Raw genomic sequence first — 54,657 nt, 5'->3', positions numbered from 1 at the left:
ATGACTTTCAATGGGTACTTCTTCACCTGTTTGTTTTTTAATTTCTTCTTGGCGATTCCAGGCAACATGATGATAGCGGATAGCCTTAGCTACTTGTTTCAACGGTTTAAAGTTTTTAAATAATCTATATCCCATTTCAGCATGCCTATGAGGGGCTTTGGCCTCAAAGCTAAGTGCATCAAGTCTTTCTCTTAACGATAAGGCACCGCTATCATGGAGTAAACCAGCTATAACTAAATCCTTGGTTTTATCAACATCTAAACCATATTCTCTTCCAAGTTCCCCTGCGATATAAGCAACTTTTTTATGATGATCAACAACTTCAGGACTAACCAAGTCCATAGCGTCTGAAAAACTCATTGTTAGCTCAAATAAAGATGCTTGAAGATTTGGCGCTATTCCTACCATAGTTCTATTTCACCCGACCTCTTAATAGTTTTGTACAGCCACATTCCTAATTACCCACAATATTATTCCGCTAACCGCCAGAGGGGTTAGTAATTCCCACATACCTAAATTCAATTCGAGAATTTGGCGGAAATTAGTTATCAAGTGATAAGGGAGAAACCTTAAACCTAAAAACTGAACATCCGGCAGGATAACAGATAGACCATATAAACCTAAATGTAAAACAATACCTGCTGTCAAGGCAATCCAAAACTTATTAGCCAACACCATTGCTGTTAGAGCTGCAGATAGTATTAACATTATATAAATAAGTAGTTTTAAGTATATTAACAGTATTGCTAGAATTGAAACCCCTTCCCAAAGAAGTAAGGTTATTAACCAAAAAGTAAATAAAGGTGCCCCGACAGAAATGTCCGTCATGCTCCACCAGTACATCTGTTCGTTATTAAACTGGGACAAAAATAACACATGATAACCACGGAGCATAAATAAAATCAATAATATTAAAGGAGTAAAAACTGCAATTAATCTCAGAAACAGTTCAAAAAAAGCCAAAGAATCAGCTGTGGCATATGTAATCCCTAAGGCAGTAAGACCGAATACCAAATTAATTATTAAAACAGTTTGAATTTGATATTTTTGCCATGATCTCTTTAATTCTTCTATTACATCATCAAAATTCAATCCATATCCGCTCCATTTCAGAACCTGCCAGATCTAAATATTGAGAACAATAACCAAAAAAACATAAACATTGCAATTAAAAAACCAATTTCAACAGCAGGTACCTGCCAAATCACCATTGATTGTCCACCTAAAGAAGCACCGATAATCAAACCACTCATTATGATACTAAAGGCAAGTAGGACTATACTAAAAGACAGCTTATTACTCACCCTGTCCAACTTTTTTTGAAGTGAATCCAATTGAGGCATCTGTAGTTCAACTGTGCCTTTGCCCTTCTTTAGAATTCTCACAAAATCCCTTAATTCACCGGGTAATTCTAAAACCATCTCACCATAATCTTTGATATTATCGGTGAATTTTTGCCACACATTCTCAGGGCGTAATTTTTCTTTTAAGATTTTGGAACCAAAGGGTTCTGCAATCTCAACTACACTAACATCAGGATCTAAATTTTTCACAACCCCTTCTAAAGTTAGAAAAGTCTTTCCTAACAAACTCAATTCTGAAGGGATCTGGATTTTATGTCGAAAGGCAATATCAAAAAAATCTTCAATAGCTTCGCTAAAACTGATTTGTTTTAAAGGAAGGTGATAATATTTATCCCTGACTGTCATCACATCTCTTTTCAACCTGTTAATATTGACTTCGTCAGGTAAAAAACCAACTTTCATGATGTTTTTTACAATATCATCTACATCTTGCCTAACTACAGAGATCATTAATGAAGCAAAACTATCTTTTAGCTCTGGAGTCAATTGCCCTACTATACCAAAATCGGTAAAGGCCAGCCGACCATCATCTAGCAGTATGAAGTTTCCGGGATGGGGATCGCCATGGAAAAAGCCTTCAATTAAAATTTGGTTTAAAAAAGATTCTGTTAAGTTTTTTGCTACTGCAGATGTTTTAAAACCCTTGGCAACAACCTCCTCTAAATTATTTAAATTAGTACCCTTAACCCGCTCCATGGTTATTACACGCTTTGACGTTAGATCCCAGTAGATACCTGGTATATAAATACTATCATCTTCAGAAAAAATGGATTTAAATTTTTCGGCGTTTCTAGCTTCAAGGGTATAGTTAAGTTCTTTTCTAATAGAAATGCTAAATTCATCAACTATTTCTTTTAAATTGTATTGGGAAACAAAACTAAATCGTGTCTCTGCTAGACTAATCAGGTCAGCCAAAATTTCTAAATCCGTTTCAATGACAGAAGATATATTGGGCCGTTGAACTTTAATTACGACTTCATCACCATTTTTTAATCTAGCAGAATGAACCTGCCCTATAGAAGCGGCAGCCAAGGGCTCTTCATCAAATTCTGCAAAAAGTTCTTCTAAAGAAGTTTCCATTTCATCTTCAATATTTTCTTTTGCTTCTTCATATGGAAAAGGATCAACCCTATCCTGTAACTTATCAAGTTCGTTAATAATGTGCTCTGGCAACATGTCAGGACGAGTGCTTAACAGTTGACCAAATTTAATAAAAGTAGGCCCTAGTTCTTGAAAGGCGAGTCTCATTCTCAACCCAACAGGTTTAGGTTTTTGTTTTGAAGATTCTTTTCTAATTCTACTGGGCAAGGAAAGCATATGATGAAGGCCAAGCTCTTCAATCAAAAAGCCAAAACCATGCCTAGCTAAAATACTTACAATTTCTCGATACCGATTAAAATGTCTAATTCTTCTTTTAAACATAGAACCACCTAACTTTAACTCAGGTTATTTTCACCGTTATCTTGTTCTAATTTCTCGATTCTTTGCTCAAGCTCCTCTAATTTAATTCTTAATTCTTGAATATCTTCTCCCGTTGCTGTATCTAATTCTCTAAATACTTGCCGAGTTTGTTCCTGTATCATATCATTCAGTTTACTTCGCTCCTCTTCTCCCCGCTCCATCATATTATTGATAACCCTTTTTGACTCTTCTGGCGCAATTTCACCTTTTTTAACCAGTTCATCTACCATCTTTTCTATTTGCTCTTTACTCATTACAGCTAAACCAAGACCAAAATTTACACCTTTTTTTAAGAAATTCTTCATAACTATCGCCTCCTGGTAAAATTTTTTCACTAATAATATCATCTCACATGTATTTATATTATACTATTTATTTATGATAATAAAAAAGGATTTTTCAAATAATTGTCAAAATATACAAGTGATAAGAAATTGAGAACCTTAATCGCCAAGGAGTGATTTTTTGACTGGTAAAATGAAAGCCTTAATGAAACAGGACAGGAGCAGTGGAGCTGTTTTGGAACAGGTTGACATTCCCAAGCCGAAAAGTAACGAGGTGTTAATCAAGGTAGAGTCAGCTGCAATATGCGGAACAGACCTGCACATCTATAATTGGGATCAATGGGCAGACAGTCGAATTAACCCCCCTCTAATTTTTGGACATGAATTCAGTGGTGAAGTTGTCGAATTAGGAGCAGATGTCAAAGATATTGAAACCGGAACCAGGGTAACAGCAGAAGGACATTTCGTTTGTGGAAAATGTTTTTTCTGTAAAACAGGCCAAGCTCATATCTGTGAAAATGTTGAAATCATCGGGGTAGATACCACAGGATGTTTTGCCGAATATGTAGTTGTACCCCGAGACAATGTATGGATTCTCGATAAATCCATTCCACCAGAAATAGGTGCTATTCACGATCCAATAGGTAATGCCATCCACTCAGCTCTCATAGATGAAATAACTGCCAAGGATGTCCTTGTGACTGGATGTGGCCCCATCGGTTTAGCCTCTATTGCTATTGCCCGCAAAGCAGGAGCTTCCAAAATCTTTGCAACCGAAGTCAATTCCTATCGTATAGAATTAGCAAAAAAAATGGGAGCAGATGAAATCATAAATCCCATGGAACAAGACACAGTAGAATTAGTGAAAAGCAAAACAAACGGCGCTGGAGTAGACGTATTATTAGAAATGGCAGGTAAAGATACAGCTATAAATGAAGGACTGGCTGCTTTAAAAGGCGGAGGTTGGGTTTCATTCCTAGGATTGCCTCCAGGTAAAACTCAAATAGACCTGTCTAATGGATTAATATTTAAAGGCGCAAAAGCCTACGGTATTAACGGAAGAATAATGTACGAAACTTGGTTTAAGATGCATAATCTGCTAAAATCGAGATTAGCTGATGATTTAATGCCTATGGTAACTCACAAATTTTCCTTTGAACAATTTGAAGAAGCTTTTCAGCTTGCACAAGAGGGGAATACTGGTAAAATAATTTTGCACCCCTAATACGTAAAGATGTAAAAAATATTCTAAATTTAAGGAGTGATTAATTTGAGCTCACAAGAAAAACTAAACTTTATTCAAACAGAGCTAGAAGAATTAAAAGAAAAAGGACTTTACAAAGATATCAAAACTTTAGAGGGGCCACAAGGTGCCTGGGTACAAATTAAAGGTAAAAAGATGTTAAACTTCTGTTCGAATAACTATCTAGGCTTTGCTAACCATTCTCAAATAGTTGAGGCTGCCAAAAAAGCCATCGACGAGTACGGAGTAGGTCCTGGAGCTGTACGAACTATTGCAGGGACTATGGATATTCACCATCAGCTAGAACGGAAGTTGGCCGAATTTAAAGGAGTAGAAGCTGCTCTTTCAGTTCAATCAGGATTTAAAGCAAATTTATCAGCTATTCCTGCACTAGTAGGAAAAGGGGATACTATTATCAGCGATGAATTAAACCACGCAAGTATTATTGATGGCTCAAGATTGTCCAGAGCAGATATCAAAGTTTATTCACATAATGATGTAGATAGCTTAGAATCAGTGCTAAAAGAGAACCCGCCTGGAAAAAAATTGATTATCACTGATGGTGTATTCAGCATGGATGGAGACATTGCTCCATTACCAGAAATTGTAGAAGTAGCTAAAAAATACGATGCCATGACTATGGTGGACGATGCTCATGGTGAGGGAGTTTTAGGAAGAAGTGGCCGAGGCATAGTTGACCACTTTAACTTGCATGGAGAAGTAGATATCGAAATTGGTACCTTCTCAAAAGCCCTAGGTGTTATGGGTGGCTGTATAGCAGGTAGTGCACAGCTAATAGAATATATCAGACAAAAATCTCGTCCTTTTACATTTAGTTCTGCCCTTACAGTACCGGATACTGCTGCAACACTAGAAGCCATTAAAATACTATCAGATAGTGACGAATTAGTAACCAAATTATGGGACAATGCCGATTACTTTAAAAAAGGAATTAAAGAATTAGGATTTGACACTGGCGAATCTGAAACTCCAATAACTCCAGTGATGATCGGTGATGCTAAAGCAGCCAGCGAATTTAGTGAAAAATTATTTGAAGAAAACATTTTTGCACAAGCTATTGGGTTCCCATTAGTTCCACATGGCAAAGCAAGAATTCGGGCAATGATTTCAGCTGCCCACAGTAAAGAGGATCTAGATTTTGCTCTTGAAAAGTTCTCAAAAGTAGGAAAAGAACTTAACCTGATTTAACATAAGTTTTCGAATTAACATTTGCATACACAATTATTCGTACATTTTGATAGCAAGGATTTCTTCCAGGCTTTCGCCTGGAGCTCCAAAGTAATAGGTGTATTTGTTATTTAAAGATAAGGAGCCAATAAGTTTTTCTAGATCATCTGAAATCGTAACACTACCCGATACTATACCTTCTGGGGTTTCCTGTTCCGGGAACCCCAGAAAAAAAATTCCTTCAGCGCATTCGATTTCAGGAATTGATTCGGAGTAGTATATTTCATCACCGGTTATTTCAATTTCTCCCTCAAAGGTAGGTTCGCTCATAAGCGGTTCAGTAAGCGCTCCCCTCAACTTAACAGTAATTTGTTCTTCAATTTCGCCGTCAGTAGTGTACATTATTCCTGGATATTCTCGATCTATATTTTCTGTTGGACCTGCAACAAAAAAATAAAAACTCAATCCCAGCACTGCAAATATCAAGATAGCTACAAGACAACCTCTCAATTTGTAACTCCCCTTCCTTTATAAAATGGTAAAAGAGCTGTTATATTGTTATTTAAGGACACAAGTTTTTAGCTTATTAACTAGTTTGCTAAATTTAATTTTTCTATTTAGAACCGTTTCTGTAAAATTGCTTATTTTCCTGCAAAAAATTAAAGAAAGGTGGTATATTATGTGGTCAGGTTCAGTGATATTTTTGGGAACGAATGACTTAGAGAAAGTACATGATTTTTACCACAATGTACTGCAGCTCCCTTTATTTAAGGATCAAGGAGCTTGTAGAATTTATGAAATCCCTGGTGGAGGTATGATCGGATTTTGCACACACATGGAGGTCAAGAGTGAAGGGAAAGCCCCTATCATAACTTTATTGACAGAAGAAGTCGATAGAGCTTACGGATCTCTGATAGACAATGGTTATCAACCTTTTAATAAACCCAAAACTAATCCTGATTTTAAAATCTATCATTTCTTTTCAGAAGATCCTAATGGATACAGTCTGGAGATTCAAAAATTTCTAGATTAGTTAGATTATCCTGAAGATTAAAATTAAACTACATAACAATAAATACGTTGCTTATTGCGTTGCTTATAAAGTTTAATAATTTAATAATTGATTTTGATATGCTCCCCCATTCGGTAGACAGCTAAGAAAATAAAAGCTGTCACCAAATAAAGGGGAGCATTTTTATGTTTTTCTAGAATTGATTTAATTTCCGTAATTTATAAACTATTAATCACCTTTGCTATCCTATCAAGACCTTGGTGGAGCTGTTTTTGAGGACATCCGAAATTCAGTCTTAAAAAACCTTCTCCATTAGGGCCAAATTTTGTACCGGGAATTAAAGCAACTTTTCCTTGAGATACTAACAACTTTTGAATTTCTTTAGTTGTTTTACCTGTTTTCCTGATATCTAACCAGGCCAGATAAGTACCCTGGGACTTTGTCACTTCCAAGGCAGGTATATTATTTTTTAAGTAATCTTCTATAAATAAAAAGTTTTGATACAGGTATTCTCTCAGCTCATCTAACCAATCTTCACCATAATTGTAACAGGATTCAGCAGCAATTAAACCAAAAATATTTGGCTTTGAAAATCCATTTGCTTCTAAGGTGTTATTAAAGGATGATCGCAAGCATTGGTCCGGTATGATAACACTAGATGTTTGTAGCCCAGCCACATTAAAGGTTTTGGCCGGAGAAGTACACAAAATTACATTATTAAAGTTTAATTCAGACATTATTTTAAAGTAGGGAATATTATTATTTCCCGGGAAGGTCAGATCTCCATGAATTTCATCTGAAATTAGTATTAAATTATTCTTTTGGCAGATTTCGCCGATTTTTTTAAGCTCTTCACGACTCCAAACTCTTCCTACGGGATTATGGGGACTACATAGCATTAAAATTTTAGCCCGACTATCACTAGCTTTTTTATCTAAGTCCTCAAAGTCAATATAATATTTCCCCTTTTCTTCAATAAGTTCATTATTAATTACATGACAGCCATTGTTTCTAACCACATTAAAAAAAGGTGGATAGACAGGTGACTGTATTATTACTTTATCACCGGGATTAGTATAGGTTCTGACAGCCATATTAAGGGCTGGTACTACGCCAGGAGTAGTTTTTATCCAATCTTTCTCAATTTTACAATTGAATCTTTTATTAAACCAGTCTTTCACTGAATTGAAATAACCGTCAAAATCACCCGCATAACCATAAACCCCGTGTTGGGCTCTCTCTACAACAGCCTCAATAACAGAATCAGGAGATTGAAAATCCATATCTGCCACCCACATAGGTAATAGCTCATTGGATCCAAAAACTTCCCCTACATCATCCCATTTATAAGAATGGGTGCCTGTCCTATCGATGATCTGATCAAATCTAGCCCCTGTCACATATACCCCTCCCTATAAAAATTTGTATCATTAACACAGTATATCTATTCATCTATATTATAGGCCCAAAATTAATGACTGTCTAATAAAAAACCAAAGAGGCAAAGCCCCTTTGGTAAAAGTTAAATGTAAAAGTTAAGACAACATATTCTTAGTTTCATATTTAGTCTTATTGCATTTCATATATTACATCTACATCTGCTTCAAAGGTAACTTCTCCTGGTTGGGCATCTAAACCTGCTGTACCATAAACATCGTCACTCATTTCCAAGGCCTCTTCACTAACAGTATATTCCATATCCATATCCATTTGCATGCGTCCAAGAGAAGTATCACTTTCTAATACCTGTTTGATGTCGTCCAGAGACTTATCATAGAAACTGGCGATTCGATCTGCTTTTTGTTCTGCATTTTCAAGGGCATTATCCAGAGCCTTCATTTTATACTCTTCTTCATCTAAAACTCCAAATTCTAAGCTCCTGATATTATTAACGCCTTGATTTACACTGGCCTCTAATACAGAGCCCACATTATCCAGGTCGTGTACTGTAATATCAATATGATTAGCCACTTGATAGTCAGGTTCTTCCTCTTCGTCAGGCCTTACATACTGCTGACCTATACTGTAATGGCCAATTCGAATGTCTTCCTCTGCAATTCCTTGATCCCTTAAAGTCTCTACTACATCCTCCATAATGTCGCTGTTCTCTGCTTGAGCCTTTTGTGGATCGGGAGAAGATGTTTCAACCCCTAAAGTCACATATGCTACCTCAGGTTCTACTTTAACCTCACCTTCACCACTAACTCCGATCAGACTGTTATTACTTTTTGGATCAATTATTTCTGCATCTTCATCATGAACATCAGGTGCAATAGAAAAACCAGTCATCACCATAAAAGCCATAACTACTACAGTAGTTAACAGCACTTGTTTGGTTGTTCCGACCATTAAATTTGTCCCCCTTTTAACCTTTATTGTTATTATTTTCTATTATTGGGAGACGTATCAAGGTTAGCAGAAGTATCGCGATCTTAAGTTCAAAATACCTGAGGTTTTAATGGTTTTAAAGATTTGGTGGTTTAGGTCCAAAGTACTGATAATAATCTACTCGAATTCGTCCATTGTATAGCTTTCGTTTTTTACTGGCTTTTTTCCCAAACAATTTTTCAAAATTGTTATGAGGAGTCAGTATATAATAAGACCAAGTAGGGAACCTCTTGTTAAAAATTTGACCCATTTGGCGGTATAAATCATCAACTTCCGGCTCTTCACCTAGTCTCTCTCCATAGGGTGGATTGCATATTAGCTTGCCGTATTCCTCATTACTGCTAATTTTATCAATTGGCATGCAGGTAAATTCCGGTATATTTTTACCCAAAACCTTTTCTGCGTTGTCTTGAGACAGTTGTACCATCTCTTCATCAAAATCAGAACCATAAATCTTTAGTTCTTTGTCAAATTCGGCCTTGTCCTGACCTTCTTCTCTTACATTTTGCCAGATTTTATCTGAGATGATTGGCCAAGAAGAAGCTGAAAAATTTCTGTTCAATCCTGGTGGGATATTACGTCCGATCATAGCAGCTTCTATAGGAATAGTTCCCGAACCGCAAAGTGGATCTATCAAAGCAGTGTCTGGATACCACCGAGCTAGCATGATCAATGCCGCTGCCAAGGTTTCTTTTAATGGCGCGTGACTGACCAGGGCCCGATAGCCTCTTTTATGTAATCCTGGTCCACTAGTATCAATAGTTAGTGTGGCTATATCTTTAAGTAAAGCCACCTCAATTTTATAAAAGGGACCATCTTCCTCAAACCAACTTTGGCCGTAGGCCTGCCCCATTTTCTTGACTACTGCTTTTTTCACAATGGATTGACAGTTAGGAACACTATAAAGCTGGGATTTAACCGATTTTCCTTCCACGGGAAACTCTGCGTTCTGTGGTAACAACTCCTCCCATGGAAGCTGATAAGTCTGTTCAAATAATTCTTCAAAGGATTTGGCTGTAAACTCCCCAATTTTCAACTTTACCCGATCTGCCGTTCGAAGCCATAAGTTTGCTCTACATATAGCTTTTTCATCGCCTTTAAAAGTAACTTTTCCGTTCTCCACAGAAACAATTTCATAACCTAAATCCTTAATCTCCTGTTTAACTAAGGCTTCTAAACCAAAAGTAGAAGTGGCAATCAACTCAAATTGAGACATTAGCATCCTCCATCCTAGTTCTTGTTATTTTTAGATAAATATTTCAAATACAATTCAATGGGAAAATCAGTTGGGTTGGGTTCACCTTGTTCATTAAAATTATGATGATCTACTGTCTTTAGTTTTACCAACTCTGTAAATCCCCATTTATGATAAATTTCTTTGATTTCAGGGCGATTTTGTTTAACTCCTATTGTCACCTGGGTTCTGCCAACTTGAGACACTCGGGACAGAACTCCTTCCATCAAGTTTTTTCCCAAACCTAACCCGCGATAGTCGGGATGGACTCTAAAAGCGCATAGATAGGCTCTTGCTTCACCATCGGCTTCATCTGGGTCCGGCGAGTCCCACACGATATGAAACTCCCCTGCTAATTCCACAGGTAAATTCCCATTATTATCCTTTTCTAGAGATTCAATCACCCAAAATTCTTGAATACCCATATTCATTCGCTGTTTAAAAACTTTTAAAGTAGAAGGGTTATTATCCCATGCCCATGATAGCCGTGAAAAGTCGGAAATCTTACCCTGGCGTATTTTTTTCTTCATAATAATACCTCCCATAGAGATCATCTATTTATAGGATTTTCAATTATATTAATTAAGGCGACAGCAGAATTATATTACGATGATAATTTAATAGGCGGAAATTCTTGATAGGTAAAACTTCTCCACAACCACTCAAAGGGCCCAAATCTAAACCTAGACATCCAAATCCAACTCCAGATCATTTGTAATGTGTAAATTCCTACTGTTATAGCGACTCCTCCGGTAACACTCACCTGTTCAAACAAACCCGCTCCATAGCCATAGAAAATCGACACACTGATCAGGGACTGGGTAAGATAATTAGTTAAGGCCATTTTGCCAACATTGGAAAGAGGAGACAGTATTCTCATAGGGAAATTATATTGGCTTAGCAAGCTTAAGCTACAAATGTAAGTCACTGCCAAAGATATTGAAGCTACATAAAATATCATTTCAGCTAAAACGTCTCCTGCTATTGGGCCCAAGCCAATAGAATCAACCATTATTAAATAATATACAAGGGTTCCAATCACCCCAATAGGCAGTGTTCTATTAAGAGTCCAGCGAAATTTTTGTCTATATTCACCGATTTTCATAAAAATTTTCTTTCTACCAGCATATAAGCCCAGCAGAAATAAAAATAAAATATCTGGTAAACTCAAAAGTATATTTAACATAACATAAGGCACTTCATTAACTACTCTAAACCTTAAAATATCTAGAAAATCTCCCTCCTGATAGACCCCTGTTGCATCTTCTTTTAGCTGCAACCTTTTTTCACGAGGATCTATTTCAGCAGTTAAATCCTCTTCTGCAGTTAGGGTTTCAGCGAAAACAATTCCTCCCTGAATGATAACAGCAAGACAAAAAAAGAAAACCATCAGTTTTTTGATAGTTTTATCCGACATGGTACTGAATACAAGTAAAAACAAACCACCGACAGAATAGAGATGAAGTATATCACCTGACCAGATAAATACTAAATGAATTAATCCAAAAATTAATAATCCCAAGATTCTGCGCCGGTATAATTTACCTACCTTTAACCCTTTTTTCTGGGCCCTGCTGACAAAAAAATAAAAACCCAAACCAAATAAAAACGAAAAAATAGGATAAAACTTACCAGTTGCCAGAAGTTCAATCATCCAACCAAAGAATACATTGATATCCCCGGAATAATGGGGTATTTGCTCCCAATAAAATAAGGTGGATTTAAACAGAGTCATATTCACTAAAAGTACACCAAAGAGCGCAAACCCGCGAATGATATCTACTATTTCAACTCGCTTATTAGGATCAGTAGGAGCGCCGTGTCTCTGAACCATTTGTAACTCTCCTTTTACAATTCACTGACAGATTTCGTTTAAAAACTCCATACTTTAACTACTATCATATTATAACATAATCATATTTAATCAAAACTCATGATTTGTCCGTATCCGTATCCAAATCAAGATTTTTGATGAGCTTGTCAAATTTATTTTCTAGGCTTTCCATTCTGTCTTCAATACTTTCAATTTTATTAATTTTTCGGGCGAATTCGCCGTAAAAATTCTCTAAAAACTTGCGCATATCTCCTGAAATAGCGTTTTGAAGTTCGGAATGACTTTTTTCTAACTCTTTAGTGGCTTCTTTGAAGCGACCTATAAATTGTTCGCTTTCTTCTTCGACAAATAGAGACAATAATTGATCGGGCAATAAGACGTTAGTTCTCCCATCCCCTCTTATTTTATAAGTTCCTTTTGGTGTACAATAGGGTTTTTCTTTTCCTGAAGGAATTTCAATTCTATAAAATGGTGTTTTTTGGGAGTTTTCGATATACAGCTCTAAGTATACAGGCGGATGACAACTAGCAGCTTTGTTCAGTATAGTGAGTTTTTCTTCATCTCCTATTGGACAACCTACAATTTCTGTTCCTTGTCTTCCCGACTCTTCTTGTTCCTCTCTAATACCAGCTAAAATAGCGCCTCCATGCTTGGAATTTGCGAAAGCCACTATATCTTCGGAATCCACAGCGTTTAAGGTTTGCTTGAATTCCACATCGAATCCCTCTTCTCTGGACAATAAAATTTGAGCTCTAGTTGATAAGGATAAAAACTCCGTTTGTTTAAAGGAATTTTCCATTAGTAAACCCCTTTATAATTTTTATTTTGTTTACCTTAAATATCTTTCATGTGGCCCTATAAAAAACTGTTTATGACAACAAGTACCAGTTAGTATAAAGTTCTATAATTCAACTTTGTATCCTGCCAAAAATATAGCTTTTTCGTGTATATTCCCTGAATAAACAAATTTATTCACAATGACAGTGTACGACAACTTTTAGTCACAAAGGCACTGGCTGTAATTTTAACTATATCTCCAAGCAAGAAAGGAACTGCACCTTCTAAAACTGCAACTCCAATAGGAACCTGCGTTACCAAAGCCAGTTGTAATACTCCGGTAGTATAAATCATAAATACACCACCTGTGAGTAAGGCAAGTACTAGAACCAACCAGTAAGTAATTCCTGTGTATCTATCTCCCTTCTCTACTATGTAACCTATAATAAAAGCAGCAAAGGGATAAGCCCAAAGATAACCACCAGTGGCACCAAATAACACAGCCACTCCTCCCATACCACCAGCAAAAACCGGCATTCCTACAACTCCCAACAATAGATAGACCACCTGACTTATAAACCCACGTTTAGGTCCTAATAAAGCCCCTGACAACATCACACCCATTGTTTGGCCCGTCACCGGTACAGGGCTAATAGGTACATAAACATAAGAAAGTACACCAGTAACAGCAGCAAATAAGGAAATAACTACTAAATCTCTGATATTACTATTCATAAGAATGCACTCCTTCCCAAATAGAAATATAAAATAGATGCTAACGCTAAAAACTAATAAATAAAATCAATAAATCAAATATATTATAATTACAACTCTCCTGTCAACCTCGTAAAATGAGGTGGTTAACAACAGCTTTTTACAACTATAATTTAACAGTAATATGTGCGAATCACTTCACTTTACTTCGAACATGTGTTCTGCTATAATGTTTTCTACAGGAGTGATGCACAATGAGCGACCCCATAATATTTCACATTGACGTTAATTCTGCGTATTTATCATGGGAGGCTGCTTACAGGCTGCAAAAAGGTGCACAACTTGATTTGAGGCAAGTCCCCTCAGTAGTTGGTGGAGATTCACAAAAACGTCGTGGAATTGTACTGGCTAAATCCATACCAGCAAAAAGCAAGTTTAAAATTCAAACCGGAGAGCTGTTGAGCAGTGCTCGAAAAAAGTGCCCTGACCTGTTTGTAGTACCACCCAATTATGATCTATACCTTCGATGCAGTAATGCCATGGTCGAATTGCTGTACGAATACTCCCCTTTTATTCAACGCTATTCGGTTGATGAAGTCTTCCTGGATTTCACCAATATGGAAAAACAATTTGGGGATTATCTTACCGCCGCTAATACTATTAAGGCCAGAGTAAAAGAAGAACTCGGGTTCACAGTGAACATAGGAATTGGCCCCAATAAGCTCTTAGCTAAGCTGGCATCAGAATTTAAAAAACCCGACCGAGTTCACACATTATTCCCTGAAGAAATTCCTACTAAGTTGTGGCCACTACCTGTAGGAGAATTATTTATGGTGGGAAGGGCTACAGAAAAAAAGTTACTTGATCGAGGAATCACTACCATTGGGGAACTGGCTAAAACTCCTCGCAATAAATTGAAACTTTGGTTGAAAAGTCACGGGCTTTTGATCTGGGATTTTGCCAATGGAATTGAGGAGTCTTCCGTTAGGCCAGAAGGTTTTCCTATGAAGGGTTTAGGAAATTCTACTACTACTCCCGAAAATGTGGCTGATAAAGAGACAGCACGGCTTTGGTTATTATCTTTAACTGAAAAGGTCAGTAGCCGATTACGTGATGCTCATTGTTACGCACAAGTAGTCAATTTATCAATTAAAACCTCACAGTTTATTTCCTACGGTAAACAAAAAAAATTACTCAATCCCACAAATTCTACTAAAGTTATTTTCGAAACTGGTAAAAAACTTTTAAATGAATTATGGGATGAAGAAGAACCCTTAAGACACATAGGAATTTCACTATCTTCCCTTTCATCGAGTAAGTCTTACCAACTATCGATGTTTGACAAATTGTCTATTGATACGGATTCAGAAGAGTCTTTTTATAAAGCTATCGATAAAATCAGGGCTAAACACGGGGAAACTTCTTTAATCCGGTCCTGTTTTTTACATTCAACAGTTCCTCCCTTGGCAGGAGGAGTAGATGCAGAAGAAGAGTATCCCATGATGTCTAGCTTATTATAGAAGGGAGAATTACTGTGAAGGTAATAATGAAACCTATAGAAATGATTGCCTGGTTTAAAGAAGATGGAATTCCTAAACCTTTAAAATATCGTATCACCACTTCCGAAGGTACTAAAAAAGTGGTTAGTGTTGACCAAGTTATATCCACATCTGAAGAAAAATTAACAGGCAACAAAATGATTGTTTACACTTGCCAAAGTACTATCGGAGAAACCCAAAAAATTTATGAATTGAAATACGAAATATCTTCATGTAAGTGGTATCTTGCCAAGATTTGAAGAGTTCGTCACGCATTCTCGTGACTTTAGTCATGAGTTAGTGGCGACATATGTTAGTGAAAGAATTTAAATTAATATGCATTGTATTATATTTACACCCATGGTAAGATAGTAATAACAATCGAATTTTATTAAGCCAATAGGGGTGCCGGGGATCGCCTTCCCGGCTGAGAAGGGCAATTAGTCCTACCCTAGAACCTGACCTGGATAATACCAGCGTAGGGAATTGGCTTTTAGTCTAGGCGAGCTATATAGAGTTTTCTGTATTATTTATGTATTATTTACGACTAAAAGCGCAATTCCTAAGGAATTGCGCTTTTTTTAATATGGGCTGTGTTAAAGTTGAATGTTGATAGTTGAACTCTTCAATTTCACACTAAGAGTTCAACTATCAACAAAGGAGTATAAAAGAGCCTTAATATAGGAAAGGAGAGTTCATTATGGAAAACGTATCAAAAAATGTCAGAATCCTGGCAGAAACCGGTATCGCAGTGGCTTTGGCATTGCTTTTAAGCATGATTAAGCTTTACACCATGCCCCAGGGAGGATCTGTTAGCTTAGAGATGTTACCTATATTTATCATAGCCTTTCGTTGGGGGTTAAAACCCGGAATACTGGCAGGAGTCACTTTCGGGATATTACAGCTAGCAGTAGCAGGCTTTATAGTTCACTGGATACAATTTTTCCTGGATTATCCTGTAGCTTTTGCAGGATTAGGTTTAGCTGGAACCTTTTCATCATGGATTAGAAAAGCGAATTCCTCGGCCAATATAATCTTACCTATAGTCACAGGTGTTATTTTAGGTGGAATGGTCAGATTTGTCTCCCATTTTTTAGCTGGAGCTGTGTTTTTTGGCGACTATGCTCCCGAAGGGCAAAGCGTCTGGATGTACTCTTTGTTGTATAATTCCAGTTATTTAGTTCCGGAACTAATAATCACTATAATTGTTATAGTTTTATTGACCTTGACTAGAGTGAAAAAATACTTTACTGTCTAATCTTATAACTCAAAGTAACACCATCGCCGACAGGTAAAATAGTACTGTAAAGTCTATCATCAGACATTACTTTGCGATTATATTCATCAACAGGAGCCCCTAAATTTCTTGGGGCTCCTTTAACTTTGAATAAGGTATCATCTGCAACAAGCACCCCACCCTGATTCAACAAATTAATACTGTTTTCCAGTACTTTAGGGTATAATGATTTTTGAGCATCTTGAAAGATTATATCATAGGGACCAGTTAAGTCCCGAATTTTCTCGCTAATATCACCATAAACCAGTTCTACAGAATTTGAAAGACCCGCTTCCTCTATATTTGTTTTAGCTTCTTGATAGAGTTTAGGGTCTTTTTCAATTGAAATAACTTTCCCTCCAGTTTGTTTTACAGCTTCGCCTAACCAAATAGTTGAATAACCTAGACAGGTACCAAATTCTAGAACTTTTTGAGCATTTATCAACCTAATCAAAAGACCTAAAAATTTACCCGTCTCCAGCTCTATACTGGGTTGTACATCATCCCGTTGATATTCTTCTTCCTTAATAGTATCTGATTTACAATTATCCCTGACTATGTAGTTTTGAATATAATTAAAAATTTCTTGATCCACATTTATTACCCCCTCTAATTTTGCATTGGCATTGGCTTTAAAATTGGATATCTATAGATACTTATGGTTTCTTATTTAAAAACCTTTATTCTCTCATCTAGAGGTTTAAATTCCTTTTCTCCCGGAGGAGCTGTAGGTTTACCAAAGGGCATTTGGGACACCAGTTCCCAGTTTTCAGGAATATCCCATTCTTTTTTTACAGCATCATCTATTATAGGATTATAATGCTGTAAAGATGCGCCAAAACCTTCTAATTCCAACGCTGTCCACACTACGTATTGTAACATGCCGGAAGAATGATGAGACCAAATTGGAAAAGTATCTTTATACTTGGGGAATTTTTGCTGAAGTTCTTGAACTGGCTCCTGATCTTCAAAAAATAACACTGTTCCATATCCACTTTTAAAGGAGTTAAGTTTTTCTTCGGTCTTAGGAAATTTCTTTTCAGATACTTTTTCTCTAAGAATATCCTTAATAATTTCCCATAATTTATCGTGATGTTCTCCTAATAATAATACCACCCTTCCACTCTGAGAATTAAAAGCAGATGGAATGAATTTTACAGCATGTTCAATAATTTTTTTAATTTTGTCATCGGAAATGACAGCTTCTTTACTAATCCCGTAGATAGAACGCCTCTTTTCAACAGCAGTATAAAAATTTCCTTCCAACAGTAACACACCTCCAAGTTTATAAATCACCATCACTTATTCTCTGAGATTTTATTATGTTTTCTAGAAATAGTAATAATACACCTTCATGTTAACAATTACTATTATAATTAGCTTTTGTTTTTATTCAAAATTAAGAATTATTCTAATATGTATATATCCTTGAAAATCATACTTAGAAGAGTATAATAAAATAATAGGATCTAATTGCGGTTGTTTTTTAGCAGCCGCTAAAAGCTAAAACTACAAGGGAGAGTGATTTAAATTTATGTCTTAGTAATAGTGTTAAACGAAACGGAGTATTTAGATGAACTATTAAAGAAATTTATTGAAATCGGAATTCCGGGAGGTACTGTAATTGACTCTGAAGGAATGGGAAATGCATTAGTTTGTCAAAATAAAATTCCCATTGTGGGAGGGGTTAGACAACTTTTTGAACACTGTAAAGAAGGTAACAAAACCATCTTTTCAATAGTAGACTCAGAAGAAAAATTATCACAAGCCACCGAACTATTAGAAGGCAAACTAATCGATCTAAATGAGCCAGGTGTCGGAATAGCCTTCTATTATAAAATTGATAATGTTATTGGCTTGTCTTAAAAAAAATTTCTTTTATATTTCCATTATTTTCCAATCAATCTATTAGAGGTGACCTTAATTGACAATCTATGACCAAAGTTTAGGAATAGCTGTAATTCTATTACTAGGCTTTTGTGGAGGAAAATTAGTACAAAGATTTAAAGTACCTATGGTAGTGGGATACATTATTATTGGATTAATTTTAAGCCCATCATTATTAAACGTAATTCCAAGTGAATTAAACGAAAGCCTTAATATTATTAGAATATTAGGCTTGGGAATTATAGCCCTATTCATAGGTAGCGAATTAGAAATTAGTAAACTTAAACAATTGGGTAAAGCCATAGTAGGGATAACTGTTGTACAAATTTTTGGCGCTTTTTTTGTAGTCTTTTTTGCAATGTTTTACTTGTTAAACTTATCACTGGAAGTATCTCTGTTGCTTGGGGCTATGGCAACAGCAACTGCTCCGGCATCTCCTTTGGCAGTAGTTAGGGAAACAAAAGCAAAAGGACCCTTTACAAGTACTTTATTAGGTGTAGTAGCAGTAGACGATGCATTGTGTATTATCTTTTTTGGTATTATTTCCGCTATAGTTGGTGGATTAATTGCAGGTAACGGATTCACAGTTGCTAGTATATTAGAACCTATAATTGAATTAGGTGGATCTACACTTTTAGGAGCAGTGTTAGGTTGTTTTCTTTGTCTGTTACTTAAGGCAACAGGTAATAGACAACATAAAGTACTGTTACTCGTCGGAATTGCTCTTTTAAACAGTGGAATGGCCAATCTACTTAACCTATCACCCCTATTAGCTAATATGGTCAGTGGTTTTGTCGTAGCTAATTTATATTCTAAACCTAAAGAAATTACTTATTTAGAAGATATTGAATTACCCATTTATATAGGTTTTTTTGTGTTAGCCGGAGCTGAACTACACTTGGATATTTTATTGGAGAACTGGGTATTTGCCGCTGTTTACATTGTAGCTAGAAGTATTGGAAAAGTAGGAGGAGCTTTTTTAGGTGCCAGATGGTCACAAGCTCCAATTTTAGTACAAAAATATTTAGGTTTTGCAATGTTTTCTAAAGCTGGTGTCACTATTGGTTTATTGATGATAGTTCAAAGTCAATTTCCGGATATTGCTCCAATAATTACAGCAATTGAATTAGCTGCTATCACAGTATTTGAGTTGTTTGGACCCCTCGGCACTAAATACGCTTTAGTTTCTTCCGGTGAAGCTAATATTCAATATGATTTTTCACCGTCAACTAAGGAGGTGTAATTCACATGTCATCACCTAATTTAGATCATGAAAATGATAAATTAAGTGTCAAATATGATTCGGGTCCTCTTTTGAAAAAACAAAACTCAAAAAGTATAATTACTAAAGTATTAAACATGAACAATTTTCCGGTTAATTTTAATGTATCAATTAACATACTAGACAAAGAAGTTGTAGAACCACATTACGTTTCGCAAAAACAAGTTTATTCCAAATCAAGCTCATCTATTGATATTATTGATATAAGTAATCGAAACTTCTTGTGTTTTAATATAACTTTTGATTTTTTTTCCGAGGAATATCCTATTAAAGACCATGTGTATATTATGGCAATAGGACGTTCGGATAAACCAACCGAACCGGCAGAAAATAGTCACTTAATCAGTGACCTAACACTAAAAACTTCTGACTTCTGTAAAGAACTCACATCCAAATCAGACTATATGGATGAAGCTAATGAAGATTTTTCTCCAATGTTTGATTTGGGTAGGTTATTTTACGAGTAAGTTAAATGTCGTTTGGATATTCAAACAATAATTTAACTTGCAAAAAATAACAAAAACCCCTTCGAATTTAGAAGTTCCCTATTCCTTTTCAACAGGTGAGAAGATTTCTTAATGAGGAACATTTCTAAATAAAGCCGGAGGGGTTTTAATTACCGAATAATTTGCCAATAATAAAATAGTGAACTATAAATATGTGATGCTATCCTTATTAAAATATGAATTCCTATGACTAATATGTAAAGGAAGTGAATAACATCATATTAACATGGTTAGTTTTTATTGGAACAGCAGCAGCAATATTTTTTAGTGGCAAAAGACTTTCAACAGTTGCAGATAAAATTGGTAAAGTTACCGGACTTGGTGGCGCTTTTGTCGGTGTACTATTGCTACCAATAGTCACTACTTTGCCCGAGCTTTCTGTTACAATTTCTGCAATAATTATAGATGCTCCTAATCTTGCCCTGGGTAATTTATTTGGAAGTAATCTACTTAATCTATCTTTGATTTTTTTTATGGATATAGCTCAGGGAAAAGGGCCGATAGCTAAAAAGTTAAGCTTTGATCATATACTGGCTGTTTCCATGCTGACAATAATCTTAACTATAGCCCTTACAGGCATCGTCGAACAAGAACTTTTTACAATTGGTCACTTAGGTGGAAGCAGTTTATTGATATTTTTTGTTTATTTCGTTTCACATACAATTCATTATCGGTATCATAAAAGAAATCCTAATCTATCAACTGACCCTGTTGACTCATCAGAACCACCTGATGAAAGAAATGATTCGAAAAATAATACTAGAAGTTCTGAATCTTTAAAAAAACTGGTGTTTGAGTTTGCCGTATTGGGCATAATTATCATAGTTTCAGCTAGGTTTTTATCTGGAGCTGCTGATACAATCGCAGAAAATACTGGGTTAACAGAGGGGCTATTAGGTGTAGTATTCCTGGCACTCAGCACATCTCTTCCAGAGCTTGTTATTACACTGTCAGCAGTTAAAAAAGGCTTCTTTGATCAAGCCTTTGGTAGCATTCTAGGAGCCAATATACTAAATATGGGGTTAATATTTATTGTAGACACAATCTACTTAAAAGGGCCAATTTTACAATTTAGTGAACAGGAAATTTTTAATGCAGCTGTTATTGGGATATTAATGACTAATGTGATTGCAGCTGGTATTATATACCGCTCCAAAAGAAGCTATTTTTATCTGGGAATTGATGCAATTGTGATATTAATTCTATATATAATATTTTTAATCAGTTCAATAGCATAATTCCCATAACTAAAACATCATAATTCTTCGGTAATGTTTAAATCCATGTAAGGGGATTCAAACCTATTTCCAATAAGTACTCTTATTCTTCCCACTTGTAGTACTAAATCTCCTTCCCAAAACATTTTATCTTCTATTCTATACTCACGTTCAAATTGATAATTGGAATTAGAACCGGGGCTGCCACCACCGCCAGCACCTGTAGGTCTTACCTCTTCACCGTTTACCATGCTAATTAAATAGTCTCGCACTCTAAAGCCATACTCAAATTGATCTGAAAGTATCTCACCTTCAAAAGTTATTGTATCTAAACCTTCGTCAGTTTTTTGAGGTTCTTTTAACTTCCCCTTATATTTCCCTATGTCTGATATCTCAACTTCGACATTATCACCAGGATCCACAGAAATTTCTTGACTGTGATCTTTACTCATGTAGGTTCTATCTAAAATTAGAGTTAGGTCTTGTTCAAGTTCGTACGGAAAATTTTGATACCAATACTCGTACTTAAAATAGCTCTCATCAATTGTCTCTATTTTTTCAGATGAATCAGGATAAGCTCCACTAGGCATTGTAAGCGTCGAATTATTATTATCTACTTTGTTTTCCTTTTCTAATAAAAGTCGAGGAGGAGTAGTAAATTCAAGGTCTAATTGTCTTAACTCTGGATTTACTTGATAATCAACTAATATAGTGATTTTAGAGTGATCTATGATCATTTCTCTAGGCTTAATAGTTAAATGCTCATCTGAAGTCGTCATGTCTCCCTCTAAATCAATTACTTTTTCGTTAAATAGCAACTCTAAATTCCAATTCCCATACCATACTAAAAAAGAAAACAACAAGATTATTACGGCAACAAATAAGATAGTTTCTTTTACAAATTTTTTCTGTAATAACATTTAATCCCCCCCTTCACTCTGTTTCGAGATATTTTTAAATTCCCCTTTATAAAAATAATTTTTATACTAAAATTTGTAATAGTATTGTCAGGACACTTGAAATCACCTTATGCCATGATAAAATAAAAATAATAGTTTTGGAAATAGTTTTAGCCCAGCTACGTTCAGTTTCAAGCTATACAATTTCAATAGTGAAATAATAATCAGTATCTAATAAAAGGGGGAAAGGGAATGGATTTTTTAGGTGTTACAAGATCAAAAGTAGTTAAAATTTTAGGAATGTTAAGTGTGCTAATACTCTTAACAGCATGCGGTCCAGAAGAAGCTGCAGTTGATGAAGAATCAAAAGGTATTTTCTATGAAGTAGAAGGTGGAACTAATCAAGTGTACTTGTTTGGTTCTGTCCATGTGGGACATGAAGACATGTACCCTTTGAGCCCCAAAGTTGAAGATGCCTTTCAAGAGGCCGATGTGCTTGGACTTGAAATTGATATGGCTGGCATGACAGAAATGGAAATCGGCCAACAAATGGCAACACTGGGTATGTATCACGATGGAACCAAAATGACCGATGTTGTATCAGAGGAAACTTTTGAGGAAGTTGCCGATATGGCAGTGAGTATTGGAATTGACCGGGAAACTTTAAATAACTTTAAACCCTGGTATGGAGCTTTGATTGCATCAGAAATTGCCATTAACGAAGCAGGCCTTTCACCGGAATACGGTATCGAAAACTACTTTATTGAACAATTAGAAGATAAAGAAATGGAAACGATTAGTCTTGAGACTATTGAAGATCAAATAGGTATTTATAATAAATTATCCGATGAGTCTCAAGAGATTTATTTAGAAAATACATTAGAAGAGATTGAATATGTTGAAGAGGAACTAGAAGAATTAATTACCCTTTGGCAGGAAGGAAATACAGAGGAGTTAGCTGATATAAGGGAACAGCAAATTGAAGAATCCGAAACTGAATCAATTAAAGATTATCAATTAGCCATGTGGGATGGTCGGGACGAACAAATGACAAATGAAATAGAAGATATTCTCAATGATGATAGCGAAGACACTTATTTTATAGTCGTAGGTTCCATGCATTTGGCTGGTGAAAACAGTATACCTGATCAGTTAAGAGATAGAGGATATGATGTGGAAAGCTTGCATTAAAAGATATTGATTTTCCCAGTACTTAGCACTTCCCACCATAAAACAGTTAAGACAAAAAATTGTTCAGTACGAAAAAACCAGTGGTTATAGATATAGTTAACCACTGGTTTTTTATATGGTTTTAATCCTGGGAGTCTTTATTTACTGTTTTCTCCCATATGGACAAACATATAAACACATCCCACAAGCTTCTATCTGACCTTTTTCCTTCATTTTTTCAAAATATTTATTACACTTTTTAGCGTCATATCTTACTTCTCGAGGCTCTTCTTCATTAAAAGGTTTTCCTGTAAATGCTTTCACTGGACATACATCTACGCAAGCTGAGCAATCGCCACATTGCTCTTCCATAAGTTGTCCTGTTGGTTCAACTGGAGCATCTGTCAAAATTGATACCCACCTTACTCGAGGTCCACTATCAGGCGTAATTAATAAGCAATTCTTACCGATCCATCCCTGTCCTGATAGACTTGCTCCCATCTTATGGGAAAAAGAGGCACAAATTCGTTCGTCATCAATTCGTTTTGACGCTGGAATAGGAAGTACAGTATATCCCTGTTGTTGTATGAAACCACTAACTATTGATGCAATCGTGTCTAACCGTTGGTTAATAACATCATAAGCATGATGCCTATAGTTAAGTGCTACAGATCGTTCAGACCTTCTTGGCAATTGATCAACAATATGATTTATTAACGAAATACCTAAAGAAATAGAATAAGGAAAACTCGCAATCTCCGAACCACCTTGACTAAGAATAGCTTGTTTCGCCTTCGACAAATATGCAACGCCAAAATGAGTAACTCCGTGCTGTAGTGACAATTCTTTTATCCGCTCGTTTAAACCCACTTTAATCATCCTTTCTACTCATTTATCATCCTGAAGCTAATTTAGAAGATTTCATCTAACATCGTTATTATTACGCAAGTAGTAGACAGGCGGTTATATTAATTCCATTCGATTTAGCATCGCAAATACCTCCAAAATTGCTATTTTTTGTTCTTTGATGATCATAATATGAGAGTGGAATCCCTTCGTAACATTTTTTGAAAATAGCAACATTTTTACTGATAACGTGAAAAATGCATAGGCAATCATATTGACAATTTAGAAGTGCATACTATAAACTAAAAATAAAGTAAAATTTGGATTTGACGGCGATGGAGCTCGCCAGGATTAAATTCCAAACTGCTTTCTTAGAAGCTAATGGCTCCTACCCTATCAGGGTAGGAGTCTATTTTTTTAAGAAAGGGATGATTTACAATGATTGAAAGTATTTTGATTATACTAATTGCCGGCTTCATTATGGGAAAAGCTTTTGAAAAGTTAAACCTTCCAGGTTTGTTAGGAATGCTTCTTGCGGGTATTTTGTTAGGACCAAATTATTTAGATTTGATTTCAAGTGAAATTTTGGCTATCTCTGATGACATTAGGTTGCTTGCATTGATTTTAATCTTGCTTAGAGCGGGTCTTGGATTAAGGCGTGAAACTTTAAATAAGGTGGGAGTACTCTCTCTTAAGTTAGGTTCGCTGCCATGTTTAATGGAAGGGTTTACTGTACTTTTATTAGCTTATTACCTATTTGAGCTTGGGTTTGTCGAAGCTGGTATATTGGGTTTTATTATAGCAGCTGTTAGCCCAGCGGTAATAGTCCCCTCTATGTTGAAATTAAAAGATAGAGGCCTTGGTAAAGATAAAGGGATTCCTGTAATGATTTTAGCTGGGGCTTCAATTGATGATGTATTTGCCATAACTCTTATCTCTATTTTTCTTGGCCTTGTCAATGGAGGTGCCGGTGGCACCCTTTTAAGTTTACTAGCTATTCCGAGAGAGATAATAGGAGGTATCTTATTTGGCCTCTTCGTAGGTTTTATCCTGACAAAGATCTATCAAAAATTTGAAATGGCCGACAGTGATAGAATGGTAGTATTAGCAGTAGGAGCTCTTTTTGCCTATGTTGTAAGCTCCTATTTACAAGTTGCCGGCCTACTTGCCATCATGATAGCTGGTGCTTACCTTTTAGAAAAACATAAATTGTTTGCAGAGGAATTTTCAAAGAAGCTAAAAGGAGTATGGTCTTTTGGAGAGATATTCTTATTTGTATTAATCGGCTCTATTGTAGATGTATCTTTAGCAATTAGTGCGGGACCACTGGGAATTTTAATAATTACAGTCGGAGTATTTATAAGAATGTTGGGAGTCTATATATCAACTTTAGGCTCAAATTTAAATCCTAAAGAAAGACTTTTCTGCGGAATTTCATACAGCCCTAAGGCTACCGTTCAAGCTGCAATGGGTGGAGTTCCTTTGTCAATGGGGCTACCCGGAGGAGAATTAATCCTGGCACTAGCCGTTTTGTCGGTAATCTATACAGCACCTTTAGGTGCACTTGGAATTAACTTTTTTGCCGATAAACTTCTTGATAGTGAAAGTGATGAAACTGCTGAACTTTCCTCAATAGAATAATAATCTGATAATCAATTAAAATATCTACCCCAAGTAGTGAACTTTTGGATCTAACAGATCATTTTAGCCACTAAGGGGTAGATTAGATTTGGTGTGAGAGGTCGATAAAATAATTATCTACTTACCTATTCGATTATCTTCCTATGCACTGTACAATGATTGTTTGGAGAACAAAGTTATTGGTTATTTAAAAACTTTAAAGCTAAAGATATATAGAGAGCTGTACCTTTATGAAGGATGTCTTCGTCAATATCAAACTTGGGGTTATGATGTGGGTGTATAATACCTTTATCTTCATTATAATTTCCAAGAAAGATAAAAGCACCTGGAGATTCTTTTAAGTAATATGAAAAATCTTCACCACTCATAATAGGATCTCCTGTTTCAATTTTTTCTTCTCCTAATAGATCAGAAACCGTGTCTTGAGCTAGTATAGCCATTTCTCGATTGTTATTTAATGGTGGGAAAACATTCAGGCTTTCAAAAGAACATTCTAGATTATGAAACTGAGAGGTTACATTACATAGATCTGTCATTCTTTTGATAATATAATTTCTATCTGACTCACTAAAAGTTCTAATAGTACCCCTTAATTGAGCACTACTAGGAATCACACCCCAATCAGCCTTGGATTCTATTTGTTCTACTGTTACAAGACTTGCATTGACTGAATTCAATTCTCTATCGTGCATTCTGTATATAGAGTTAACCATTTCTGATGATGCTAGTATAGGATCTTTAGTTTCATGAGGACTAGAGCTATGCCCACCTCCACCATTTATATTTATCCAAAAATTATCCACTGAAGCCATGGTGGGGCCTTGGTGAATCATCACTTTTCCTGAGTCAACTGTTTTCCAAACATGGATCCCAAATACAGCGTCCACATCTTCCATAATACCTTCTTTACACATGATTTTAGCTCCACATCCACGTTCTTCATCGGGTTGGAAGATAAATTTAATAGTACCTGATAACTTATCTTTAAATTTACTTAATATTTTGGCAGCACCTAATAACATGGCAGTATGCGCATCATGTCCACATGCATGCATAACCCTGTCATTTTTAGAAGAAAACCCTTTACTATATGGTATATGGTCTTCATCTGTGGACTCATTAACTACTAATGCGTCCATATCAGCTCTCAATAAAACCGTGGGTCCTGGTCCAGCTTGCCCTTTAATAACTCCTAAGACACCAGTTGGCCCATGAGTATCTTTTATAGTTTCATTTAATAGGGAAAGCTCTTCTATAACACTTTCTTTAGTACCGATCTTGATAACTTCGTCCAAGTTTAGCTGTTTTAATTCCTCCATAACTTTATCAGAGGTTACATGCTCCTCTAGACCTAGTTCGGGATTTTCGTGAAATATTCTTCTAAAATTTACAATCTCTTGTTCCATCTCTTTAGCTTCGTGTAAAATGCTTTGAAGATTTAATGTCAATTGATCAACTCCTTACTTCTTAATATTGATTTTCCGATAAAAATTCAATAACCGAAAACATATATTGAATACATTTCAGATATATAGAACCTTTTTTGTTACCCATTGTTCTAACAATAAGTTAACAGCATAGACCATAGCAAGTAGTTTAATTGTTATAAACAATATACCCACGTGTTATATACCCTTCTATAATTTCCTCTTTTGAAATAGTTGTTCTTGGATCTATTTTCTTGTATTCCATAGGAGGAGTTTCAATCATAATATCTCTAAATTTTATAGGCAAACCTATACTATTATAAAAGCTCCTTCCACCTTGTAATTGAAAGTGTAAATGCGGCTCTGTTGAATTACCCGTATTGCCACATTTTGCAATAACTTCACCTCGCAATACCTTATCACCCTTATTTACACGTATACTGTCTTTTTTCAAATGGGCTAGTGTACTATATTCATTTTCAGTATGTTTTATAATAATATAATTCCCTGCAACATGCGGTGATCTTGATAAAAATTTTCCTGGTTTAAGTATTATACTATCTTCCGCTTTATTATAAACTTCAACCACTTCACCATCTGCTGGAGCTAAAATATCCTTATCATAACAATAATAATTTTTATTTTTATTTAATTCATTTTCAAATGTTTTCCCTTTTTCATCAATAATAACAAAATCATAAGCATATCTCTGAGTTGGAATACTCCATGAATGTGAATGTTCCTTGGTGTAACTACCATTTATGGCTATCCATTTACCTTTAAAAGGTAGAGAATACTCTATTTCATTTTCATAATTACTTATAGACGGTGTTTTATTACCGTGCTTTATTTTGTTTATTATAATTCCAACATATTGAAGTATTCCTGCTTTATGAACTGAAAAATCTAAAACAACTTCAACAATAGCAAATATAGCAAACAACGAAAGTAATGAAAAAACTATTGAATCAAAAAAAAATGTTAACACAACACTAAATATACCTATATACTTTGCATTTCTAGAAAACTCCTGCAAGAAAAATTTAATTCTATATTTTTTCAACTCATTATTAATACACATGCAAAATCCTCCTTGTACTAGTGCGATACTTAACATGACTAATAAGCCAATATCTCTTCGAGTTATATTTTTCCTCTGTATTTTACACTTTTTTGTTGGGGAACAAAAATAATCATTTAAGTATAGCTATTTTGACTCTACATTTCACTCCATTTTCTTTTAAATAAGAATAAATTTAATAAGTCTAAAACTCAAATATTTTAATTCACCCCTCTCTAAAGTAACTTTAACTTATGCATAGAATATCAATTTTCCACCTCTATAACTTCTGCTTGGCTTTCACCACCATAATTATTCCAGCAATAAAGAAACCTACAAAAACTAAAGAGATAAGTGCTCCTGATTCAAAAAAAGATTTGATAGAAGAAATAAACATCAGTACAGTAAAAAATATTGAAGAATAAAGCTCCCAACGATCTCTAGAAATTAATTTTTTACCCTTAATTTTTTCAAATATTATAAGACTTCCACCTGATAAAACACCTAATAATAAAATAATTAATCTAATGTCCAAAATATCACCTCACAATAGCAATCTATGAAGTTCTTGAATTTATAGTTTTCCATCTTTTTTTAAATCCTCAATAGCATGTTTAACTGCAACTTTTACAATAGCATAAAGAATATAAATCGGCACTATATAAAAGAGGTATAATTATATCCATTTTTATCCTCCCTCTATAAATTAATTATTTCTTCAATATACTCACTCATTCTCAAGATTTCACTACCATCCATTTTAAGGACTAGGCAGAAAATTTCATTTAATGAAATTTTTGTAAAACAGGAGTGCCTTTAAATAAGGGTTGTTCCTGGCAAAATATGGTGGCACATTTAATGGATCTCCACTTATTCCTTGGTGGTTTTACCTCCCATATCTCACTGGGTCCTTTATGGCCCTTATAAATTCCTTCGTTCTACCTAGCCAAGGGTGGAGGCCAGTTTTGCTCCTTAGCAGGGTCAATGCCCGAATGGATTATTATGACTGGCTTCTCCGTGCTCCTTTTGTAGATGTAGTATAAATTCTTAAGACTCCAATTTGGCTGCTTATGCAGCATCCTGCAATAAATTTAATGAACTGTTCTTTAACATCATCCTGCCATTATAAGGTGTCTTTTTGGTACCTAGGGCAAACAAAACTCTGATCAACCTACACGCTAATGCTACAAGCGATTGTTTCTTTTTTAAGGGATTTTCTGGCCTTGTGGTATAATAATCGTGTAATAACTTAAATTCAGGGTTTTTGGCTACTAATGGAATCACGCAGCGATATAAGAGTCCTCTCAAACGAGGTCGACCTCGTTTGGTTATCTTGGTTTCACCTTTGTGCTTACCTGAACTGTTCTCTTTTAGATTTAAGCCTGCCAGCTTCTTAATTTGATTTGGATGTTGATAATTAGAAAGATCACCCACTTCAGCCAAAAATCCTGCCACTGTTACCATCCCTACTCCAGGAATACTCATCATTTCTTCTGCTCCTGGAATTTCTTTTAAAATATTTTCTATCTGAACAAGTACTTGTTCTAACTCTTCTATTAAGGCGTCATACTGCGACAATAGGGTTTTCAATTCTTGTCTTGCCATTATCTCGCCTTCTGTTAGCCCAGTACTGTTTTGGGCTGCTTCTTTCAGCTTTTTTGCTCTTTTTTTACCTACTGCTCGATTTACTTCTTGTTTCCAGCAACTTACTATCTCTTCTTCACTATGACCTAATATTTCTTTTGGTAGGGGAAAACTTTTTAGGGTTAATAATGCTGCTTTTCCATCCCAGTTCTTGAACACTGTGCTGAATTCTGGGAAGTAGCGATCTAACCAATTGTCTACCCTACCTTTTACACGCCTTAAGTCATCTGTTAGCAGAAGATAATAAATCGTAGATAAAATTGAAATGACAAGAGAAAATGTACCACCAAAACCAAATTCTATAAGAAGATAAATTGATAATGAAAATAACACTATAGAAGACAACATAACTACAAGAAAGCTATCTTTTTTATCTTGATCAAATAATATCTGTTTCCGCTTTTCAAGAGTAAGTTTTTCCATGCTTTTTTGGCTATTTAAAACTAGCAGCCTAGTAACAATTATTCTTAATATAACCCCCACAAAGAAGGCAGATGTAATATTTAGCCCAAATATATACGGATCTCTTGTACTAAGTTGTAGAAGTAATAGTACTGATAAAACACCCATATATATTTTTTTGAATTCTTGGATAGCATATTTTTTGCTCTCATCTACTATAAAACTACTACCCAAGACCCCAAAAGGGAAAAATACATGCCCTGCATTTACTTTTTTAAAATACGTCCACAAACCTATCATATTAGCTCTCCTTTGGTAGGAAATTCACTTTGCCACAAGCATGCAAGTACTGACTTTATTTACCTAAAAACTGTGAACTGTTACTTCACTTTTTTCCTGTTACGTTTATATCCATATAAGGAGCTTCAAATCTATTTCCAAGAGGTATCCTTACTCTTCCTATACTAAACAATAATTCACCCTCCCAGAACTGTGAATCTTCCACTCTATAAGTCCTTTCAATTGTTTGATGGGATGAATCCCTTCCTGAACTTCTACTACCACCAATCTGCTTTGGTGTAATTTCCTGGTCTTCTATTACACTTTTCAAATAGTCCCTGACTTCAAAACCATAATCAAAATGTTCGGAAGTGGTTTCTCCTTTAAATGTTATTGTATCTAAGTCATCAAGGTTTTTTTCTGGTTCACCCAATTCTCCCTGGTATTTACCTATGCCAGGTATTTCTACTTCCACACTGTCTCCTGGTTCAACTGAAAATTCTTCTTGATGAGATTTACTCATATAGGCCTTGTCTATAGAAATAGTCAAGTTTTCTTCTAGTTCATAAGGAAAGTCTTGATACCAATATTCATATTTGAAATATTCTTCGTCATCCTCTGTTATTTTTTCAGATGAATCAGGATGAGTTCCCTTTGCCATTCGAAGAGTAGAGTTTTCCCTATCAACATCACTTTCTTTGGCTAATAGTAACCTCGGAGTAGTTGTGTCGGAAAACTGAAATCCTAGTTCCCTTAACTTATCATCAACTTGATAATCCACCAATAAAGTAACCTTCGAGTGATCAAGGATAAGCTCTCTAGGCTCTAAAGTTAAATAACCGTCAGAGGTTGTCATTTCCCCTTCTAAATCCACTGTTTTTTCATTAAACATAAGAGAAAGGTTCCAATTTCCATATGTTATATTAAAAATTAATAAAAGTACGATAACTGCAATAAGAATAGCAGCTTCGTTGAGATATGATTTTCGTAACATAGAGTCCTCCTTCTTTAAAATTGATATCTTATTTAGTAATTTACCTAAAATATCAAATACAACGCAGTAATCAGAATATGTTCATCAGTCCATTTCTTTAACTGACCACCCATCAGACTAGAGAAACCTAATAAAATTCTCAAAAGACTATAAAGTTTTTATTAATCATCATTTATTTTTTAGTTCATCTAATTTTTCTAATATTAATGAAGTACTCATAGACACTACAGCGGCAAGGACTATAATTGATCCCCAAATTAAATTTGTGTTTACATCTCCTCCTGGCATAATTTCTGAAAACAATAGTGGTCCCAAAAATGCACTAATAACCACTAAAACTAAAACAATTAATTTGGTGTTTTTCATATTATCCACCCCACCTTTATTAAAAAGCTAGTTAATTTATAATAGTACATCAAAATTTATTAAAGTATAATAGTTCTTAAATCACTACGTTACTAGACACATCCAATATCTTGTAAGCACTATTCTAACTCACTATCTACTCCTCTACTTCAATTTCTAACACATCAGTTTTTAAGCCTACTCTCTCTTTAATTTGAGAATCTACTTCTATTTCTAATGTTTTTCCTTTTTCTATTTCCTCGAATGTTAACCAAAAGGAGTGCCCTCGATCTATAGGACTACTCGATACTCCATGTTTATAGTCAACTCCTTCTGTTTTAACTACTAACAATTCTTGTTCTGAGGGATAATTTTCACTGTGCTCTAATTTGTTTTCTTCAGCTTTTTTTATAAAAGAATCACCAATGTCTGGAATAGCCCGCTGCTTTTCACTAATTTCTACAGAAAATTCGTCTAAAGCAGTTTTTACTCTTCCATCTGATGGTATTTCTTCTCGATTCTTAGTAGTTCCAGTTGGTCTAATTGTCAGCTCATGTTGATACCCTTGTTTAGCAACCTCTTTAACTTCTTCCTCGTTTAAATTTTCCAAAGCTTTTTCTAAAAAGATTGTATAATCGTCAGCTGCTTTTTCAGCAAAACTTAACTCTCTTGGCAGTTCAGAGTATTCATCTAATCTCGTTTCTAAGTCATCTATTTCATTTTCTAAATCAGTAATTTCACTTTCTAGCTCCTCCTTTTTTTCTTCGGATACTTTATTTTCAGTTTCTGTACAACCTATTGCTATAAGTGAAGCAGTCACAATAAAAATTAGTAAAGAAACAAAAAATTTGTTATTCAATTTTATCAATCCACCCTCCATAAATTAATTAAGATAAAATATCAAATGTGCCGCAGTAGTCAGATGATACGTATTATTTAACATTTTAGTGTAAAGAACTTAAAATATTTTTTATTTAATCATTCTTTCCCCAATGTAATAACTTCTTCTAGTTGTTCACTGTCTTCTTCCCATTCAATGATTACTTCCGTTTGGTCATTGCCTAAGCCATCGGGTAGGGTTTTACCTGAAAAGTCTAATTTTACAGGTTCTCCTTTCTCTAAGAAAGGTTCTCCCGCACCTCTACCGCCTCCTGCTTTACCTTGGCCATCACTATGAGGAAAATATAACATCATATCGATAACTTCATCGTGATTATCACCTTTATAATATATTTCATATGTCAACAACCCAAAAATGTCATTTTCATCTTCAGTCTCTAATTCATAATCATAATAAGAAGCATTTAATTCTACCTGCCAGTTTTCGCCTTCTCCTTTATAGCTTGTTTCGTTTATATCATTCAATTGATATAAAATAATTTCGCTTAATTGGGCAGTTTGTCCTAATACATTTTCTTGATCTAGTGGCCTATAAACAATAGCAGCATTTTGAGCATTATAGGCGGAATAATCTACTCCCTGCTCCTCCTCTAGAGGTCTAGTATAAGAAAATTCATGTGAAAAATGCTCATTTCTCTCTTCAATAGACTCAAAAATATAAATGAATAGCTCTCCTGGTAAGTCATCAAATTGATATGATGCATCAATCATATTGCTTTCCTCTTTTAACTCATCTACAGGAGATTTTGCTTCTATTTCCTCAAGTTCGTATTCTTCTTCTAGCACCTCTAATATTTTTGATTTTGTCAACAAATCATCCTCGATTTCCAATTCTTCTTGTTCGTTACAACTAGATATAACAATTGTAATTGCCAATATAACAAAAATTGTTAAAAGACGCTTTGTGTTAGACAAAAATAACCACCTCCGATCTATAGATTTAATTCAAAAAATAACAAGTATAGAAAAATAAATTTTATTCATTTATTATCAACTGTTTCACAGTAAATATCTTAGAAAGGTGATTGGTATTAAACCCTCTATCATGAATCTACCACCTTACACTAATTACTTTCGATTATATTTTAATTCACCTAACTCTAAAGTGATTCTGATTTATGCATAATTATTAATTGCGATGCTATCACCCAATAATATGCAACTATTAAAAGCATCACTTACAAATCTTCCCTTTCCTCTACCACAATTTTCATTACGAAAACTACTGCATCTTCTTTTATCATCTTGTCTAATTCATCTGAATCTTGATAGTCATAGCTTGCTCTCATAGAGTCTTTGCCTAGTCGGTAAACTGCCAATACCTTTTCTTCTCCAAAATTCAAACCTACTTCTTCATCATCAATGGCATAATCCCAGCTTTTAGCATTTATATCACTAAATAAATCATTATCTATATCGACAGGCTTGCTTTGAGCACCTTTTGAGTAAATAAATATTTGAGGATTATCGCTATCTAGTTCTAGAAATCCAGCTCCTAAATTCCCCTCTGCCTCTTCACTAGGGCCTAATCCATAAGAAAGTTTTGCAAGTGGAAAGGGTTCAACAGGTTCTCCCTCTTTATACCCTTCAACCCATATTTCTATCCAACTTTCGTCTGGGTTTGGAAGTTTAAAATTAAAATCAAATAATCTACCAAGACTTAAATTTTCAAACGTTTTTTCATACTTTGAATCAGTATTCTGTGAGATGTTTATTTTTTTGTCAGCATCATGATCTTCATCATTACATCCAACACTAAATATTATCATTGAACTTACTAATACTACTAAAAATTTGTAAACACTGTTTAGCCTAATAAAATCGCCTCCTTTTATCAGCTTCCCACCCTCTATAACTTCTGTTTGACTTTCACCAATTATTCCAGCTACAAAGAGACCTATAAAACTAAAAAAACAAACATGATCAAATAACTTTCGCTAATTTTTTCAACCCTGTATAGAGCAGATTTTTTACTTCTTGCTCTTGTGAATCGGTGATTTCAGAAATCTCATTACTGTTCAATCTTTGACAAAAGCGTAAATAAATTACTTCTTGTTGTCTATCGGTAAGTTTTTTAAATGATTTAAAAAGCTTATGATCATGAAAATATTTAAAATAAGCAGGAATTTTTGAGTCAGAACTATTGCTATCACACCTGGCTAATATTAGCTCTCTGGCTACAGTAAACACATAGGTATGAAAGTTATTCGTAGAACGCAAGTTTGTTATCTCAGACAATACCTGGTAAAATGTCTCTGATACTAATAGTTCTGTTAATTCGATATCACCCACACTATCATAAATATATTGATAAATTTTAGGAAAGAAGTAATCATATAATGTACCAAATGCATTGGGATCTTTTGCTGCCTCTTTTACTAAATCAGATAGCTCGTCTTTTGTAATCTCTAACTACAAGATGGTCACCCTTTCACAACTATCATATCAAAAAAACAGCAAATTTTAATCGTTTTCATAAAGGCAAATTCTCTCCTAAGTGATAACTATCAAAAGCTAAAATTGTTGCAAAGAATTTATAATTCTTTCTCATTCTATGGACCAGTACCAACACCCTGTATTCGCCATCCTATTTCAGGTGTCTCTTTAATTAGTGTCATAAAACGAGTTTGCTTGCCACTATCATGGGTGATTATTTCACTTACTTCTTTATCCACTGTCACTCTAAACTGCTTTTTATCTCGTTGGTTTTGCCTGGATTCAGATGGTCTATTTCTTCAATTTCTAACATCTCAACCGATTCGATATTGTAGAGTCCTCCTATTACTGCTTGTTGAAAATTATGATTATAGATTTCCTTGTTATCCATATTCATAAATAGATAGTCTTTAATGTTGCATCTGCTTAAAAGTGAATACGCCTTATCGTAATCACCCATATCTGCAGCCTGCCAGTATTCCTTGACGACTTCTTCTGCACCTAGTCCTGCCAACTCTTCCTCTTTTGGATGGTTAGCGTCAATTATGGTGTAAACCCATTCGTCCCATGTTTTACCCACTACTTCTTCAAAGCTATTCCCTTTTAAAGAACAGGCAAAATCGTCGTGCCTTCCTGCACCAAGCCAGGCTCCGATAATATCATCTTCATAGCGAACTATAATTGCTCTACCTGAATCTTCTCTCGGACTCATAAACTCTGGTAAATCTTCTTCTATATCATATAGATTAACAGTAACTTCATTACCTAAATAAGGTTCTAAATCTTTTCCAATATCTTTATTCAATTCATTATTATAAGCCCAATAAATCACTTTTGGAAACTCCCCAGGTTCATGGAGGAAATTTTCAGGTAGAGTAACGCTTATAGAATTAATTGCTTCAGTAATGGTCCAATCATAATCATTTAAAAAGTCTTTGTCTTCTTGTTTGATTTTTTCTTCGCTTATCTGGTCATCGGGCTGAAAGCTTTCTTCTTCATTAATGCCATCACACCCTATCAGAAAGATTGTGATAGCAATCATGGTATATAAGAGTACGCACTTCAAAGTAAACCAACACCTCCATACCGTCGCATCCCTTCACTGTATCCTCATTCTGATATAAATTTTCCAGTTAATTATATCATATTAAGGAATATGTCGGTAAATTCTGTTCAGAACTATTTATCAAAATTTGTTGACTTTAGTTTATCAGTTCCAGCATAACAAGTTCTACTCCTTTATGTATATTTTGTTGGTAAAAGATAGCTATCTTTTTGTCTTACGCTTATTTAACGTCTGAAGCATAAAAAAAGTTGGTAATAAATGAAAAATTTTCTTTATCGACAAAAAAAGTCCACCCCAGAGGTGATATTCTATAGCTTTGAAGCATAATATACATCACCTTAGGGGTGGATTTAAATTTTTTACCATTTATTTTTGGGGACAAATATATAAGATTAGCTCATCTTTCACTTAATAATTTTTAGGTATATCATTGGGTCCTCTTTTTTCTATTACAAAATCAGAAATTACTGGGTATTCTTCTATTAAACCTTTCTTTTTATCTTCTGCTTTTTCTTTACTAGTGAAATAATCTACTTCTATTAAAAATTCTTCATCTTCATCTTTTAACATCCTTCTAGTATCGAGCGAAAATAGCTGTTCCTCTAATATTCCAATCTTTTCACCATAGGGATATGATTCACTTCTAATCGAATATATAGATTCTTCTTTACTTTCTGGTTTTTCTTCTAAAGTGACAACTAACTGTCCTGGTTCTTTATATTCTGTCACTTGATATGAGAAAGGCTTATCCATAGTAATTGAAAACCTTACCATAGAATCGTCTAGTGTCATTAATCTATATATATCCTGTATCATATTTCCGTCCTTCATCTTTTCAAATTCATCCTCAGCTGAAAATTCTCTAACACCTGAAATTTTAAAATTTAAAGTGTATGGGTATTCACTGTAATCAATTTCATAGTGGCTTGCAAACTCCTCTTCTTTTATGTCCTGAGAAAAATTTATTACTATGTGCTCTTTGTTATCCTTTTCGACCAATGAAATAAACTCTACGTCACTTCCATCAGTAATTTTACCACCTTCCTGATGTTCTTCACTAAAATGTAGTATCCTCACTAACTGTCCTGCTATCGGAATATCGTGCATAGCATTTGCAAAAGTAGGCATTGTATTAATACTAACTGTAAAAATCAACAAAAGAGAAGCGGCAACACTTAGACTTATTTTTTTAATTTTATTTTTAAAATTTTTTCTGGCTTTTTCTTGCATTCCTTTTTCAACTCCTTTCATTATATAATCATCAATCTCTTCAGGGATGTCAATGCTTTTGTGATAATCTTTTTTAAAGTTCTGAAGCTTATGCTTAACCTTCACTATTATAACCTCCTTCCAAATTATCTTTAATTTTCTTTAAACCTCTATAAAAGTTTGTTTTAACAGTATTTAATGGATAACCTAATATTTCTGATATTTCCTTGAACTTGAGATCTTCAAAACTTTTTAATATTATAATTTCTTTGTTTTTTTGCTCTAAATTATCCAAAGCATTATTTAAGTCCATCATCTCAACTATCTCATCTTTATTATATCGACTATCTCTTACTTCCTTGTTCGCCTCCATGTAGACGTACTTATTATTTGATTTAATATAATTTACTGCAGTGTTGATAGTTATTTTAACAAGCCAAGTATCGAAGTACTCTGGCTGCTTTAGTTTATCTATTGAAATGTACACCTTATATGTTACTTCCTGGACTACATCTAGAGCATCTTCTTTGTTTTTCACATATGAAAATGCTATCCGATACATTTTTTCCTTTCTCGACTGTATCAGGTTTACAAAACTATCTTCATCTCCTTTAACTGCTTTTTGAACTTGTATTTCAGTTGTCAATTTTGTTTGAACCCCCTTTGCTGCTATCAATTTATTTCATCCATTAGACAAGATAATACAACAAAAAGTTTCATTTATAAGAAATATTTTACCAAGCTGGTTTAATTTCCTAATGTATTTGCTTTTCAAAAATAACTTTCTAAGTGTTACACAAGAATAAAAGTGGAAAAAACCAACTCCCAAAACCCCCATTCCCAAGGTGTCCCAAAATTTTCCTTAATAATAAAAGTGGTAAAAACTAAGTAAAATTCTTCCTATTTATTCTAATATCTCCCATATTTCTTCAAGATTATTCCAGAAAATTTCCAGCTATCCTTAAATTTATAATAAAAAAAGCGGTAAAAAACAGGTCAAATTTTAGGAGGTTTTACTAAATTTTGGGTTGGGCTGCTTAATCATTTTTTGGGTAGAATATAGAGGATTTTTGAGGAAGATTTTAGGAAAGTTTTAATGAATTTGTGGGATATGTGTGAGTATTTTATGTGGAGTTTGGATGATCTTAAATGGTCTTAATTAGTCCTTAAAGGGTCTCTTATGTTCTGAAAAGAGTGGTGAATAAGAGGTGATCGCCTTAAAATTTTGAGGGTAATACGACTCATAATTTGAGGACAATTCGAAGAATATGAAGGATCTGGGTGAGTCTAAAAAGCTGATGTGTCAGGTGGTAAGAGAATTTTTAAGACATACTAATTATTAACTCAAGACCCCATCAGAACATGAAAATAATAATTACCACTTATCCTCAAGCTCACTTTAATAATGCTTATTTATTAACACATTTATCAACACACTCATACACAAAAAATCCACCCCCAGTAGTGACATTTCATGATCACCGAAGATCAACTTCACTACTTATCCGTCACCTAAAGGGGGTGGATTTACACTCTTGTGTCCTAGTTTTTTCCTTGCAGATTATTCCAGAATTTTTTACCGCTTTTTTTATTCTTTTACCACTTTTTTTATTTTTTTACCGCTTTTTTTCTTGGGTTACAACAACTGTAATATTAAAAGAAAGATTGAACAGAAAGTCCTTTTTTTAATTCCTCCCCCAAGCCTAATTTAACTATTTTTTAAAAGAATGTTTGAACATTTTAAGCCAGCTATATTATAAATTAAAAGAAAGTTTGATGTTAGTATAGTTTCATGGACACATTTTAGTTAAGTCTATAAAATAGAAGTATGAAAGGATGTGTCTATGAAAATGAGTCGTAAAAAATACAGTGAAGACTTTAAAAAAACAATAGTTGATTTATATCACTCAGGTAGTTCTGTAAAAGATCTGTCTAGCGAGTATGGCGTAACTGAAGTTACTGTTTACAAATGGATTAAGCAATTAACCCCAGTTCAATCAGGTGAAGAAGAAGTAACACCTAAAGATATAAATGAAATGCAAAAAGAAATGCAACGTATTAAACAGGAGAGTGAAATCTTTAAAAAGGCTATGGCCATATTCGCGAAAAAGTAGACACTCAAGAACTAACTGAATTTATAAAAGAACACAAAGAAGACTATCCCATTGCTATCATGTGTAAAGTTTTGAAGCTTCCTAAAAGTACTTACTATCAAATTGAAAATCATATTGAATCAAATCGTGATCGCGAAAATAATTCCTCTATAGTTTACGATTTTTAATTCTTTTATTAAATTTAATATATGATTTCTATAGGTCAGGAACTTACTATTTAAGAACTAATTGTTTTATATCTTTAATAATTCGAATAAAAGCAAAGAAAATGATATATAATTCTAATCGACCAAGTAACATACCAAATATCTGCGTCCACAAAATAAATAAAGGGGCATCTGGTGAAGTAAGCCCTACAGATAGACCTACAGTTCCTAAAGTTGATGCAAATTCAAACATAGAATCTTCTAGTTGAAAACCATGAGCCAAAAAAATCAGCACTCCTAATATATAAGTTGCTAAATATAATAACAAAAAGTTAGCAAATTGGGTAATATGCCTTTGATAAACATAGAACTTTTCTCCAGGTTTCAAAATGTAATTTTCTCTAACAATATTTTTGGGTAAAAAATGCTCCTGAATGTGCCAAACCACAGATTTAAATAATACATAAATTCTAATTAACTTAACACCACCAGCAGTAGAACCAGCACCGCCGCCAAAAATCATCAAAACAATAATTACGAAAACAGCAAAACTCCCCCAGCTATCATAATCAACACCAGTAGAGTAACCCGTTGTGGTTATACTTGAAATTAATTCAAAAGTACCAAATCTTAAACTTTCGGCAAAATTTCCATATAAAGGAAATAAAGCGACAAAAATCACCACAGGAATCGTAATTCCCATAAGTATAAACATAAACTTGATTTCACCTATTTTAAAAAACTCTTTTATTTTCCCACGAAGAAAAACATGATGTGCGGCAAAATTAGTTGTTCCTAATATCATTAAAATAATAGTTACCAATTCTATTGCCAGACTATCAAAAGCTCCTATACTTTCAGGGCGACTAGAAAAACCTCCCGTTGATAATGCCGAGAAAGAGTGGATTATGGAGTCAAACCAAGGCATTCCGACAATCATATAAAGAATGATACCACTGAACGTATACCCAAGATAAATTATTATTATTAACTTAATAGATTTAAAAACATTAGGTAATAATTTGTCTGATCTGCCTTCAGCAGAGTAAAGCCCCATCCCACCGCTCGGGCCTATAATAGCTGCCAATAATGTAACAGCTATTCCTGCTCCACCCAAGTACTGCATCAAACTTCTCCAAAATATTAATGTATTCGCAATTTCGGACTCATCAACAACTGATAGGCCAGTGGTAGTCCAACCACTTACTGACTCGAACAGTGCTTGGGTAAAGTTCAATTCTCCCGAAAGTAAGAACGGAAAAGCAGATATAAAAGTAACCATCAACCAAGATAGAACTACAATTACTCCACCTTCATGTAAAGTTAAATGACTGTCATTATTCCCTTTGCGAATAGGAGTACTCATTATAAATCCCAAAAGTGCCGAAAAAACTGCAGGAATTAGAAAACTTCTTACTAGGATTGACTCCTCCCCGAAAATAAAAAGGAAAATCAAAGGTAATAGTAAAGCTATACTTAAACCAAGTAAGATTACTCCTATATATCCTATTATATAATTATATTTTCTAATCAGTATTTCTTTGTATTTCATACTAATCAAGCCTTCCTCTTATTGTTTGTAATACTTTTGATTGTACTTCTGGCAAGGATAGTATTAAGAGCTTATCCCCTACTTCAATCGCAGTATCTCCACTAGGAACAATTGATTCACTATTTCGAATAATACATCCTATGATAGATTGCCTAGGCAAAGGTATATCTTGAAGTTTTTGACCTGTTACAGGAAAATTGGAGCTGATTTTAACTTCCATTACCGTTACTTTTCCTTCTTCAAGGGAAAATATATTAGAGATATCTTCAACAGAAATTTTTTGTTTGATTAATGAGGTAATAATATCAGCAGTACTGATAACCGTGTCTACACCAAGCTTTTTAAAAATTTCGATATTATCTGGATCGTTAACAATTGCAAATGTTTTATCTACTTCGTAAACTTTATTTGCTAACTGACATATTACTAAGTTATCTGGATCTTTTGGGGTAACAGCCATTACTAAGTCGGCAGTTAAAACTTCTGCATCTTCTAATATATTGGGTTTTGTACCATCACCGTATACAATATTTACATCAAACCTTTTGGCTAGATCTCGACAGTATTCTTTCTCATTATTTATCAAGGTTAACTCATGCCCTTGAGAAATAAATGTTTTAGCAAGATAGTGTACTTTATTTCCTCCACCAACTAAAATAATCTTCATCTCTAAACCCTCCAGGTATATTTAGTAAACCTTCTCTATTTGCTCAATATTAAATCAGTAAATGCCTTAGAAACTAGATCATAGGAACTAATAGTTTTTATATCTAATTCTTCATACGTTCTTTTCCTAGCAGGGTCATATAGCCTTGCTATAACATTTGGTATTTCATATATTGATTTAGCAATTTCTGCTACCATTATATTTGTATTATCATCATTTGTAACTGCCACCAAAACATCAGCTTGATCTGCCTTGGCATTCATAAGAGTCTCTTTTTCGATGACATTAGCTTCCATGGTAAAGCCACTAAACTCTTCTGACAAATTATTAAAAGCTTTTTCTTTCCAATCAATTACAACAACGCTTTTATTTGATATAGAAAGGTTATTGGCCAAAGATGATCCTAAACGACCACAACCAACTATAATGATGTAGTCATTACTGTTCTTCATTTTTATCCTCTCCTTGTTCTTCCTCTCCTTTTTCTTCCTCATTCCCAAATGTTATACCGTCTTTAGTGTATTTAAACCTTGTTACACGTTCGAGATTAGTATTTGCTGGTTTATAAGAAGGGTCTAAAGCTAAAGCCGCACGATAATGTTTTCTTGCTTTGCCAAGCTCACCATTGTATTCAGCGAGGACACCTAATAAATTATTAGGCTCTGGTTTATCGTAATCTTTTTCTAAAGCTTTCGTTAGATGTTTCTCTGCTTCTGTATAATTACTTTCAATAATACATTTTTTTGCAAACTCGACATGATCTTTATAAGTTTGCAAGTTTTCTTCACTTAAATTTGGCCTTGAGAGAACATCATTAACTAAAGCACGTATTTGATTTGGTGAAAAAGGCTTATTAATAAAGTCAATTGCTCCAAGCTTCATAGCATTGACGGCTCTTTCTACAGTTCCATAAGCCGTCATCATTATGACTTTGACATCCCTTCCTTCGTCCCGAACTTTTTCTAATACTTGTAACCCATTTAAACCTGGTAATTTCAAGTCGAGTAAAACTAAATCATAATCTTGAGTTCTTAATTTTTCCAAAGCCTCTTCACCATTCAATGCAATCTCTAATTCATAGCCCTCATAAGATAAACAGTTTTTCAGAGTCATTCTAATATTCTTTTCATCATCAACAATTAATAGCTTTTTATTCATGGCTATTCTCCTCCTTTAAATATTTCTTGATAACTTCATATAACTTCGTATGGGTAAAAGGCTTAATAAGGTAATCATCCCCACCCATCGCTAACGCTTTTTCAATTTCTGTTTCATTTGATTTAGCTGTTATGAAAATAATTGGAATGTGTTTCGTCTCTTCATTTTCCTTCAAAGCTTCACATACTAAATAACCATTCATTTTAGGCAATATAATATCTAATAAAATCACATCCGGCTTTTCTTCTTGTGCTAAAGAAACTCCGTCAACTCCATTTGTGGCTACTAGAACCTCAAAACCTTGTTTTTGCAGATATAGCTTTAAAGGGATAACTATATTTTTTTCATCTTCAATAACTAATATTTTTGGCATATAAAGCCTCCCCTCTCGCAATTTACAAATATCATTTAATTACATATTTAAAGTGAAATAGAATGTACTACCTTCACCAAGTTCACTGTCAACCCACATATCACCGCCATGAGCTCTTACAATTTCCCGACTGATTGCAAGACCTAGTCCAGCTCCACCTTGGGTCGACTCTCCTCCATTTACTTGTAAAAACTTATCAAAAATTATTTTTTGATATTCTTCTGAAATACCTGAGCCATTATCAGTTACTGAAGTGACAATTTTATTAGCAGTTTGTTTGGTTTCAATGTTTATAACCCCAGTACCATCTGTTGGAGTATATCTCAAGGCATTGCCTACCAAGTTAGAAACAACCCAACCAATTTTAGTGTGGTCAGCTCTTACTTTAGGTAGGTTATCCGATACATTAATTTTGATCTGTATATTTTTTTCTTCTGCTTGAATGCGCAATGGTTTTACGGCATGTTGTATGATATTTTTAATATCGTAATAATCAAAATCCATTTGCATTTTTCCTGACTCTATCCTAGATAAATCTAGCAATTCATTGACTAAACGGTTCAAACGCTCACTGTCTTCCTGTATTACCTGCAAGAGTTCTTTTTGATCATCATTTATGTCACCAGGAATTTTATCAAGTAGTAAACCTATAGACATATTAATTGATGTCAAAGGTGTTCTAAACTCATGAGACACAGTTGAAACAAACTGAGATTTTAATTCGTCAACTTTCTTTAGTTTGGTAATATCTTGTATTAAAGTTATTACACCCATAGTTTTACTATCTTTGGCTTTTATTGGGTTCACAATTATCCTATAGTAGTTTGTATCTCCATCTTTTATCATAGAAATATCTGTATAGCTTTTATAGTATAATTGTGACTCATCTTTACTTTTCTTGATTAAATCAAAGATTTCTTGATTGTTTAATGCTTCTAAGAAGTGTGTATCTATAACTTCTTTTTCTCTAATGTCAAATACATCTTCTGCTGCTTTATTTACAAGTATAATTTTATTATCTTCGTTCGTAACAATTATTCCATCACCGATGCTTTGGACTATTGCTTCCGCCTTTTGTTTTTCTCTTTTTAGTTTAGATACATTCATTTTAGTATACTCATTAAGTTGTTTTGCCATGGTGTTAAAAGAATCTGCTAACTTTACTATTTCATCGTTGCCCTGAATATCCAATTGTTGTTGGTAGTCTCCTTGAGAAACTTTCTCCATTTTCTTTGTCAAATCTCGTATTGGACGTGTAATTTTACCACTTATATAAAGTGCTAGCACTGTTCCAGTTACAACAGTTAATATTGAAATTATTGCAGTTGTTTTAGTTGCATTACTCGCCCTTGTTTCAGCTTGACCTTGTAATTCTAACATTTTATTTTGATTTAGCTCTAAAAGTCTTCTAGTAAAGTCTTTTGCGTCTTCAAACTTTGGGAATACTTGATCATAATAATGTTGTCTTGCTGCATCAGTTCCCTCTTCAACTTGGATGTTCTGTAATTTATTAAATTCTAGGGCAAATTCAGCGTAACTATTATCAATATTTTCTATAATTTCAGGTTCATCAACTTCAGTAATATTATCATCAGCTAGTGTAAACCATTTCATAAACTCTCGTTCATGTTCCCTAAAAGTTTGAGATATATCTTCATCTTCCTCGAAAAGATAGGTTAAAATTGCACTGTCTTGTCTTTCTAATGCTACAATCATATTTTGAGCAGCATCCACACTTCTATAATTTGCCTGCATTATAGCTTCAATTGAATCATCTAACATTTGAAAGTTATTCACTGCCCACGAGGAGTTAATAGCTAATACTATCAGCAACAAAGCTATAACACCTAAAATTTTTATTCTAATACTTCTTAACATAATGACACCTTCTTTTTGTATGAGTTATTAATAATTCCATTAAAAAACCATAGGGGTAACTCCCTATGGTTTTTATAACATAGTAAGCCCCTTCAAACGCTTACGAGGTTAGCTGTCGGATTCGGGCCGAAGAGTAGCCCTACCTAAAATATAGGATTCACCCCAAGCAACTTACTGTGTACTACAACAAGTTGCAAAGTTGGTTCCCCCGCTCCTTTACAATGGGATTAAGCGTATTTATTTAATTTAAATTTGATTAAGAACTATAATACCATTCAATTAGATTATTGACAAGAGTTCTGTACTAACTTTCCATAGCTATACTTACCAAATTCAAGCAACATTTATTGGTGTTCTTTAACTAAACTGTTAAAAATCTTCTATCTTCTTTTTTTTTTAATAGCTATTAAAAAAACGGTTATAAACTCATAGCAGTGGCCAGAAAGAATTAGCCTAGTTTGCAACGATAGTACCATAAACCAAGATATGGCTATTAACTAGATCTTAATTTATCTAATCAAGTATCCCTCCAGTTATATGTAGATTATTATCAGATAAAAGAAAAAATCCTCTTCTCCTTTTTATGAATATCCGTCCTTGTATGCTTAAATCTGTGTTCTCTAATTCCATAAGTTGTTTTAATTTTATTTATAACCTCTGCTGACCAAGAGCCTGAGTTCTTAACAAGACCTTTAAGCACAACGTGGCATATTTTATTCCAGTTAGCTGTTTTTTCTGACACCAACATTAATGTTGTTAAAGCTCGATCCTCTCTTTCGATCTCTATAAGGACTGCCTCTGTCCCGTTACTTAAAGTTATTTTACCAAGCAAATATCTTCTTTCTTTTTTACCATCTTTTAAATCACAAAATGATCCGTAACTCCAATGATCTTTTAACTTTCCGACAAGTCTTTGAACGCTTACAACATTACCCCTTTCGTTAATTAAATCTAATACTTGGTTAATTTCATCAAAATCATTGATATTTAAGAACTGAAAGTTATTTAGAAACTCCAACTGCGGTACAACTTCTTTACCGCCTAAATCCGAAGTTGTCCTGGAATTACTATCTTCTTTATATAGTTTAGCTGTTTCAACTGTCTCTATTGGCTTTTTACTCTTTTTTGGAATTTTGTTTCTAGTAATTTTTACATAATTGGTGTATTCGGATTTTGAGATATTTTCGTCGACAATATCTTGATCTTTATAACTTCCATCTTTACTAGCATCCAAAACCTTATCATCCCCGCTTATTTTAATAGTTTTATGATATTGATCTCTGGTTTCATTTGAAGGGGAATTCTTATATAGCTTTGGATGACTAACCTCAATTTTTTGAGTTTTTATTTTCTTACCTCTAAAAGATTTAATTTGCTTCACAAAAATTTTATTACCAACCTGTTCTGCCATCACTTGCATATTTAAAGATGTGAATCCAAAATCAAATAAGAAACCTTGTCCATTACTAACATTATTATATAATTCAGCTATCATATTAAAGATATTTGAGTTAGTCATTATCCAAGCCAGATGATTGATTTTTTCATTTAGCTTTACGTAGGATACATTAATACTCGGATCAAACTGAACTTGTAAAACCTCAGAACTCATAGAGCTAACAAAAGAAGTATCTAGTGCATCCAGTTGTGTTACTTGATTCATCCAAAAGGTATCAGGCAATAGTACAGCGCGCACAAGCTCTATTATTGGAATAACAATGAAATGATCCTTATAGGGAATTCCAAATGTATAGTAATCAAATTCTTTATTATATTTATCCTTGTTTAGAAATGGGGTGATTTTTCTATTTTTAATTACTGAATTAGGTATGGAAATATCCATTTCAATGGCTGATTCAAATCCTATGAACTCACCATCTTTGTATGTACCCCCGAGGTGAAGTCTCAATAGTCTTGCTATATCTAATCTTACTCTTTTAGTTTTATGGGAATAAAATAAAGCATCGATATACCACCTATTCTCCTTTTTATACGGTTTACTAATTCTCATGAGCCGCGCTTTCACATTCTTAGCAAAGGGCCAATCCTTAGTTCTTATTCTTGGTTTACTCACTTCTAATGGCCCCCTTTATACTATCAATAATCCTTTCTAATTCTGGTTTGAGCTTCTTAAAATCTTCTTTATTTAAACCTGCTTCTCTTTGCATTTCCCAAAGTCTAACAGGCAAACCTTCTTTAATTTTATTTTCAATAATATTTGTACATCTACGTATCTGAAAGGCTTGTTTGGTTTCAGATATTGACTCTAAATATGCAGTAGATAAAGGCAATTTGTTGGAATTATTTTGAATCAAACTTAATGTGCCTGTTTCTCTTCCAAGTCTTGTTTTAGTAATTCTTATTGGTTCGTCCAAGTTAAGGAGCTTAGAATATGCCTTTTTATAAGCTTCTAATAATTTTTCATCTCTTTCTTGCCAATTCACTCTATTATTAGGTATAGCCACCGGTTTTTTGGCAGGAGGCATAGTAGCAAACAACCAATCTCTGTCATGACGGTAAAGATATGTATATTCTTTACTAAACTGAGTGCGTATCTCTGTCCTAGAAAGTTTTTTACTACAGACACAATTTTCAATTAACCCTTTATACTTTTCAAGCAAATTTCTACCGTAACTTTTAGTTTTCTTCATTATATCGTTACTTTTAGAGGTACTACGACCCTCAGAAAAAAGCTTTTGCTTGTATTTTTTTACTGTCCCTGAAGCGCAATTGAGCTCTTTAGCTATAGCATTCTGGCTTAAACTTCCCTGCTCTAATAAATATCTTAATCGTCCTTCCCAAATAGGACCAAAATTTTTAATCCGACCAATTCTGTATTTATCACTATTTGATTTATCCGGCCCTCTTCTAGAATAAGTGAAACCACAAGAACATTCAAAAGTACCTACAGGTTTTCTAGTTTTATAATCAGCTGCTACTGTAACTTCGTTAATTACATTTTTCTTGTAATGGTTTGAAGCAGTGTTAAGGCAAGGCCAGGGGCCACCCCCAAAAGGTTTGTTTTCAACTTTAATATCATCAAAAAATCTCTCTATGTGACCGTCTGTTAGGAAAGTGATTAATAAAATATGCCTCAAAGGAGGAACTGTTCTTTTAACATTTCTAGTGGCTACACGAAGCCAGTTATACTCGTCATTTTCATCCGGTAAAGACTGAAGAACATTTAAAAAGTGCTCACCAAAGTACCCCACAAGGCTGTTATGTAAATCCTTCTGCCTCACTCTCAAGTTTGTGTTAGCTAAATCTCTATCAAATAATAAGCTCTTGTATCTTTTTAAAATGGTATCCTTGTTAGCTTCAGACAGATCATTATTCAAAAGAAAGTATGCAGCCTTGGATACAAGCTTATGCTTACTGTGTAAATCAGTATCTTCAGCTCTATTACAATCTTTAAGCATAAGATCGTCATTTAATTTTATATATTCAATCCTACTCGTATTAGTTTTATCAAATGGATACCTTAACAAAAAACAATCATGATGAGGACACAACCAAATACCTTGGAGTTGATGTTCACGATGTATATAAACTTCACCAAACTCTTTTAAATCATTACCTGCACAGTCAGGACAATACCAGATCCCTTCTTTACCAGATATGCTTCCTGCTATAATTCCAATTTTGTTGAATATACCGACTGCATCAGAAGTGCAAATATTATTTATTATCTCCTGTTTTCTTTGTTCGGGAAGGAATGGACTATAATATGGGAATACTGTATGTTTCTTAATTAATTCCATAGCGTTATAATGAGTACCAATTTTCTGGCAAAGTACATTAAGGTTACTTCCTAGTTCAAAATTTGGTATAACAGAATCTTTTCCAAATAATTCTCGTAAAGTATCCTTTAAATCAATATTTCCAGACAAAAAATGATATCTAGCAAAAGCAGAATAAAGTAGTTCATCTTTATAGGGGTCAGTAAAAAAAGTAAGCATACTGTTAATCCACCCTCAGAAATTCATCTAGTGGATCTTTTATTAACTTTTCCCTCTTAAAAGCATCATAGGGATGTTGGCTTTTATCTATTGCACTATCATATAATGAGATCAAAGTGACATTATCAGGATTGATATTCTTTCTTCGAGGTTTTTTCTTAACCTTTCTTTTTTCTTTCTGTAAAAGCTCCATTACTAGCTCTTTTAAATCCTCATATTCAGTAGCGACATCTGAGCTTTCTACAACCTTGTTAATTATTTTTTTCATCACTTCTTGTTTAATATCATTAAAAAAACCTGAAGCACTGAACTCAAAAAACAGTTTCTCATTTATACTTTCCCGGGTAGATTCTATCTTATCTTTTTTCTGACGTATAGCCGCTTGTACACTTTCAGTCATAGCAATATCTTTATGATAGTTGCTTAGAATTTTCTCCTCATCTATTGTAATATCATCAAATTTCGCTATCTCAAATGGGTCTCCAGACCGTAACGCTTCAATCATTGGTCTTATTAATTGCAAATCTTCTTTATAAGTCTTCTTAATAATATCAGTTGTTAGTGACTTTTTGCCCTCACTTATTGCCCTGTTTTGGGAAAACATTAGTAACATCACTGCAACAGCTATTACACCCTGACATAATTCATAAAAAGTATCATTTAATTCATCCGTAAGAGGACCCTGGTTTTCTAACACATTAAATTCCCATAAAGATTCTATAAAAATTTCCCAGTCGGGACTATCTTTTTTGAGATTTGCAATTTCTATATACCCGTCAGATTGTACTCTTCTAGCAAGTCGGAAATTATCCTGAAACAAGTTTCTCGCACGATTTGTACCGATAATCAGTATTGGAACAGAAATCACATTAGTTAACGTAACAAAATAGTCTAACATCTCCATAGGATCATTCTTTTTTGCTCTATAAATATTTTGAATCTCATCAATCACTAATAACCCTACATTATAGTTGGCTAACAAAGTAGTTAGGTACATGACCATCGTTGAAGTAGATCTTGTAAAGTATCCATACTTTTCCATCCACCTGGTTCCTAATAACTTATCGATCTCCTGAAATATATTTCTACATAAAGTCATAAAGCTACCATCATAAGGACTATCAATTTTAAGCCAAACTATTTGTGTAGTTGTTATCTTCTGCCCTTTATATTCAGTGTGCTTGATTATCTGTGGGTACTGTTCCAATATTCTGTTAACAGCAGTAGTTTTACCCATGCCAGATACTCCATTAATAAAAAGGCATTCAGCTGTAGAACTATAAGAACGATAATGGCTTTCAACTTCATCGGGAGTTATTTCTTCCTCTTTTTTTAGAGTATGTAACAATTTAATGCGCTTCTTGTATTCAGGTGTTAAGGGATTTCTTGATAAGTAAGACTGTCTTATTAATACTGAAATTTTCGACTCTAGGTTAATGTGAATAGGTAGAGGTTGAATAAAACGCTTAACTCTTTTTATTACATGAGTTTTTAATAACGGCGACAAATTTCTTTCATGATCATCAATTGAAGGTAAACTATATAACATATCTATAACTTCTTCATCGGTTTCAAGAATAGGTGGTAGTGCTTCAATTAGTGGGTTCCCCGCATAATCTTTTATCTTCTGAGGCGTATAATGTGCTGTTTTATACTCAAAAACATCAACTGTCCTATTTTTTTCTACGCTCATCCCTACGCCTCCTTATTAAGTCATAAACTTCACTATTACCTGATTTTGACCCTTCACTGCCATTATTTGGTTCTTTTAATTCCTCTTCTATAGAAACAATTTCTGCTGGGTCCTCGTTTTCTTCTCTTTGTATCAATGTCTCTTCCTTCTTTTGAATGGCCTTTTCTTCAGATCTATTTTTATTAATGTCTTTTAACCTCTTCGATTTTGAAGTTGAAATATTTGATTCCTCATTTGTTTTTTTAGTTGCTTTTTTAGCAATTGTATTAATCTCTTGATTCAGCGTGATCCTATTTTTTAATCGTTCATCATCAGCAGATTTTTTTAGTGTTGAAGCTTTTTTGTTAATTTCAATAACTTCTTCTAAAGATAGGCCAGCAAAGCCTCTACTTTGATCAAGCAAGTTCAATAAAATAGGTTTTGAATCATTTCTAATCATGTATATATTATCAATTTTTCTTGGGTCATAAACTATATCCACCTTTGTATCTGTTAGCTTCATATGATTATAGTTCTCTAGTAGCTCTGAAGCGCCATATTTCAGTTTATGAAAGGTTACTGTCCCTCTTGAAAAAGTAGCTTTAGCCCGTGGTAAAATGCCAAGGCGAAAATCTAATCGATCAACCTTCCTTAAACAACCTTTCTGGTTTTCTATTCCCCAATTCCACAGTTCTAAGGGAATAGGTCGGACATTATCTTTTACCATTTCAGGAGAAAGTTGATAGTGTTCAATAGGACTCCAATTATGATCTATTACCGACAATAAAATTATTCTCCTAATTTCTTTTAAAGTTAACTTTGCATCTAATCGGTAGTCAGGGTCTCCTCTTTTTCTAGTGTCCTTCATGACTGCCCCAGGAAGAAATCCTTTAATTTTTTCATTAATAGTCCTAAACAAACGCTCTACAATAGGCTTTAAATCAGCCCTGTATGGAGAAGTATTTTCAACTGCTACTTTAAAATTGTTTATAAGGTTTTCAACTCCATGCCCTAACATTTCTCCTCTATCAGCAATAATGGCTTCAGGTAGATGAGAGCTAGGCCATAGTTCTTCATCCAGTGGCACTCCATAATCAGCACACAATTCAGATTTATTGGCTACCATTGAGTCCAATGACATCATTGCACCATTCCAGGAGTTTGTTTCTAAACCGACATATATACCAGTAATCATTCTGCTGAATACATCAACTATAGCATAAATAGTTGCTCTCCCTACAACTTTACTCCTATCTGTCTCACTAACAATATATATATCTGAAGGTGTTGCATCAATTTGAAATCTAAAACCCGGGCCTGGTGCCTCCTGTTTCGTGGTTCCTGTTATTGGTCTTTTAGTAAGTTCGTAATCCTTTTGTCCCTCTCGCTTTACAAAATCAACACCAGGATTTTCAGCCTTTTTAAACCAGTAATAAAACTGCTCGTATGTAGGGACATTTGACGGATCCCGCAGAATTCTTTTAGTTTCTCCTTGTTCTTTAATTGTTACCGAATAAAAATCCTCTAGCATTTGTGAATACACTTCACGCAAAGATTTCTTTTGTTTTGTCCTATAGTATTTATTAATTGAAACCTCAAACTGTTTTTTGACTTTATCATCCACATTTATCCCTAAAGAAAATTCCTTATTTGTTATATTTCTCGGCCTACCAGTCTTTTTTATAAAGTTCTTTTCTCTCCCTGGTGCGCCAGAATTTTTATAATCGGGTAAACATGCATTTGGAGTCATCCCTCTCTGCCAAAATTGGCTAAACATACGCCTGACTCTCATCAACGAAATATTATGTAACTGCGAAATTTCCTTAAACTTTTTCATACGTGTGGACTTATTTAATAATTTTTCTTTCTGGGGCTCCCAGTATTGTTCAATAATAGCCCATCTTTCTTCTCTTTTATTTATTTGGGTTTCAGTTAGATTATCCTCTTCAATCAAAACAGAGTACGGGTCAGTTATCTCTATCAAGTTATCTGAATCAATCTCTTCTTTAACTACTGATACCTCTTCAATAATTGGTACTGATAACTCCTTTTCAATATAAACATATGCACATAATTCCTCTTCTGTAGATACATAAATAATGCGAATTCTTTCATTCTTATCTACAAACTGATAAACCGCATTAACAAATATCATGATACGTCCTCCCCCAAAACCTTGCTCTTATTAGTTAAGTCAACTCTTAGATGAGGCCTGTCCAAATTTAACGGTTCAAAAAGATCTACTTTTATATATTTCCTAGCTATAAGATGCTTAAATAAGGTTATCCCGACTCCCTTACCTAACTGAAAGTCTCTTTCAAAAACAGTACTCACCTCTCTAACAGTTTTATCAGTATCAATGAGTCTTTGAATAAAAGTCACAATGAGGCTTTTCACTTCTTCTTCACCAATAATTTGATAAAATTCTAAACTATCAAAACTGTAATAATGCATAACATCTGCAATATTTAGAGCTAATGTTTTGTCGATTTCTTTTTCCGTAACTATACCCCAGTCAATATTAAGAACGTCCCAATATCTCTTTTCAATTTCAAATTTTTCTATAGTTCTTTTATCCAACAAATCGTCTTTTCTTTTTATAGTACGAACCAAATCTTTTGCTTTTTTATCTTCTTTAATTGTTATATTAAAATCTGATGTAATATGGACAGGATCCTTAGTTTTAGGGTGAATTGGATGCTTTACACCAAGTTCATCGGCAATAAGTAATGTTCTTTCTAGCTGTAGAGGAAACTGCTCCCTAATATCAATTACATGGTCGGAGAATTCAAGAATATGGTAGTAGTTTCTTTCTAGGTCGGAAAGAAATTCATGTTGTCGATTGGTTTTTATGCCAAGAATGCGTGAGGATCTCCCAAGGGAGGGGACGTTCCGAATAGCAATAAATGGTTTATATTTTTCTCTACGAGGTATTTCATGGTATGTATCAACTTTATTTGGATACCTTACACGGTTTGACAAAAAAATCACCTCTTTAGAACTATTATATCCTAAAGAGGTGATATCTGTACAATCTTTCTTTTAAAATGTTCTAATTTTCTTTTTGGTGTTCAGACTTTCTTTTAAATGTTCAAACTTAGTTTTAATGCAACAACAACGCCAACACTACTACTTAGTTTTATTCTACTGTCACACTTTTAGCCAGGTTTCTTGGTTTATCTACATCTGTACCTCGAGCAACTGCAGCATAATAAGACAACAACTGCAATGGTACAACGCTAATAATTGGGCTAAATAGAGGATCGATTTCCGGTATTCTTAAAACATGATTCACTTCATTTTCAATTTCACGGTCATTTTCAAAAGCTACGGCAATGCAATTTCCTCCTCGAGCTTTGACTTCCTGAAGATTGGATAGCATTTTATCATAAACGTGAGGCTGGGTAACTAAAGATATTACTGGAACATCATCCACAATTAAAGCAAGAGTTCCGTGCTTTAATTCCCCTGCAGCATATGCTTCAGCATGAATATAAGAAATTTCTTTTAGTTTAAGGGCACCTTCTTCTGCCACTGCCCAGTCCAGTGCTCTTCCAATGAAAAAGACATTTTCTTGTTTAGAAATGCTCCTTGCAGTTTCTTCAATCTGCTGTT

The 54,657-nt window shown here is 34.2% G+C and carries 55 protein-coding genes and 3 riboswitches (2 of these 58 only partly in view); of the genes, 13 read left to right on the top strand and 42 right to left on the bottom strand.

The window, feature by feature from the left end; genetic code table 11:
• The 4 genes in view from NTHER_RS01620 to NTHER_RS01605 are tightly spaced (at most 21 nt apart) and all read right to left on the bottom strand, a layout consistent with a single transcriptional unit that may run on beyond the window.
• Positions 1–408 carry the 5' portion of an HD-GYP domain-containing protein gene (locus NTHER_RS01620; RefSeq protein ID WP_012446783.1) on the bottom strand. The gene continues 891 nt to the left of window position 1, outside the view, so only the first 408 of its 1,299 coding nucleotides appear in the window; it begins with the start codon at positions 406–408; the stop codon falls past the left edge of the window.
• Between the two features lie 21 nt (positions 409–429).
• On the bottom strand, positions 430–1,092 hold the full coding sequence (locus tag NTHER_RS01615) for a hypothetical protein (RefSeq protein WP_012446782.1): 663 nt from the start codon (positions 1,090–1,092) through the stop codon (positions 430–432).
• A gap of 17 nt (positions 1,093–1,109) precedes the next feature.
• Positions 1,110–2,786: an ABC1 kinase family protein gene (locus tag NTHER_RS01610; RefSeq protein ID WP_012446781.1), complete on the bottom strand. Its 1,677-nt coding sequence runs from the start codon at positions 2,784–2,786 to the stop codon at positions 1,110–1,112.
• Positions 2,787–2,800: 14 nt separating this feature from the next.
• Positions 2,801–3,130 (bottom strand): phasin family protein, encoded by a 330-nt coding sequence (locus tag NTHER_RS01605; protein WP_012446780.1) that lies wholly within the window; start codon positions 3,128–3,130, stop codon positions 2,801–2,803.
• Between the two features lie 160 nt (positions 3,131–3,290).
• On the opposite strand from NTHER_RS01605, the gene tdh reads away from it, so the two are divergent.
• The gene (gene tdh / locus NTHER_RS01600; protein WP_012446779.1) at positions 3,291–4,334 is read left to right on the top strand and encodes an L-threonine 3-dehydrogenase; all 1,044 of its coding nucleotides are present in this window, start codon (positions 3,291–3,293) and stop codon (positions 4,332–4,334) included.
• Positions 4,335–4,379: 45 nt separating this feature from the next.
• Positions 4,380–5,561 (top strand): glycine C-acetyltransferase, encoded by a 1,182-nt coding sequence (locus NTHER_RS01595; RefSeq protein ID WP_012446778.1) that lies wholly within the window; start codon positions 4,380–4,382, stop codon positions 5,559–5,561.
• A gap of 33 nt (positions 5,562–5,594) precedes the next feature.
• Here the strand turns inward: NTHER_RS01595 and NTHER_RS01590 are convergent, their stop codons facing one another.
• A complete protein-coding gene (locus NTHER_RS01590; RefSeq protein ID WP_012446777.1) occupies positions 5,595–6,050 on the bottom strand; it encodes a hypothetical protein in 456 nt (151 codons plus the stop codon).
• A gap of 169 nt (positions 6,051–6,219) precedes the next feature.
• Between NTHER_RS01590 and NTHER_RS01585 the strand changes: the two genes are divergently transcribed.
• Positions 6,220–6,573, top strand: a complete 354-nt coding sequence (locus NTHER_RS01585; protein WP_012446776.1) for a VOC family protein — start codon at positions 6,220–6,222, stop codon at positions 6,571–6,573.
• Between the two features lie 197 nt (positions 6,574–6,770).
• Here the strand turns inward: NTHER_RS01585 and NTHER_RS01580 are convergent, their stop codons facing one another.
• From NTHER_RS01580 to NTHER_RS01550, 7 genes are all read right to left on the bottom strand, one after another.
• Entirely contained in the window at positions 6,771–7,952 is a 1,182-nt protein-coding gene (locus tag NTHER_RS01580; RefSeq protein ID WP_012446775.1) for a MalY/PatB family protein, read from the bottom strand.
• Between the two features lie 169 nt (positions 7,953–8,121).
• Positions 8,122–8,901 carry an SIMPL domain-containing protein gene (locus tag NTHER_RS01575; protein WP_012446774.1) on the bottom strand — a complete coding sequence of 260 codons (780 nt, stop codon included), beginning with the start codon at positions 8,899–8,901 and terminating at the stop codon, positions 8,122–8,124.
• Positions 8,902–9,016: 115 nt separating this feature from the next.
• Positions 9,017–10,156 carry a THUMP domain-containing class I SAM-dependent RNA methyltransferase gene (locus tag NTHER_RS01570; protein ID WP_012446773.1) on the bottom strand — a complete coding sequence of 380 codons (1,140 nt, stop codon included), beginning with the start codon at positions 10,154–10,156 and terminating at the stop codon, positions 9,017–9,019.
• A 14-nt stretch (positions 10,157–10,170) separates the two neighbouring features.
• Positions 10,171–10,704: a GNAT family N-acetyltransferase gene (locus tag NTHER_RS14985; RefSeq protein WP_012446772.1), complete on the bottom strand. Its 534-nt coding sequence runs from the start codon at positions 10,702–10,704 to the stop codon at positions 10,171–10,173.
• Between the two features lie 74 nt (positions 10,705–10,778).
• On the bottom strand, positions 10,779–12,008 hold the full coding sequence (locus NTHER_RS01560; protein WP_012446771.1) for a DUF418 domain-containing protein: 1,230 nt from the start codon (positions 12,006–12,008) through the stop codon (positions 10,779–10,781).
• 97 nt (positions 12,009–12,105) lie between these two features.
• Entirely contained in the window at positions 12,106–12,807 is a 702-nt protein-coding gene (locus NTHER_RS01555) for an RNA-binding domain-containing protein (protein WP_012446770.1), read from the bottom strand.
• A gap of 173 nt (positions 12,808–12,980) precedes the next feature.
• The gene (locus tag NTHER_RS01550; protein WP_012446769.1) at positions 12,981–13,520 is read right to left on the bottom strand and encodes a biotin transporter BioY; all 540 of its coding nucleotides are present in this window, start codon (positions 13,518–13,520) and stop codon (positions 12,981–12,983) included.
• Between the two features lie 233 nt (positions 13,521–13,753).
• Between NTHER_RS01550 and NTHER_RS01545 the strand changes: the two genes are divergently transcribed.
• The 3 genes from NTHER_RS01545 to thiT all read left to right on the top strand — a co-directional run bounded on the left by NTHER_RS01545 (position 13,754) and on the right by thiT (position 16,295).
• Complete coding sequence (locus NTHER_RS01545; protein WP_012446768.1) at positions 13,754–15,019, top strand: DNA polymerase Y family protein; 1,266 nt, start codon at positions 13,754–13,756, stop codon at positions 15,017–15,019.
• 14 nt (positions 15,020–15,033) lie between these two features.
• Entirely contained in the window at positions 15,034–15,297 is a 264-nt protein-coding gene (locus NTHER_RS01540) for a hypothetical protein (protein ID WP_012446767.1), read from the top strand.
• Positions 15,298–15,428: 131 nt separating this feature from the next.
• Positions 15,429–15,539, top strand: a riboswitch (TPP riboswitch).
• A 198-nt stretch (positions 15,540–15,737) separates the two neighbouring features.
• Positions 15,738–16,295 (top strand): energy-coupled thiamine transporter ThiT, encoded by a 558-nt coding sequence (thiT, locus tag NTHER_RS01535; protein ID WP_012446766.1) that lies wholly within the window; start codon positions 15,738–15,740, stop codon positions 16,293–16,295.
• Here the strand turns inward: thiT and NTHER_RS01530 are convergent.
• Positions 16,285–16,908, bottom strand: coding sequence for an O-methyltransferase (locus NTHER_RS01530; protein WP_012446765.1), 624 nt, complete (start codon positions 16,906–16,908; stop codon positions 16,285–16,287). The two genes, thiT and NTHER_RS01530, sit on opposite strands and share 11 nt — an antisense overlap.
• 71 nt (positions 16,909–16,979) lie before the next feature.
• Positions 16,980–17,579, bottom strand: a complete 600-nt coding sequence (locus tag NTHER_RS01525; protein WP_012446764.1) for a nitroreductase family protein — start codon at positions 17,577–17,579, stop codon at positions 16,980–16,982.
• Positions 17,580–17,861: 282 nt separating this feature from the next.
• Here NTHER_RS01525 and NTHER_RS01520 point away from each other — a divergent pair, with 282 nt between their 5' ends.
• The 4 genes from NTHER_RS01520 (at position 17,862) to NTHER_RS01505 (ending at position 21,226) form a co-directional block, all read left to right on the top strand.
• Complete coding sequence (locus NTHER_RS01520) at positions 17,862–18,179, top strand: hypothetical protein (protein WP_012446763.1); 318 nt, start codon at positions 17,862–17,864, stop codon at positions 18,177–18,179.
• 58 nt (positions 18,180–18,237) lie between these two features.
• Positions 18,238–19,443, top strand: coding sequence for a cation:proton antiporter (locus NTHER_RS01515; RefSeq protein WP_012446762.1), 1,206 nt, complete (start codon positions 18,238–18,240; stop codon positions 19,441–19,443).
• Between the two features lie 5 nt (positions 19,444–19,448).
• Positions 19,449–19,949 (top strand): hypothetical protein, encoded by a 501-nt coding sequence (locus NTHER_RS01510; protein ID WP_012446761.1) that lies wholly within the window; start codon positions 19,449–19,451, stop codon positions 19,947–19,949.
• Between the two features lie 245 nt (positions 19,950–20,194).
• Complete coding sequence (locus NTHER_RS01505; protein WP_012446760.1) at positions 20,195–21,226, top strand: sodium:calcium antiporter; 1,032 nt, start codon at positions 20,195–20,197, stop codon at positions 21,224–21,226.
• A gap of 17 nt (positions 21,227–21,243) precedes the next feature.
• On the opposite strand, the gene NTHER_RS01500 is transcribed toward NTHER_RS01505, so the two are convergent.
• Entirely contained in the window at positions 21,244–22,125 is an 882-nt protein-coding gene (locus NTHER_RS01500; protein ID WP_012446759.1) for a hypothetical protein, read from the bottom strand.
• 231 nt (positions 22,126–22,356) lie between these two features.
• Between NTHER_RS01500 and NTHER_RS01495 the strand changes: the two genes are divergently transcribed.
• Positions 22,357–23,295: a TraB/GumN family protein gene (locus NTHER_RS01495; RefSeq protein WP_012446758.1), complete on the top strand. Its 939-nt coding sequence runs from the start codon at positions 22,357–22,359 to the stop codon at positions 23,293–23,295.
• A gap of 141 nt (positions 23,296–23,436) precedes the next feature.
• On the opposite strand, the gene NTHER_RS01490 is transcribed toward NTHER_RS01495, so the two are convergent.
• Positions 23,437–24,153 (bottom strand): 4Fe-4S double cluster binding domain-containing protein, encoded by a 717-nt coding sequence (locus tag NTHER_RS01490; protein ID WP_012446757.1) that lies wholly within the window; start codon positions 24,151–24,153, stop codon positions 23,437–23,439.
• 289 nt (positions 24,154–24,442) lie between these two features.
• A riboswitch (Fluoride riboswitch) is annotated at positions 24,443–24,518 on the top strand.
• 40 nt (positions 24,519–24,558) lie between these two features.
• Here NTHER_RS01490 and NTHER_RS01485 point away from each other — a divergent pair.
• Entirely contained in the window at positions 24,559–25,761 is a 1,203-nt protein-coding gene (locus NTHER_RS01485; protein WP_012446756.1) for a cation:proton antiporter, read from the top strand.
• A 176-nt stretch (positions 25,762–25,937) separates the two neighbouring features.
• Here the strand turns inward: NTHER_RS01485 and NTHER_RS01480 are convergent, their stop codons facing one another.
• The 14 genes from NTHER_RS01480 to NTHER_RS01415 form a co-directional block, all read right to left on the bottom strand.
• Positions 25,938–27,209, bottom strand: a complete 1,272-nt coding sequence (locus NTHER_RS01480) for a M20 metallopeptidase family protein (protein WP_012446755.1) — start codon at positions 27,207–27,209, stop codon at positions 25,938–25,940.
• Between the two features lie 148 nt (positions 27,210–27,357).
• A complete protein-coding gene (locus NTHER_RS01475; protein WP_012446754.1) occupies positions 27,358–28,269 on the bottom strand; it encodes a M23 family metallopeptidase in 912 nt (303 codons plus the stop codon).
• 259 nt (positions 28,270–28,528) lie between these two features.
• The gene (locus NTHER_RS01470) at positions 28,529–28,783 is read right to left on the bottom strand and encodes a hypothetical protein (protein ID WP_012446753.1); all 255 of its coding nucleotides are present in this window, start codon (positions 28,781–28,783) and stop codon (positions 28,529–28,531) included.
• 533 nt (positions 28,784–29,316) lie between these two features.
• Positions 29,317–30,594 carry an IS110 family transposase gene (locus NTHER_RS01460; RefSeq protein ID WP_012446752.1) on the bottom strand — a complete coding sequence of 426 codons (1,278 nt, stop codon included), beginning with the start codon at positions 30,592–30,594 and terminating at the stop codon, positions 29,317–29,319.
• Between the two features lie 85 nt (positions 30,595–30,679).
• Positions 30,680–31,567, bottom strand: coding sequence for a hypothetical protein (locus NTHER_RS01455; protein ID WP_012446751.1), 888 nt, complete (start codon positions 31,565–31,567; stop codon positions 30,680–30,682).
• Between the two features lie 168 nt (positions 31,568–31,735).
• Positions 31,736–31,933, bottom strand: a complete 198-nt coding sequence (locus NTHER_RS01450) for a hypothetical protein (RefSeq protein ID WP_012446750.1) — start codon at positions 31,931–31,933, stop codon at positions 31,736–31,738.
• Positions 31,934–32,069: 136 nt separating this feature from the next.
• Positions 32,070–32,771 carry a hypothetical protein gene (locus NTHER_RS01445; RefSeq protein WP_148206788.1) on the bottom strand — a complete coding sequence of 234 codons (702 nt, stop codon included), beginning with the start codon at positions 32,769–32,771 and terminating at the stop codon, positions 32,070–32,072.
• Positions 32,772–32,890: 119 nt separating this feature from the next.
• A complete protein-coding gene (locus NTHER_RS01440) occupies positions 32,891–33,727 on the bottom strand; it encodes a hypothetical protein (protein WP_012446748.1) in 837 nt (278 codons plus the stop codon).
• Between the two features lie 263 nt (positions 33,728–33,990).
• A complete protein-coding gene (locus tag NTHER_RS01435) occupies positions 33,991–34,581 on the bottom strand; it encodes a hypothetical protein (protein WP_012446747.1) in 591 nt (196 codons plus the stop codon).
• 154 nt (positions 34,582–34,735) lie between these two features.
• Positions 34,736–35,104 carry an RNA polymerase sigma factor gene (locus NTHER_RS15530; RefSeq protein WP_012446746.1) on the bottom strand — a complete coding sequence of 123 codons (369 nt, stop codon included), beginning with the start codon at positions 35,102–35,104 and terminating at the stop codon, positions 34,736–34,738.
• Positions 35,105–35,364: 260 nt separating this feature from the next.
• Positions 35,365–35,487, bottom strand: coding sequence for a DUF4829 domain-containing protein (locus NTHER_RS16330; RefSeq protein ID WP_274377059.1), 123 nt, complete (start codon positions 35,485–35,487; stop codon positions 35,365–35,367).
• A 2-nt stretch (positions 35,488–35,489) separates the two neighbouring features.
• Positions 35,490–36,314, bottom strand: coding sequence for a DUF4830 domain-containing protein (locus tag NTHER_RS14975; protein WP_052291928.1), 825 nt, complete (start codon positions 36,312–36,314; stop codon positions 35,490–35,492).
• Between the two features lie 408 nt (positions 36,315–36,722).
• Positions 36,723–37,649 carry a hypothetical protein gene (locus NTHER_RS01420; protein ID WP_012446745.1) on the bottom strand — a complete coding sequence of 309 codons (927 nt, stop codon included), beginning with the start codon at positions 37,647–37,649 and terminating at the stop codon, positions 36,723–36,725.
• On the bottom strand, positions 37,639–38,169 hold the full coding sequence (locus NTHER_RS01415; RefSeq protein WP_041366802.1) for a sigma-70 family RNA polymerase sigma factor: 531 nt from the start codon (positions 38,167–38,169) through the stop codon (positions 37,639–37,641). Before NTHER_RS01415 ends, NTHER_RS01420 begins: the two co-directional genes overlap by 11 nt.
• Before the next feature lie 1,204 nt (positions 38,170–39,373).
• Here NTHER_RS01415 and NTHER_RS01410 point away from each other — a divergent pair.
• Positions 39,374–39,637 carry an IS3 family transposase gene (locus NTHER_RS01410; RefSeq protein ID WP_041367283.1) on the top strand — a complete coding sequence of 88 codons (264 nt, stop codon included), beginning with the start codon at positions 39,374–39,376 and terminating at the stop codon, positions 39,635–39,637.
• A gap of 213 nt (positions 39,638–39,850) precedes the next feature.
• Here the strand turns inward: NTHER_RS01410 and NTHER_RS01405 are convergent, their stop codons facing one another.
• The 12 genes from NTHER_RS01405 to glmS all read right to left on the bottom strand — a co-directional run.
• Positions 39,851–41,335, bottom strand: a complete 1,485-nt coding sequence (locus NTHER_RS01405; protein ID WP_041367282.1) for a TrkH family potassium uptake protein — start codon at positions 41,333–41,335, stop codon at positions 39,851–39,853.
• 1 nt (position 41,336) lies between these two features.
• Positions 41,337–42,002, bottom strand: a complete 666-nt coding sequence (locus NTHER_RS01400) for a potassium channel family protein (protein ID WP_012446741.1) — start codon at positions 42,000–42,002, stop codon at positions 41,337–41,339.
• Between the two features lie 35 nt (positions 42,003–42,037).
• On the bottom strand, positions 42,038–42,454 hold the full coding sequence (locus NTHER_RS01395; RefSeq protein ID WP_012446740.1) for a potassium channel family protein: 417 nt from the start codon (positions 42,452–42,454) through the stop codon (positions 42,038–42,040).
• Positions 42,441–43,160, bottom strand: coding sequence for a response regulator (locus NTHER_RS01390; RefSeq protein WP_012446739.1), 720 nt, complete (start codon positions 43,158–43,160; stop codon positions 42,441–42,443). The genes NTHER_RS01395 and NTHER_RS01390 overlap by 14 nt, the downstream gene beginning before the upstream one ends.
• Positions 43,153–43,533 carry a response regulator transcription factor gene (locus NTHER_RS01385; RefSeq protein WP_012446738.1) on the bottom strand — a complete coding sequence of 127 codons (381 nt, stop codon included), beginning with the start codon at positions 43,531–43,533 and terminating at the stop codon, positions 43,153–43,155. The genes NTHER_RS01390 and NTHER_RS01385 overlap by 8 nt, the downstream gene beginning before the upstream one ends.
• 39 nt (positions 43,534–43,572) lie before the next feature.
• The gene (locus tag NTHER_RS01380; protein ID WP_012446737.1) at positions 43,573–45,411 is read right to left on the bottom strand and encodes an ATP-binding protein; all 1,839 of its coding nucleotides are present in this window, start codon (positions 45,409–45,411) and stop codon (positions 43,573–43,575) included.
• A gap of 82 nt (positions 45,412–45,493) precedes the next feature.
• Positions 45,494–45,655, bottom strand: a riboswitch (cyclic di-AMP (ydaO/yuaA leader).
• A 306-nt stretch (positions 45,656–45,961) separates the two neighbouring features.
• The gene (locus NTHER_RS01375) at positions 45,962–47,485 is read right to left on the bottom strand and encodes a Tn7-like element transposition protein TnsE (protein ID WP_012446736.1); all 1,524 of its coding nucleotides are present in this window, start codon (positions 47,483–47,485) and stop codon (positions 45,962–45,964) included.
• Positions 47,478–49,370 (bottom strand): TnsD family Tn7-like transposition protein, encoded by a 1,893-nt coding sequence (locus NTHER_RS01370; protein ID WP_012446735.1) that lies wholly within the window; start codon positions 49,368–49,370, stop codon positions 47,478–47,480. Before NTHER_RS01370 ends, NTHER_RS01375 begins: the two co-directional genes overlap by 8 nt.
• A 4-nt stretch (positions 49,371–49,374) precedes the next feature.
• Positions 49,375–51,063 (bottom strand): ATP-binding protein, encoded by a 1,689-nt coding sequence (locus tag NTHER_RS01365; protein WP_012446734.1) that lies wholly within the window; start codon positions 51,061–51,063, stop codon positions 49,375–49,377.
• Complete coding sequence (locus NTHER_RS01360) at positions 51,044–53,197, bottom strand: Mu transposase C-terminal domain-containing protein (RefSeq protein ID WP_012446733.1); 2,154 nt, start codon at positions 53,195–53,197, stop codon at positions 51,044–51,046. The genes NTHER_RS01365 and NTHER_RS01360 overlap by 20 nt, the downstream gene beginning before the upstream one ends.
• Entirely contained in the window at positions 53,194–54,033 is an 840-nt protein-coding gene (locus NTHER_RS01355; protein ID WP_414628110.1) for a TnsA endonuclease N-terminal domain-containing protein, read from the bottom strand. The genes NTHER_RS01360 and NTHER_RS01355 overlap by 4 nt, the downstream gene beginning before the upstream one ends.
• A 148-nt stretch (positions 54,034–54,181) precedes the next feature.
• A protein-coding gene (gene glmS, locus NTHER_RS01350; RefSeq protein ID WP_012446731.1) for a glutamine--fructose-6-phosphate transaminase (isomerizing) crosses the window boundary here: on the bottom strand, positions 54,182–54,657 show its final stretch. It continues 1,348 nt past the right edge of the window; 476 of the gene's 1,824 nt are visible here — the last part of the coding sequence; the start codon falls outside the window, past its right edge; the stop codon is at positions 54,182–54,184.

It is taken from the genome of Natranaerobius thermophilus JW/NM-WN-LF, assembly GCF_000020005.1.
Lineage (GTDB): Bacteria > Bacillota > Natranaerobiia > Natranaerobiales > Natranaerobiaceae > Natranaerobius > Natranaerobius thermophilus.
This window is presented reverse-complemented; position numbering and strand designations above follow the sequence as displayed.

Bases quoted from the DNA above. Each gene is read 5' to 3' on its own strand.
- NTHER_RS01610 (WP_012446781.1), bottom strand. From the start codon at position 2,786: ATGTTTAAAAGAAGAATTAGACATTTTAATCGGTATCGAGAAATTGTA.
- NTHER_RS01605 (WP_012446780.1), bottom strand. From the start codon at position 3,130: ATGAAGAATTTCTTAAAAAAAGGTGTAAATTTTGGTCTTGGTTTAGCT.
- NTHER_RS01585 (WP_012446776.1), top strand. From the start codon at position 6,220: ATGTGGTCAGGTTCAGTGATATTTTTGGGAACGAATGACTTAGAGAAA.
- NTHER_RS01575 (WP_012446774.1), bottom strand. From the start codon at position 8,901: ATGGTCGGAACAACCAAACAAGTGCTGTTAACTACTGTAGTAGTTATG.
- NTHER_RS01570 (WP_012446773.1), bottom strand. From the start codon at position 10,156: ATGTCTCAATTTGAGTTGATTGCCACTTCTACTTTTGGTTTAGAAGCC.
- NTHER_RS14985 (WP_012446772.1), bottom strand. From the start codon at position 10,704: ATGAAGAAAAAAATACGCCAGGGTAAGATTTCCGACTTTTCACGGCTA.
- NTHER_RS01560 (WP_012446771.1), bottom strand. From the start codon at position 12,008: ATGGTTCAGAGACACGGCGCTCCTACTGATCCTAATAAGCGAGTTGAA.
- NTHER_RS01555 (WP_012446770.1), bottom strand. From the start codon at position 12,807: ATGGAAAATTCCTTTAAACAAACGGAGTTTTTATCCTTATCAACTAGA.
- NTHER_RS01550 (WP_012446769.1), bottom strand. From the start codon at position 13,520: ATGAATAGTAATATCAGAGATTTAGTAGTTATTTCCTTATTTGCTGCT.
- NTHER_RS01545 (WP_012446768.1), top strand. From the start codon at position 13,754: ATGAGCGACCCCATAATATTTCACATTGACGTTAATTCTGCGTATTTA.
- thiT (WP_012446766.1), top strand. From the start codon at position 15,738: ATGGAAAACGTATCAAAAAATGTCAGAATCCTGGCAGAAACCGGTATC.
- NTHER_RS01510 (WP_012446761.1), top strand. From the start codon at position 19,449: ATGTCATCACCTAATTTAGATCATGAAAATGATAAATTAAGTGTCAAA.
- NTHER_RS01500 (WP_012446759.1), bottom strand. From the start codon at position 22,125: ATGTTATTACAGAAAAAATTTGTAAAAGAAACTATCTTATTTGTTGCC.
- NTHER_RS01495 (WP_012446758.1), top strand. From the start codon at position 22,357: ATGGATTTTTTAGGTGTTACAAGATCAAAAGTAGTTAAAATTTTAGGA.
- NTHER_RS01490 (WP_012446757.1), bottom strand. From the start codon at position 24,153: ATGATTAAAGTGGGTTTAAACGAGCGGATAAAAGAATTGTCACTACAG.
- NTHER_RS01485 (WP_012446756.1), top strand. From the start codon at position 24,559: ATGATTGAAAGTATTTTGATTATACTAATTGCCGGCTTCATTATGGGA.
- NTHER_RS01475 (WP_012446754.1), bottom strand. From the start codon at position 28,269: ATGTGTATTAATAATGAGTTGAAAAAATATAGAATTAAATTTTTCTTG.
- NTHER_RS01460 (WP_012446752.1), bottom strand. From the start codon at position 30,594: ATGATAGGTTTGTGGACGTATTTTAAAAAAGTAAATGCAGGGCATGTA.
- NTHER_RS01455 (WP_012446751.1), bottom strand. From the start codon at position 31,567: ATGTTACGAAAATCATATCTCAACGAAGCTGCTATTCTTATTGCAGTT.
- NTHER_RS01450 (WP_012446750.1), bottom strand. From the start codon at position 31,933: ATGAAAAACACCAAATTAATTGTTTTAGTTTTAGTGGTTATTAGTGCA.
- NTHER_RS01435 (WP_012446747.1), bottom strand. From the start codon at position 34,581: ATGATAATATTTAGTGTTGGATGTAATGATGAAGATCATGATGCTGAC.
- NTHER_RS01410 (WP_041367283.1), top strand. From the start codon at position 39,374: ATGAGTCGTAAAAAATACAGTGAAGACTTTAAAAAAACAATAGTTGAT.
- NTHER_RS01405 (WP_041367282.1), bottom strand. From the start codon at position 41,335: ATGAAATACAAAGAAATACTGATTAGAAAATATAATTATATAATAGGA.
- NTHER_RS01400 (WP_012446741.1), bottom strand. From the start codon at position 42,002: ATGAAGATTATTTTAGTTGGTGGAGGAAATAAAGTACACTATCTTGCT.
- NTHER_RS01395 (WP_012446740.1), bottom strand. From the start codon at position 42,454: ATGAAGAACAGTAATGACTACATCATTATAGTTGGTTGTGGTCGTTTA.
- NTHER_RS01390 (WP_012446739.1), bottom strand. From the start codon at position 43,160: ATGAATAAAAAGCTATTAATTGTTGATGATGAAAAGAATATTAGAATG.
- NTHER_RS01385 (WP_012446738.1), bottom strand. From the start codon at position 43,533: ATGCCAAAAATATTAGTTATTGAAGATGAAAAAAATATAGTTATCCCT.
- NTHER_RS01380 (WP_012446737.1), bottom strand. From the start codon at position 45,411: ATGTTAAGAAGTATTAGAATAAAAATTTTAGGTGTTATAGCTTTGTTG.
- NTHER_RS01370 (WP_012446735.1), bottom strand. From the start codon at position 49,370: ATGCTTACTTTTTTTACTGACCCCTATAAAGATGAACTACTTTATTCT.
- NTHER_RS01365 (WP_012446734.1), bottom strand. From the start codon at position 51,063: ATGAGCGTAGAAAAAAATAGGACAGTTGATGTTTTTGAGTATAAAACA.
- NTHER_RS01360 (WP_012446733.1), bottom strand. From the start codon at position 53,197: ATGATATTTGTTAATGCGGTTTATCAGTTTGTAGATAAGAATGAAAGA.